The following is a 57,325-nucleotide window of genomic DNA, read 5'->3' on the forward strand; positions in this document are numbered from 1 at the left end:
ACCACACCTGGGAACGCCAGCTCAACATCTGTTACCGGCTCGCCCAGCATGGCGGCACCATGGAACAGGATCTTCGCCTTGAGGTTCTCGGCCGCCATCTTGGCCGCGTTGCCGGAGAAGCAGGTACCGGACGAGGCGTAGGCCCCCTTGTCGAACAGGGCGTGGTCGGTGTCGCCGGAGATCACATGCACATCCCCGAGCGGGCAGTGCAGCACTTCGGCAGTCAGCTTGGCCACCACGGTATCGAGGCCGGTGCCGATATCGGCGCCACCGGAGTGGACGATAAAGGTGCCGTCCGATTCCAGTTTGACCATGCAGTTGGCCTGATCGATGTCCGGGATCCCCGATTTTTGCATGATGATGGCGACGCCACGGCCGATGCGCCAATCCCCGTCGGCGGGTTTGGGGCTATCCCAGGCAATCAGTTCGCGACCCTGTTTGAGGATGGGCTCGAGGGCGCAGCTGGCGGCGTGGGGCACAGAAGTGGGCATCTTGCCCTCGCCGATGGCCCCCAGCACCTTGAGGATGTCCCCTTCATGCACCCGGTTGTGCTCCACCATGTCGAGCTGATCGATGCCCAGTTTCTCGGCCAGCTCGGCAATGGCCATGGTCAGGGCGAAGTTGCCCTTGGGCGCGCCATAACCCTGATAGGCGCCGGTCGGGCAGATGTTGCTGTAGTAGGTGTTGACGGTAAAGCGCACGTTGTCGCAAGGATAGAGCGGCAGGGAGAGCGCCGGGCCGTTGCTCGGCACCGTCAGAGAGTGGTTGCCGTAAGGGCCGGTATTGGCGCGAAAATCCATGTCGATGGCGGTGATGGTGCCATCTTTCTTGGCCCCCACTTTCACCTTCACCTTGGCCACGTGGCGGGAGGTGTTGCTGATGAACTCCTCTTCACGGGTGTAGCGGAAGGTGACCGGACGGCCGGTGACCTTGGTCGCCCAGGCGCACACTTCTTCCAGCAGGATATCCTGCTTGGAGCCAAAGCCGCCCCCTACCCGCTCCTTGATCACGTGCACCTGATGTTGCTTGAGGCCGACGATCCGCGCCACCTGACGGCGTACGTGCCACGGCACCTGAGTAGAGGCGTGAATGACCAGACGCGCCCCATCCATGTAGGTGAAGCAGATGTGCGGCTCGGTCGGGCACTGCTGGGCCTGGGTCGATTCGTAGGTGCGCTCGACAATCTCGTCCGCCTCGGCAAAGCCTTTGGCCACATCGCCGATCTGGCCATGGACGCTGGCGGCCAGGTTCTCGTGCGGGCGGGAGCCGATGGGGAAGTTGATGATCATGTGCTCGTCGCCACGGCGTACCGAGCAGGCGTTCTGCTGCTCGAGATCCGCCGGCGCACCGGCCATGTAGACGATGGGTTCGTCGTGGACCAGGGGCGCATTGGGGGCCATCGCCTCATCGATAGTCATGACCGCCGGCAGCACCTGATACTCGACCTCGATGAGTTTCAGCGCCGCCAATGCGATGGCTTCGCTCTCGGCCACCACAGCGGCGACCCTGTCACCTACGTGGCGCAGCTTGCGGCTGAACATACGGCGATCGAGCGGTGACGGCTCGGGTGCGCTCTGGCCACCCGGTGTGTAGTAGATATCCGGGCAGTTGAGGTGAGTGATGACATGCACCACCCCCGGCATGGCTTCGGCGCGGCTCACGTCGAGTTTGGTGATCACCGCATGGGGATGAGGGCTGCGCAGCATCTTGATGACCAACGCATCCTCGGTGACCCGATCCTCCACGTAGCAGGGCTTGGCCTGCACCATCTTGGCGGCGTCAACCTTGGGGCAGCTCTTGCCGATGTGGCGCAGATCGTCGCGAAACTCGGGGGCGATCTGGCACAGGTAATCGGGATCCTTCATCCGTGAGCAAGCGAGCTCGATGGCCTGATAGAACTGCTGGTAACCGCCATCACGGTGAAACAGGCCCGAGAGGGCATCGTCGATTTGATCACGGGTGGGCTCGGGATGGCGATCAAGTAGGTCGGTGACGATGAGCGCGGCGGCCGGATCGTTGTAGCCGGACTGCACCACGCCCACATCTACCATCGCCTGCTGTACCAGGCTGAGCTGGTTCCAGCTGCCCAGCGACTCGGCGGTGCGCACCTCTGACCCATCCAGTTGGGCGGCGATCAGCAGGGAGGCGTTGATCACCTTGCCGTTGAAGAGAATGGCGTCGGAGCCGGCAAAGCCAAAGCCGTCGTCGCTGTTGCGCACCGAGTGCATCCGGCACTGGTTGAACAGCACCCGCTGGGCATTCTCGCCAGCCGGAGTGATGACGGTGCGCAGGGCACCGTTCAGTGTGAAGTTGAGTTCCATCATGCCTGTACCTCCTGCTGCTGACACTCGACCAGCAGATCCGCCACCACTACCCCGCTGATATAGCGCTTGTAGGTCACGCTGCCGCCGAGATCCTCGCGCGGTGCAACCAGCTCGCTCACGGCCGCCTCCAGCGCGGCATCGTGCAGATCGCGGCGCTCCAGATCCCGCAGGCGCATCGGCTGCGGCGTAACGCCAGCAACGGCGACCCGCATCTCGCCAAGGGCATCGAGGGCCACAGCGGCGGTCATTACCGCCAGACCGTCGGCGTTGCGGCTGATGCGGCGAGTGGCGCAGCGCAGTTCAGGCTCCGGCAGCACCACCCCCAGCACCAGCTCCTTGCGCTGGCCCGCCAGATAGGCATCGATGGGTTGCAGCAGGTTGTTCTCCAGCACCACCACGGCTTCGAGCACCAGCAACACCGGCAGCAAGGGGGAGTCCTGCTGTTGGCAGGCAAGTTCGCCACCGAGAGTGGCCTGATTGCGCAGATGGCGGGAGTAGACAAACCCCAGCGCGTCGCACAGGGCGGCCGGGGTGCGGGGATCATCTTTCAGGGTCTGCAGGGTGACGGTGGCGCCGATATGGAGCTGGCCGTGCTGTTGCTCGATCTGGTCAAGCCCCAGCTTGTCCAGTGAGATAGCGACCTTCTTGTCGGTGCGGGTCGGGGCGGCGTTAAGCTTGCTGCCGCCCCCCATGTAGACGGCGTCGTTGCCGAAGCTGGCCTTGAGTTCCAAAGCCTGACCCAGTTGCTCGGGTCGGAAGAATTGCTCAATCATGTGTCGTCCTTACTCTTGCTGCCCGCCGCCGGGGTGATCCACAGGGCGGGCAATCCGGTCCAAAACTGTGGAAGATGGCTCTAGGCCAGCTGATCCATCCGTTGCCACAGGCGGCTCGCCACCTTGCTGGCCTGCTCATAAATGGGCGCGACATCGAACGGGAACTCGCGGTCCTGATAGACCATGCGCCCCTCCACCATCACGCTGTTGACGCTGTTCGATCCCATACCAAAGGCGAGATGGCCACCGAGGTTGCGCGGCGCCAGCGGAGTCGGTGCGTCGTAGTCGCAAATGGTGAGGTCGGCCTTGTATCCCGGCTCCAGGCGGCCAAATTTGGCGCCGAAGTTGCGTTCCAGCAGGGTGTTGCCATTCCAGAGGAAGCGGGCAAAGCTGTCGGGCCACAGCGCGCCACCGGCATCCTTGTGTTTGAAGTAGGCAAACTTGAGCTCTTCGAGCATGTCGGAGCCGATACCATCGGTGCCAAGTGCCAGATTGCGATACTCCGGCAGGTGCATGTTGTAGCCCACATGGTTGTTCATGTTGGAGCGGGCGTTGTGCACCAGGAAGGCATCGCGGCTGTTGAGCAGCTCGATGTCAGCCGGGCTCAGGTAGATGCCGTGGGCGATCAGGGTCTTGCTGTCGACAAGGCCAAACTCGTCCAGCCGGGCGATGGGTTCCTTACCATAGTGGTGGTGGCCGTGGGCCATGTCGTAGCGGTCCTCCGCCACATGGATATGCAGCCCGCGACCGGTGACCTGTACCGCTTCGCGCAGCATGGCCAGCCCCTCGTCGGGTACGGTGAAGGGGGCGTGGGCGCCGATATGAGCCTCCACCAGATAGGGTTCGCTCCCCTTGGCCTTGGCGGCATCAATGGCCTGCGCGAACAGGATGTTCTCCTCCACCCCGGCCTGCAGTTCGGCGAGGCCGCCGTTGCGATCCGTAGTCTCGAAGCAGGTCATGCCACGCAGACCCGCCTCCATAAACCCTTTGCACAGCACATTCAGGGAGCCCTTGATGAAGTTGGGCGAAGCGTGGTGGTCGATCACCGCACTGCAGCCGCTCTTGATCGCTTCCAGCGAGCAGATGAGACCGCTGTAGTAGAGGGACTCTTCATCGAGCGCCCGATCGAGCCGCCACCAGAGATTTTTCAGGGTGGAAATAAAATCCGGGCAAGGGGCGATATTGGCCATGATCCCCCGCGACAGGCCTGAGTAGAAGTGGTTGTGGGCACAGACGATGCCCGGCATCACCAGCTTGCCGCCCATCTCCCGATAGTTGGCCTCCGGGTAGAGGGCCCGCAGATTGGGCCCCACCGCTTTGATAAGCGATCCTTCGATGGCGATATCCACCCCTTCCAGCACCCGGGTCGGCTCCAGCTGGACAGCGGTGACGTTCTTCAGAATAAACATGGTTTGCTCCTTCGCTTATTCGTGGTTCGCTCAGGCCTCGACGGCCCCCAGCAGGTAGTGGTGATGAGCATGGACATGGCTGATGATCCGGCACATGTCGCCAAGGGCCGCTGGCGCATCCTTGATCCGGCTCTGGGCGTCTATGGTCAGACGATAGGTCTCGCCATCCTGACGCACCCGCAGTTCGCCACTATCCGCCAGATAGAAACCGGGGTTGCGGCTGTTGTCGAAATCCTCGGGCAGGCTGAAGATGGTGACCTTGTCCTGATAGGGCTTGCCCTGCCACGGGCAGAACTGGGCGCAGTTGCCACATTCGTTGCAGTAGGCATCCAGGTGCAGGGTCTGGAACTGGTCTTTGAAGCCCGGCACCGCGATGGCGACGTTGGCCCGGTTGGGGCAGACATCCACGCACTTGCTGCAGAGGTAGTTGCACTCGAGGCAACGGTGCGCCTCTTGCGCCACGAAGGCATCGCGCTCGCTCTTGTCTACCATGGTGACGGCGATGCTCCCCTTGCGACGGTAGATCTCGTCCTTGCCCGACGGCTGGATTGAGACCTCGGCCTGACTGCCAGCGATATGCTCGCGAGAGAGCACCAGATCCGCGGCGCGGCGGGCACCACCGATGGCTCCGACGATGGAGGATGGGCCGCTCTGCACGTCACCGATCAGGAAGACGTTGCGACGGCTGGTTTCGCCGGTCTGGCTGTCCACCTGGGGCCAGCCATCGCTGCCAAGAGGAATGCCCATGGCTTTGAGCACCTCGCAGTCAGGCTGCTCGCCGATGGCGGTGATCAGGGCATCCATCTGCATCACTTCGGTCTGCTCGGTGGGCACCGGACGGCGGCGGCCCTGCTCGTCAGGTTCCCCCAGTGCCATCATCCGCACGGTAAGCTTGCCATCTTTGTCAAAACGCTCCGGATTGGTGAGGAAGCAGAAACGTACCCCATCCTCCACCGCTTCCAGATACTCCTCGCGATAGGCGGGCATCTCTTTTTCGCTGCGTCGGTAGATCACGGTCACATCGCTGACACCCGGCACCTTGAGGGCGGCGCGGGCGCAGTCCATGGCGGTGTTACCGGCGCCGATCACCGCCACATGGCGGCCGAGTGGCAGCGGTTTGCCCTGATTGAAGCTGCGCAGGAAGTTGAAGGATTTGTAGACCCGATCATGACCCCCTTCGAGACGCATGCCGCCATTCTTGTCGGCGCCGATGCCGACGAAGACATAGGTAAAGCCCTGGGCGTGCAGCTTGTCGACGGTGAGCGCCGGATCGCAGCCAAACTCGAATTTGACCCCGTGGGCGGCGACAAAGTCGATATCGTGCTGGATAAGCTCGGCCGGAATGCGGAACTCGGGGATAATGTGTTTGACCACGCCACCGGCATCCGCTTCGCGCTCGAACACGGTGACCGGGTGGCCTGCGCGGGCCAGGAAATAACCGGCGGAGAGACCGGCCGGGCCAGCACCAATAACCGCAACCGGATGCTTGTCACCACTGCCTGCCGGTTTGTGCCAGCGGGCCTTGTACCCTTCCCAGCCGCGCTCCAGTGCCACTTTTTTCAGCTCGCGGATATTTAGCGCGCTGTCGTAGTCGAGACGGGTGCAGTTGTACTGGCACTGGTGATCGCAGATATGGCCGGTGATGGCAGGCAAGGCGTTGCGCTGATAAATCAGCTCAAGGGCTGCCACATACTCCCCCTCGCCCATCAGGCGAATGTACTCGGGGATATCCTGATGCACGGCGCAGGCGGTGACGCAGGGTGCCACATAGCAGTCGGTCAGCGGCAGACCGCCCCCCACTTCGATGCGATCGTCGGACTTCCACTCCTTCTGGGTGTAATCCATGGTGAGGGCCTTGGCGGCAAGCGCCTCCAGCTTGGCCACATCCACCTGACTCATGCCCCAGCTGTCAGAGGCGTCGATCTCTTTGAGGCACTCGATCTGGCGCAGGTAGCCACCCGGTTTGAGCAGGTCGGTAGCCATGGTGATGGGACGAATACCGGTCTCGAAGATCTCCGCGATATTGAACTTGCTGGCGCCACCCGAGTAGGAGATGGGCAGCTTGCCATCGAAGGCGCGAGACAGCACAGCCGCCACGTTGATGGAGAGCGGGAACAGCGCCCGGCCAGACATGTACATCTCATCGCCGGGCAGTGCCCCTTTGCGGTTGATGGTGCCAAGGGTATTGGTGAGCTTGACCCCGAAGGTGAGCCCCTTCTCGGCTCCCAGCGCCATCAGACGGGTCAGCATCGCCTTGGCCTGATCCAGCTTGAGGTCGTGATCGAACGACTCTTCACTCAGCCCAATGTAATCAAAGCCGCAGGTATCGAGGATCTCGCGCACCCGCGGGTAACCCAGCAGGGTCGGGTTCAGTTTGACGAAGGTGTTGAGCCCCTTCTCTTCCAGCATGTAGCGGCAGATGGCCTCAATCTCGTTGGGCGGGCAGCCGTGCATGGTAGAGAGGGTAACGCCGTGCACCAGATTGGCCGGGATACGATCCACCAGCTGTTGCAGGCGAGCGCGGCGCGCCCCCAGTCCCAGCTCGGCGATAAACTGCTCGTCGGCCACGATGTCACGTACCACCTGCTGGTACTCGGCAAATTTCGGACTTTGGCTTGCATCCATCAGGCTGTGGATGAACTGCTGCATCGGTGGCTGTTTGATGCCATCGAGGTTGTAACCCACGCTCATGTTGAAGATGAAGGACTTGGCCTCTCCGTCGAGGCGGGGATCGAACACCTCTTCCAGCAGGTAGAGGGCAAACCAGGCTTTCAGATACTCGTCAAACGCCTTGGGCAGGGTGAACTCGGTGGACCACTCGGTGTTGAAGCACTCGTCTTCGGCGTCGATGCAGGGCTTTTCCAGTTCGAGACGGTCCAGGATCTGCACCGTCTTGAGCTCGATAAAGCGCCCGCCAGTCAGCCAGGAGGTGACGATATTCTGGGCCAACTGGGTATGGGGGCCGGCTGCCGGGCCAATGGGGGTCTCGCAGGTTTCACCGAACACCTTGATCTTGCGCTCGTCCTGCTTGCGATAGAATTGTGCGGCGGGAATACCGAAAATGCTCTGACTCTCTTTATATTCCGCAAAAATACGGGTCAGAAGGTTCTTGAAGGGAACGGGTCGCATAATATCGCCCATGGCTATCTCCTTGCAGCTGTTCTGCGCATTGGCAGCATGAATAAATGGGGTATCCCGCACGGGCATTACCCCTTGGCAAGGAGAAGAGCAACTATCAGGCCACTACAGTTACAAAACGAGCTACAAAACTATTTTTTAGGGTAAAAGCGTGAGACAGCTCCAATTAATGATGAGAATTTATGATGTCACCATTATGGGTATTGCGAGTAGTTATCAATCACTCTGAAATTTACTTAATGAGCTGATTAAAAAGAACTCACCCTATCAGATCAAGTGCGAGAAATATCACTTTGATACGCCATTTATCTCCCCGTTATCTTTTTAAACTGGGTTATTTCGTGGGCTCGCTCTCATTTTCAAGAATGCCACCCAGCAGCGCCTGATAGCGCTCCGGGGTATCCACATCAAACAGGATGGCGGGGCAGTCAACTGGCACCATACGGTGCGGATGCCCTTGCAACCAGCGCCGTACCGACGACTGCACCGGGGCCGCTGCCAACTCGCGGGCAAGGGATTTTGGCAGCAACACCGGATGGCCCGCCTCCCCCAGCCAGGTGGGAAAGAGTGTCTCACAGCCCCGTGCCTGCCAGAGCTGTTGATAGACCTCGCGCGGGATACAGGGGAGATCCCCGTGGCTGATAAAGAGGTAGTCAGCGTCACTGGCCGCCAGGGCGCAGCGGATGGAGCTGCCCAGCCCCTGCCGATAGTCGGGGTTGTGGGCGACAACAATATCCGGCCGTGATCCGTAGCGCGCTTGAAGCTCCTCGCCACGATGGCCCACCACCAGAATAACCCGCTGACAAAAGGCCTGGGCATTTTTGAGACTTGCATCAAGCATTGTCCCCTGGCAATAAGGTAGCATCATTTTCCAGGTACCCATTCGGGAAGACAAACCCGCCGCCGTTATTATACAGTCACACTGCACTTGTTCCTGGCAACGTTGTTTCCCACTCCCTTCGATATTTATTTTGGTCGTCATTATGTCGCACCCACACGTTGTTGCTGTCGAATTTCCAGATATAGATCCGCTATTAAACTCGCTCACCAAAAATATTGATAGCCATACTATCTTAATTAGCCTCTGCGGGGCCGGTGGAAAAACCAGCACCCTGTTCTGGCTGGCGGAATATTTTTATCAACAGGGTAAAAGGGTGCTAATTACCACCACCACCCGGATGTTTCTGCCAGCCCCGTCACACTATCGGGAATTGATTATCGAGACGGATCCCGTTCGTCAACTTACCCGCTGTCAGGCGCTGCCGGATGGCCCGACTCTGGTTGCCCTGTTCAGCCATCTCGATGAGCGCACCGGCAAGGTTGCAGGGCCGGATCTGCGCCAAATCGACCTGCTCAAAGGACAGCAGCGCTTCGATCTTATCCTGGTCGAGGCGGATGGCGCTCATCACAAGTTATTGAAAGTGCCCGCTTTGCACGAACCTTGCATTCCCCAGAGCAGTGATTGGGTGATAGCCCTGACAGGCGGCGCCATGGTGGGTGCCAAGGCCGACCCGCAGCAGATCCACCGCTGGGCAGAGCTTCAGGCCCTGTGCGGGATAGAAGCCGGTGACCCCCTCGACTGGGCCCTGTTTCACCAGCTGCTCTCCCACCCCGAGGGGCTGTTCAAGGGCACCCCGGCCAGGGCGCGCCGGATCTGGTTTATCAATGGGGATTATCAAAATGAGGCGTCGTGGCTGGCTGAATTGATAAAGCTGCATAGCCGCCACCCCGAGCTCCATGCCATCTGGCAGGGGGCGGTTCGCGAGCCACAGCCCATTCGCCACGCACTCGGTTACTTCGCTCAGGATGAGGCTCAGCCGCCTCGCCCATGATGGTTTAAGGATAAGAAGAGGTACCTTATGAATCTGTTTGCACACGCAGCCCGACTGGAACAGGAGAACATTCCCTTTGCCATGGCCCAGATCATCGAGAGCCGTGGCTCCACCCCCCGCCATCAGGCCCAGATGCTGGTAATGGCCGATGGCCAGATCCTCGGCACCATCGGCGGCGGCATGATCGAGCGGCTGGTGATCGAGGAAGCGATGGCCGCCATTGCCGAGCGCAAGCCGCGTATCTTCCACGGCCGGATGGCGCGCAACGGCGAACATGCGGTCGGGTCGGATTGTGGCGGCGCCATGTCGGTCTATATCGATGTCTATGGTCTGCGACCACGGCTGGTACTGATCGGTGCCGGCCACGTCAACCGGGCGCTGGCCCATGCTGCGGCGCCACTGGGTTTTGATATCCATGTGGGCGACTGTTTTGAAGGGAGCCTCAATCCCGATCACTTCCCCGTCGGCACTCACCTCAAACAGGCCGATACCATCAGCGCGGTGATCGACGCACTGGCCATCGAGCCCGCCAACTTCGTCATCATCGCCACCAATCATCAGGATAAGGAGGCGCTGGATCGGCTGATCAGCCGTCCCCTCGCTTATCTGGGGCTGCTCGCCAGCAAGCGCAAGGTGCAGACCTTCACCCAGGCGCTGCGCCAGCAAGGGGTGAGCCAGACCCAACTGCAGCAGCTGCACGCCCCCATCGGTTACAACATCGGCGCCGAAACCCCCGAGGAGATCGCCATCAGCATCCTCGCCGAGCTGCTTCAAGTGAAAAACGGTAAATCTGGTGGGCTAATGCAGGATGACGTGCGCCTCAAGCGGGATCAACTGGTGGTGATGCGCGGCTCCGGCGATATCGCCACCGGGGTGGCGCTGCGCCTGCACAATGCCGGTTTCAAGGTGGTGATGCTGGATCTCGACAAGCCCACGGTGATCCGCCGCACCGTCGCCTTCGCGCAAGGGATGTTCGATGGCGAAACCAGTGTCGAGGGTGTGCGCGCCAAGCGGGTCGAGAGCGTTGAGCAGGCGTTCGAGCAACTGGATCGGGGCGTCATTCCGCTGCTGGTCGACCCCGACTGTGCCACCCTCGCCGAACTCAAGCCCCGCTATCTGGTGGATGCCATCCTCGCCAAGCAGAATCTCGGCACCCACAAGGAGATGGCCCCCATTACGGTGGCCCTTGGCCCGGGATTTGAGGCGGGGCGCGACTGTGATGCGGTCATTGAGACCAACCGCGGCCATCATCTGGGCCGGGTCATCTATCAGGGCCCCACCCAGCCCAATACCGGCATTCCCGGGGTGATCGAGGGGCACTCCGCACGCCGGGTGGTGCGCGCCCCCGTCGCCGGAGTGATGAAGAGCATTATCAAGCTCGGTGATCTGGTGCAGGAGGGGGATGTGATCGCCCATGTGGGGGACGCTCCCATTATCGCGCCGCTCTCTGGCATGGTACGGGGGCTGCTCAGCGATGGCATCGAAGTGCCGGTCGGCTTCAAGATTGGCGATATAGACCCCAGAGGCGAGCGCGCCGACGCCACTACGGTATCGGACAAGGCACGCGCCATCGGCGGCGCCGTATTGGAAGCCATGATGCATCTGGCCCAGCGCAGATGAAGGCCGACTCACAACCTGTCGGCAGGGCCTGCGTTATCAATTAGCGGCGCCGTGCTGGAAGCAATGATGCATCTGGCCCAGCGCCGATAACGGCTCTTCGCGTCCCCTCACCAAGCCAAAAGCCCCGCCATGATGGTGGGGCTTTTTTCGGCCTGTCGGTTGATGCAGCTCCTTTACATCAGGGGAACCTGCATCACGACCGGGTTCGTTGCAATCGCCAGGCTCGCACCGCCAGCACAACCAGAGTGATGGCGGTGAGCGGCAATACAAAACCGGTTAGTGCTGCGCTGAACTGACCTTGCAGCGGACTGGACGTGGCGTGGAGGATCAGCCAGCAGGTGTAGCCGATGTAGTAGGCCAGAAACAGGGCCCCTTCCCAGCGGGCGATGGTGTAACCGGTAAAGAAGATGGGCAGGCAGGCAAGCGCCACCGCAATCATTACCGGAATATCGAACTGAAGGGCGGTCGCCGACACTTCAAGCCCACCGGGAGTGACGATGGAGGTAAGCCCCAGCACGCAGAGGATATTGAAGATATTGCTGCCCACCACGTTACCCACAGCGATATCCCGCTCCCCGCGCAGGGCTGCAACGATGGAGGTCACCACTTCGGGCAAGGAGGTACCGGCCGCCACTATGGTCAAGCCGATGATCAGATCGCTCACCCCGAAGTAGTGGGCAATCTCAACCGCACTGCCAACCAGCAGGCGGGAGCCGAGGATCAGCAGACCCAGACCTGCGGCAATAAAGAGCAGATTGCGCAACCAGTTGCCCGCCGTACTCGCTTCACGGGTACCAAACTCCTGCTCGTACTCCGCCTGCACCGCTTTGTTTTCCCGTCGACTCTGGACAAAGAGAAACGCGGTGTAGGCGATGATGCCGGCAAACAGCAGCGCCCCTTCCAGGGGCGCAATACGGCCATCGTAGCCCAGCAACAACACCAGAAAAGAGATCACTATCATCAAGGGAACATCGAGACGTACCAGTTGCTGGGAGACGGTCAACGGTACGATCAGTGCCGAAATACCTAAAATAAACAGTACGTTGAAGATATTACTGCCGACCACGTTCCCCACGGCGATCCCCGCCTGCCCCTCGAGGCCAGACTGGATGCTCACCGCCAGCTCGGGAGCGCTGGTCCCAAAGGCCACTATGGTCAATCCCACCACCAGTGGCGATATCCCCATCATGGTGGCGAGGCGAGAAGCACCCCGCACCAGAGATTCGGCCCCCACCACCAGACACACCAGGCCTACAGCCAACCACACCAGCGTCATCATACGGTCTCATCCTTGCCGTTAGGTTCGTTGAAATAATCACAATAAATCAGATACCTGTGCTCCAGCACAGTCAGACAACGCCATTGTAACGAGGGGCTGGTCCCCTGTCGCGGGCTCTTTTGAGTGCTGTTTATTGTGCTACTGGCAGCCCAGTCACCACTCAACCGTGCTTGATGCGGGTCTCCCCCGCCACCGACACCACGGAACGCTTGCCCTTGCGGCTGATGACGATAAGCGCCAGCACGATAAGGGCGATGCCGATCCCTTCCACCGGCCCCGGGTTTTCCCCCAGCAGCCACCATGAGAGCAGCACGCCGCTCACCGGCACCGCCAAGGTACTGAGGCTGGCGATCCCGGCCGGCAGTTTTTTCAGCACAAACAGCCAGAGACTCCAGGCGATGGCGGTGGCGAAGATGGCGCTATAGGCCAGCGCCCCCATCACGTAGGGCTGCCAGTCGATGGGGCGCTCCGGCACCAGCGCCGCCACCAGCGCCATCACTATGGTTGCGTAGATCATCTGCCAGGTGGTGAGGGACATCAGATCCACCCCGGGATGGCGGGCATACATCCGCTTGGCGATGATGGCGCTGATCCCCCAGCAGATACCGGAGGCAATCCCCAGCAGCGCACTCTTCATGGAATCCAGGTGCAGTTGCCAGGGCTGGATCACCAGCAGCAGCCCGCAGGCGGCCACTCCGACCGCCAGATAGTGCAGCTTGCGCATCCGCTCACCGAGAAAGAGCGCCGCGAAGATCACCACCCAGAACGGCATGGTGTAGCTCAGAATAGCCACCTTGCCCGCCCCGCCGCTGATCAAAGCCCACTGGGCCAACCCCACCATGCCGCAGGTCTGGAACAGGGCGATGGCCAGGGTATAGCGAAACGGGGTGGGTTTGAGATAACTGCGGCCGCGCAGGGCCAATACCAGCAACAACACCAATGAACCACACAAGCAGCGCAGGGCGGTGAACTCGAACGCCCCCGCGTAGAGCATCACCTGCTTCATCACGATCCAGCTGTAACTCCAGATGGCGGTGAGCAGGATCAATCCCACCAGCGCCGCCATATTGATCTTTCCACTCATTTGTTTGTTACTCACCTCTTGTCACTCATTGCGCCAGGTCTGTTCTCGGCGTCTTGCCCGCGCTTGAAGGCGGCCATCTTACGCCGCTCATCCTCCGCTGACCATGACTGCCCCAAAATGAACAAGGGGGCCGACGGCCCCCGCAATCACACTCAACCCGAGCTGGAACACCTAGCGGCTTATAAGAGTTCCCGTCTTGCCGGCAATGCCGTCGGCGGCCTTCTCCAGCAAGGTGATCAGGGATTTGCGCCCCGGCATGGAGGTAGCGAACGAGAGCGCCGCCTCCACCTTGGGCAGCATGGATCCCTTGGCAAACTGCCCCTGTGCAATAAAGCTGTTGGCATCGGCCACGCTTAGCTGATCGAGCCACTGCACATCGGGCTTGCCGAAGTTGATAGCGACCTTCTCTACCGCGGTAAGGATGATCAGCATGTCGGCGTCAATCAGTTCCGCCAGTTTGGCACTGGCCCAATCCTTGTCGATCACCGCACTGGCACCGCGCAGGTGATTGCCCTCGCGCAGCACCGGAATGCCACCGCCACCGACGGTGATCACCACCTGACCGGCGGCCAGCATGGCTGAGACGGTCTCCTTCTCGATGATATCGACGGGTTTGGGGGATGCGACCACCCGGCGATAGCCACGGCCGGCATCCTCTTTGAGCCGCTCGCCCCTGGCCATCAATGCTTCGGCCTCCTCCTTGCTGAAGAAACCGCCGATGGGTTTGCTCGGGTCGAGGAAGGCGGGATCGTTTTTATCCACCTCCACCTGGGTCACCAAAGTGGCAACCGGCTTGTGAATACCACGCGCCAGCAAGGCCTCGCGCAGGGCGTTTTGCAGGTCATAACCGATATAACCCTGACTCAGGGCCACGCAGACCGACATGGGCAGATGGGGCGCCTTGGGGTCATAGCGGGCCGCAACCTCGAACGCCTGCTGGATCATCCCCACCTGCGGGCCGTTGCCGTGGGTCACCACCACCTCATGCCCCTGGGCGATCAGGTCGGCAATGGTGTGCGCCGTGCTCTGCACCGCCTTCATCTGCTCGGGCAGGTTGTTGCCCAGCGCATTGCCACCAAGGGCCAGTACGATTCTCTGTTTCATCTTGTTATCTCCAGTGATGGGACAAGCCGGCGCAATACCGGCCCACCTTTCGTTGTTCACATAACCTTGCTGCTCTGCGTGTTTCGAACTGATTGTCAGCCGGCCACTGTGGGGCAAGGCGAGTGCAGCTCCGGCGCCAAGGCCGGATCAAAGGGCGCTCTGGCCAGAAAACGGCCGTGACCACGCCGCCCCAGAAACTCGCCGTCGCGAGCGACTATCTCGCCGCGGCTCAGGGTCATTCTGATCCGGCCGGGGCAATGCATCCCCTCGTAGGGGCTGTAGTCGCCGTTGTCGTGCAACTGTTGATGGGAAATCAGGGTGTCACCACGGGGATCCATCAGCACCAGATCAGCGTCAGACCCCGGTTGCAGGTTGCCCTTGCGCGGCCAGAGGCCAAACAGGCGCGCCGGGTTGGCGCTGGTGAGGGCTACAAAGCGGGACGGCGAGATGCGCCCTCCCAATACCCCGTGGGCAAACAGCAGCAGCATCCGGTTCTCGACGCCCGGCAAGCCGTTGGGACAGCAGCTGAAATCGCCCCCCGAGAGGGTCATGCGCTGGGCGTGGGAGAAGTTGCAGTGATCGGTCGCCACCGTGTCGATGTCGCCAGCAGCGATACCGACCCACAGCTTGTCCTGCTCGCGGCGTGAACGCAGCGGCGGGCTGAGCAGATAGTCGACCCCGTTCTCCCTGTAATAACACAGCTCATCGAGCAGCAGATATTGCGGGCAGGTCTCCACCCAGACCGGCTGTCCCTGCCGACGCGCCAGTTTCAGATACTCCAGCCCCAGTCCGTTGGAGAGGTGGACGATATAGAGCGGGGCATTGCCAGCGAGCCCCGCCAGATTGATCATCCGGGCCACCGCCTCGGCTTCGCACTCCAGTGGGCGGCTTTGCGGGTGATACCAGGGCTCATGATGGCCGGCGGCCAGCAGGGCCGCCCGGCGCGCCGCGATGGCGGCATCGTTCTCGGGATGGACGGTGGCAAGCGCCCCCACCTCCTTGAGGCGAGCCAGCGCGCGCAGCACGTCGTGATCCCCCAGCTTGTACTGGTAGGTGAGATAGAGCTTGAAGCTGCTGATCCCCTCCTCCTGCACCATGGCGGCCATCTCGTGGAGGATGGCGTCATCCACATGTTGGACAACGCCGTGAAAACTGTAATCGATCACCGCCTGATCGGCGGCATAGTCGTGATAGCGGGCCAGCTGGTGATGCAGATTGCACCCCGCCGGACCAAATCCCATGTGATCGACGATGGTGGTGGTGCCACCACAGGCGGCGGCACGGGTACCGCTGAAAAAGTCATCACAACTGCGGGCAATGCCCACGTCGATGTTGAAGTGGGTATGGACATCGATACCGCCCGGCATCACGTAGCAGCCGCTGGCATCGATCACGTCGGTCTCGCCATCGGGCTGGATAGCGGCGGCTCGCGCGCGGATCACCCCGTTATCGATCAGCAGATCCTGACGATATTCCCCCTGCGCATCGACCAGCACACCGTTTTTGATCAGCCGTTTCATCCCCACCACCTCGAATATCACTTCAAACAGCAAAGCCCCGCCTCAATGGAGACGGGGCACTTGCAACAGCCGGGCAGCGATGGCAGTCACCACCCGGCAGACCCCTTACTTGTCCAGCTCGGCCAGATAGAGCATGGGGATCACGGCGTACATGGCGGCGCACTTGACCAGATGCTCTTTCCAGGTCTTCTCGTTCGGGGCGTGGGCCTCCGGCTCTTTACCCGGGCCAAAACCGATGACCGGAATACCGTGGCGACCCATGATGGAGACCCCGTTGGTCGAGAAGGTCCACTTGTCCACCACCGGCTCCTTGTTGAACAGCTCGCGATAAGCCTTGGAGAGGGTTTTGACGGTGATGTGATCCTCTTCCACCTTCCAGGTCGGGAAGTAGCACTCGGTCGGGTAGACCAGACCGGTATAGGCCGGACGGTCGTACTGGTACATGGAGACCTCGGCACCGGCGGCTTGCACCGCAGGCAGGGCGCGGATCTCGTCGAGTGCCCCTTGCCAGGTCTCGCCCCAGGTGAGACGGCGGTCGATGGAGACGGCGCAGCTGTCCGCTACGGCGCAGCGGCTCGGCGAAGTGAAGAAGATCTCGGAGACGGTCAGGGTGCCCTTGCCGAGGAAGTCGTCGTTGCCGAGGTTGTGGCTCAGCTCCTGCAGCTCGCCAAGGATCGGGCCCATCTTGAAGATGGCGTTGTCACCGCGCTCCGGCGCAGAGCCGTGGCAGCTGACACCCTGAACTTCAACGCGGATCTCCATGCGACCACGCTGGCCACGGTAGATCTGGCAGTCGGTCGGCTCGGTACTGACCACGAACTCGGGGCGGATCTTGCTCTGCTCGATGATGTACTGCCAGCAGAGGCCATCGCAGTCCTCCTCCTGCACGGTACCGGTCACCAGCAGGGTGTACTGATCTTCCAGTCCCAAATCCTTGATGATCTTGCCCGCATAGACCATGGATGCCATGCCGCCTTCTTGGTCAGATGCGCCGCGGCCACCGATGATCTCGTGATCTTCCATCCCCTCATAGGGGTCGAACTTCCAGTTGGCCATGTTGCCGACGCCCACGGTATCGATGTGGGCATCCATGGCGATCAGGTGCGGACCGTGGCCGATATAGCCCAGCACGTTGCCCATGGGGTCGATCTCGACCTTGTCAAAGCCAACCTTCTCCATCTCCTGCTTGATGCGCAGCACGACGCGCTCTTCATCGCAGCTCTCGCTCGGGATGGCGATCATGTCGCGCAGGAACTGACTCATCTCGGCCTTGTACTGGTAGGCCTTCTCCAACACCATTTCAAACGGAATTTGCTTGCTCATTGTGATTCTCCATAACAACTGAGAGTGCGCGGCCTGTTCGTCGGCCGCGCCCTGTGCCCGTTACCGCGCCCCGTTGGCGAGGCGCGATCAGTTCTTTAATTCGTGGTGGCTTACTCGCTGGCAGGGTGTTTGCCTTCCCACACCACTTCCCGGTAGTGGGTCACATCGGTATCCCCTTCGGTGTTGATGATCAGCACGACCGAGTTGCTATCCAGCCCGAGACGCGCCATCAGCGCCGCGCGATCCGGGTGGTGACGCACCGCAGCCAGCACGCCGGTACCGACCGAGCCGGACTCACCGGAGATGATGCGGGGGTCATTGCCAAGAGGGTTGCCAAGCACTCTCATGCCCAATGCCGACACCTTGTCGTGGCAGGAGATAAACTGGGTGGTGCAGCTCTTGAGCAGCGGCCAACCAAGCGGATTGGGTTCGCCACAGGCAAGACCGGCCATGATGGTGCGCATGTCGCCCCCCACGTTGACCATCTCCCCCGCCACGCCGGAGCGGTAGATGCAGTCGGCCTGATCCGGCTCGACGACTATGCTGTGCAGGTTTTTCGCCCCGAAGCAGTCCACCAGATAACCGAGCACACCGCCCGCCAGCGCCCCTACCCCAGCCTGCAGCAGCACGTGGGTCGGCTGCTTGATGCCCATATCCTGCATCTGCTCGACCGCTTCGTCGGCCAGGGTGGAGTAACCCTGCATGATCCAGGTCGGGATCTTGGTGTAACCCTCCCAGGCGGTGTCCTGCACTATGTGCCAGCCGCGCTCTTCGGCCATCTTCATGGTCAGGCGCACGGTGTCGTCGTAGTTCATGTCGGTGACGATGCACTCGGCACCGAGATTGAGAATGTGGTCAACCCGCTCCTTGGCAGAGCCCTTGGGCATGTAGACCACCGCATGCTGACCCACCTGCTTGGCGGCCCAGGCGACGCCACGACCGTGGTTGCCATCAGTGGTGGTGGCGAAGGTCATCGGCTCCTTGATGGTGCGTTTGATGAGATCGAAGGAGAAATCTTCGATGGCCACCCCGTACTTTTCACAGAGCAGGTTGGCGATGGCATAAACGCCACCCAGCATCTTGAAGGCATTGAGGCCAAAGCGCTTTGACTCGTCCTTGACCAATATATTTTTCACCCCGATATAGGCGGCCAGATCTTTCAGGTCGCACAATTGGGTCGGCTCATAACCGGCCAGTTTTTTATGAAAAGCGCGAGCCTTTTGTGCTTCGGCGCGAGAAAACAGCGGAGATGGCTCGGCGGTAAAAAAGCGGTTATCGGCAATATCCATCTTCAGCGAAAATTGGGACATGCTTACCTCACTAGGCGTTACCTGACAAAGAGCTGCCTCGCCGGGAGATCCGTTATCCAGATACCACGGGGAGAAAACTCGAAATAATGGATTCGACAGCGTGGGCAGGATGAATATTCACCCTGCCCCTGCTGTTATTTATTTCACCCGCTTTTGCGCCTCTTTAATCAGATTTTCCAGGGTTTCTGCCGGCGCGGAGAATTTACGAGCCATGATCATGGCGGCGATAATATAGGGCTTCCAGCTCGCCTCTTTATAAGTGGCGATACGATATTTCTCGAATACCCCTTCGGTCACTTCACCCTCTTTGCAGGAGACGCCGGAAATATCGGCCGGCAGGCAGTGCATATAGAGCGCCTCGCCCCCCTTGGTGAGCTTCATCATCTCCTCGGTGCAGTGCCAATCCTTGTGCTTGGCGTTCTGCTCAAGGCAATGTTTCTCCAGCTCTTTGAGACCGGCGTGGTCATTGGCACGCAACAGCTCGGTACGCTGCTCCATCACCTTGTAGGGAGCCCAGGACTTGGGATAGACGATATCTGCATCCTTGAAAGCCTCTTCCATGGAGGTGACCTGACGGAAGCTGCCGCCGGAGGCCTTGGCATTCTCTTTGGCCACTTCGATCACGTCCGGGATCAGGTCATACCCCTCCGGATGGGCCAGGGTCACATCCATACCGAAGCGTGTCATCAGACCTATGATGCCCTGCGGCACGGAGAGCGGCTTGCCGTAGCTCGGGGAGTAGGCCCAGGTCATGGCAATCTTCTTGCCCTTGAGGCTCTCCAGGCTGCCAAAGTGCTCCTGCAACCAGGCGAGATCAGCCATGGACTGGGTCGGGTGATCAATGTCGCACTGCAGGTTGACCAGCGCCGGACGCTGGGGCAGCACCCCCTTCTCGAACCCTTCATCCAGTGCCGCGCCCACTTCACGCATATAGGCGTTACCGGCACCGAGGAACATGTCGTCACGGATGCCGATGGCATCGGCGCAGAAGGAAATCATGTTGGCCGTTTCACGGACGGTCTCGCCGTGGGCGATCTGGGATTTACCCTCATCCAGATCCTGCTGGGCCAGACCGAGCAGGTTCAGCGCAGAGGCGTAAGAGAAGCGGGTTCGGGTGGAGTTATCGCGGAAAACCGAGATACCGAGCCCGCTGTTAAACAGTTTGGTGCAGATATTTTCGGCGCGCAGGGTCTTGAGGGATTCGGCCAGTTTCAATACCAGCTCCAGCTCCTGAGGCGTTTGCTCCCAGGTCAGCAGAAAATCTTTTTCATGCAGGTTGGATTTGAGTGCTCTGATCTCTTTGATTAATTCGTTAACTGCTTTCATCGTTCGCCCCAATCATTGGATGAGATATGGATAGCTCCCCTTTCACTCACGATGTCACCAGCATCCCGGTTGTGGGTGAGCGCGTCGGTTAGCGTCGATATGAGGCAATCAATAACCGTGCCAAACCAATAAAATGCAGGCAGATATTAATAAATGGCGAAAGTGTGTGATGCCACCCACAAAATCAGCGGCTATTTAAGCGGTTTATTCAATAAAAAGCTGAGCGGATCAGCCAAGCCATAAAATAGCCGAGTGATAATAATCAGAGGCGATATCTCGGCATCGGTGAGAATTATCATCAAAGGCCCGTTTCAGGGGCTGAAATGATATCAGCTGGGCTGTCGTTATCATTATGATAATGCCGTGCAGCGACTTGCTCTTTTGTTACCACATCTTCTGCAGAAATGTCACTGCCATCTCGCATCCCTTGCACTCTCCACCCGTATCGCCTCTCGCCTTATCTTCCGGCCACATTGCTGGGCGCGGTTGGCCCAAGGTGCTAACGTGAATACGCCAGCTGCGCATCTGTATCGGATGCTCAGAAGAGGCCGACGTTCACGACCGCAACTGCGCGGATGAACCTGCATGACTTACATCTTTGAGGGATTATCTATGTCCAGGAATGCTGCTCTGCTCATCACCCTGACCCTGCTCGGGATCGCCCCTGCCCACGCCATCAGCGCCAAATATGCCGAGCAGCTGGAGCGCTCCGGCTGCACCCAGGTCACCGAGGCGCAGGGCTGTGACATTCACAAAACCAAAGCGGAAAATGCCAAGGCGGGATTTAGCGCGGCCGCCCCAGCCGCGGAGGGCGGTCTGAATCTCAGCTATGAGCAGAAGCTGGAGCGCTCGGGCTGCACTCAGGTGAGCGAGCTCAATGGCTGCGATATCAACAAAACCAAGGCTGGGAACGCAGCTGCCGGTGTTGGCAATGCTCCGGCCGCGGCAACCAGCGCCAGCCCCTATGCGGGCAACTGGATCGCCACCTTCCCCCAAACCGGCGCCACCGTGGCTAATATCCGCATCGATGGCAAGGATCAGGTGTGGGTCAACGACAAGAAGGTCAATGCCAAGAAATCCGATGGTGCGCTGGTGTTCAAGGATGGCATGGTCATCTACACCATTCAGGGGGATCGCCGTATCAAGGGTGAAGATGGCTGGGTCGATAATGATGCCGGCACCAAGGGGCCCATCAACGCCAAGTAAACAGCTGACCACAAAATGACGGGGAGCGCGGGCTCCCCGTTTCACACCTGATTGCCCATCGCTTCCAATGACCAGCTCCACCAGCGAGGCGCCAGAATCAATACCTCCTGCTCCAGCCAAGTCCCGTCTGTGATCAGTTTATCGAGCCAGGGAACTCCTGCCAACGCGCCATGACTATCGACCTGATCAGCCTGCTTAGTCACACGCCAGGGCACCTTGCCACTGTCCGTCGCAAAGGTGCGTACCGGACGGGCATAGTGATCCAGATAAGGTTGCAGCTCACAGGGAAGCCAGAGCATGGCCGGTCGATTTAGCTCGCGCGCCAGCTCGATGGCAATATCTATACCCCGTTGATCGAGATCGCCAAAATGGGCCCACTGCACGCCCGCAGGCAGCAGCGGGATCAGCTGTTTGGCCAGGGTGGTATTGCGACCGGGTGCAAAAAGCAGCAGTTGCCCGGGTTGCAGCGGGTAGTCGACAAAGGCCCCCTTGTTCTCCACCGTAATGACCCGCTCCCCTTGCCAACCGATGGCAGCCAGCATGCCCAGAGTCCGCTCCGGCAACGCCAACTCTCCCAACAACGCCATCATTGCAGTCATATCGTGCTGCTGACCCTGCAGATCGACCAGTGAGAGCGGTTCGAGGGTACGGATGCGGATCACCTCATCCTGCGTGAGCGACAATTCCGCAAGCAGTGGCGCGGCAAGGGATGCTGACCGCGGATGCTTGCTGTCCCCCTGCCAGAGGGCATAAAAGCAGGCCTGATTGAGCCGTGCAGGCAAACTCACTCCCATTCGTTGCAGCTGCTCCCCCTTGTCCGGTTCGGGGGGCGCAGCCCGTGCCAGTTGTCCGGTCAGATAAGTCCGCCCCGCGTCGGTCAACGCATAATGAGCACCTCGGCCAACCGGCTTGATCCCGGCCACTGCCTGCAACAGATGCTTCAACTCGCGGCCATGCCGACTCTCAAGGGAGCAGCCCTTTCCGTTCTGGCTATCGAGCAACCGTGCACACAAATCCTGTACCCGCATCTCATCAAACAGCGACATCCTCACCTCTCCATGTGGCTTCATATGACGAAGTAGAGGTGATTTTCCCTGTCATTACCGTGACCGGCTTCGCAAGCGGTTCTTATCAGCCCCGCCATGCATGGCCCGTACTGGTAAACCCGCTACAAAGGGCGCAAGCTGGTTTGATATAGAGATACGCTGCGCTCTTCGCGGCACGACAACGCGATACCCGCTTTCACAAGGGCTTGCCATGACCGACGCCACAGACCCATCGCCATCCTCTTCTTGGCATCTTTCGGATATCCGCGAGCTGGCGCACCTGCTGACTCTGGTGCTGCCCGCCGCGGTAGAGATCACCGAAGCGGTACATCAGGCGGTACTGAGCGGTATGGGGCTCAAGGGACGGGATGAGGGAAAAACAGCCGGGATCACCGGGCTGGTCTACAAGGGGGTACACGGCACCGCCAACACCCTGGGCAGCGGTATCAACCATCTGCTCAGCCGCCTGCCAGCCACTCCGCCGCCCCACCAGATCCCCGAAACCCCGAAACGTGCAGCCCTGATCGCCACCCTCAACGGCGTATTGGGGGACAAGCTGGTCGAGCACCACAATGCCCTCGCCACCCCCATGACCCTGCGCTATCAGGGCAAGCCCCTCGATTGGCAGGCGATGCCAAAGGATCTACCCCGCGAGGGACGGGTGCTGCTGATGATCCATGGCCTCTGCATGAACGATCTGCAGTGGCAGACCGAGCATCAAGGCAAGCCGGTCAATCACGGGGAGCAACTTGCCAACGCGCTTGGCTATCAGCCTCTTTACCTGCGCTACAACTCGGGCCTGCCCATCGTACAAAACGGGCAGCAACTTGCCCTGTTGCTGGAGCAGTTGCTCGCCCACTGGCCGGGAGAGCTCAAAGAGATAACGATAATGGGCTACAGCATGGGCGGACTGGTTGCCCGCAGCGCCTGCCACCATGCCAGCCAGGCCGGGCTCACCTGGCCTGCGCACCTTGCCAACCTGATATTTCTCGGCACACCACACCACGGCGCGCCGCTCGAACATGTCGGTCACTGGCTGGAGCAGTTGCTGCCCGCCACCGCCTACAGCGAGCCCTTCGTCAGGCTGGCACGACTGCGCAGTGCAGGCATCAGGGATCTGCGCCACGGCAAGGTGATCGATGAGGTAGCCATACCCGATCCCGCCGCGCCCTTGCGCGATCCCCGCATCCCACTCCCCTTGCCCGGTGGCGTCAACTGCTATGCCATTGCCGCGACCACTGCCGCCAAGCGCAGCCTGCTGGCCGACCGGCTGATTGGCGATGGACTGGTGCCGCTACGCAGCGCCCTCGGCCAGCACAACGAAGCACGCCATCAGCTTGCCTTCCTCCCCGCCCATACCCTGATTGTCTATCGCACCAGTCATATGGCCCTGCTCGCCAGCCCGCAGGTTGGCCAGCAACTACTGCGCTGGCTCAGCCCCTTGCAGCTATAGCGAGCTGGCTATTAAAGCAACAGAGTGCTGGTTCACAAAGGAGCCCTGTGGCACTCTGAGACGTCAAAGGGAAGACCCACACTGACACCTCATGTGTCCCCACTGCAAAGGAGCGCCACGATGGCCAAAGCAAGCAAGAAAGAGATCAAGAAGAAGATCGCCGCTCGTCTTGAGAAAATTGCCAAGCATGAAGGCAAGATCAAGAAGCTGAAGAAGGCCCTGAAGTAGGGCCCACCGCATATGAAAAACCGCCAGCTGGCGGTTTTTTCATCCCGATTTTCGCCCCTTTACCATCGTTTTGATACCAATGGCCTTGATGTAAACGCCTCAAGCGCACATCAGCAAAACAACCCGGCTGAAACCACGCACGTTCTCATCACCGCCATTTGGTCTAACAGCGCCAATCGGGCGCCGCGCCCATCCTTACCAGCAACTACCTTCAACTGAGTGTTTGATATGAGCCAGCAGTGGAGCGCCATATGTACTCTTACACCCTCACCTTCAGGGAAGATGTCGATCGCCTGACCGCCCCCGAGCAAGAGATTACCTTGCAGAGCCCCGCTCAGGCGGGGGATTTTATTATCCTCTCCGACGGCAGCCGCCATCAGGTGATGTTTGTCACCCACCGCGCCCACTACAGCAGCCTCTATCTCGATAAAGGGGTCAGGGTACCGCAGAGTTAGTGGCTATCGCCTTTAATTGATGGGGCTGGGTGAAATATTCACGCCGTTGACGTAATAATCATCGCATCATGTCAACGTTCCTTTATCTCTATCACGATATATCTGAGGAAGCGCGATGAAAAAATCCAACATTGTCTTATATCAAATTAAATTTATTTAGCCACGAAAAAACAAATCATACCTCACAAAAACAAATCACCATCACTCAATATCATTGACCACACCCTTGGTGCGTTATAACAATTACTTTGTTGAACATATTTATTCGCAAGTCATTATTAGTGATGGAGTTATCACAATGAATAAAGTTATCTTACCCATAGCATTAATTACCTGTTCCACGCTCGCTCACGCAGAGTCCAGTACTATTATCAACGGTCTGGATTTTGGTCCATTAGCTCAGTTGGCTGGCACATGGAAAAGCACCGATGCTGGTGGTGTAGATGTAGCACCCGGCCAGGAGGGCAGCAAAGTAGGAAAAGGGGGACCAGCAGTGGAACCCTTTTACGAAATCATCACCTTTGAACCGGCGGCCGATGCAAAAAATGCCAGCGAACAATATCTGGTAGCCATGTATTACAAGCAGGAAGTATTCAGAAAAAGCGATAATGGGAAATTTCATGACCAACGCGGTTATCTGATTTATGACAAGACCAATCAGCTTGTTTACAACTCATACTGTATACCTCGTGCAGTCTGTGTGGTCACTGAAGGCAAAGCGGGTAACAAAATCGAGTTCAAGACGGGCAAGCGCGGTATTGCGGAAAGCAATTATATGACCATTAATGATTCCACCGCGGATTTCTCGATGACTCTGGACTTCTCAGAGAAAAATCTCCTCAAATACAGTCAAACCACCAACCTAATGGTGTATGGCAAGCCATTCGCACACTCCGATAGTGCATCCCTGACCAGAACCAATTGATGTTTCATGGCCAAGGTATTCATTATCTTGGCTTTTTTATATTCGTCGATAGTCTATCCTGATGGCATCCTTATCCCACTCGGGATTGAGCACACCGGCATACCAGAGTGTCAGAATGACATCCATCTGATTGTTATGCTTCACAACCTTGCCGCTCTTACAGGCCGAGAGCACCTCCAGCCATAACTGCTCGGGATCGATCGGTTTGGTAATATCCTTGTGTGACAATAAATCAATGGCAGCCAACACATATGCTCTGGTTTTGGTCGCAGCTACATAATGAACTGGCATGATGCAACTGATACAACCAAGACTGCAAAGAGTCAGAAACGTGACCTTTGGATTATTTTTAAATTTACCTGTACTGATATCATCACCAAATGCTTCAGCAATAGCCATATCCCAGGCGGTGACATGACCGTAATTATTCTGTACCATCAGATGAACAGCTCTCAGCGCTGCTCCACCGTATTTACCATAGATAATCATCACTAATCCCTCCGTTTGCCACATAGTAAGGCCAAACAGGCGAGATAGGCTAAAATAAATATCAATCACGACCATCGAGTTTTTCCATTGATAACAAATCCATTTGTAGCTGAATTAAATATTGATCCAAATCAATGTTATATCTTTATCTACCGAAAGGCTGACTGGTCGATGTCAGCCTCCCAATATCATTCATCAACATCCATTTTCGTGTATAAACAGGTTCCCCCAGCCTAGAGCACCTCTATTTTTACATTGATAATCCCGTCACGAATATTGCCGATGGTGCTAAACGCAGATTTGGAGAGATCGATAATACGCCCCCTTTTCAAGGCGCCGCGATCATTGACCTTGACCACTACGCTCTTGCCGTTGGCGAGGTTGGTGACCCGCACCATAGCGCCAAAGGGCAATTCCATATGGGCGGCGCTATTGAGATTGTTGCGATAGAGCTCGCCGCTGGCAGTCTTTTTGCCGTGATAACGGTCGGCATAATAACTGGCGTAACCGGTCTCGCTATAACCGCGCCAGCTGCCACCGTGGCTCTCGTCATAACGGCTGCTACAGGCCGCCAGCAGCAGGCAAAGAGATAACAGCAGCCCTTTCTGGATATATTGCACCATTCCCCTCTCCTCTCTTCTTTTCGCTATGCGCAATTTTTCTTCTTCGATACGGCCGGTGACGCTGGCGACACGGGCGGAGACCTCACCTTGCCATAGCTCCAAGGCACTCATCATGTTACTCGCCTTGTTGTCAGGCAACAGCGACCGCGCGGCTACTTTGCCATATCTTCCATGCAAAAAGGGAGGCAAATGCCTCCCTTTCAACTAGTTACCGGTCATCCCTTGTCGGGATGGGCCAGAGACTTCTCAGGCAATCAGCTTGTCGTCGGCAAAGCCGAAGCCGCGCAGGCCCACCACATGCACGTGCTCGTGCTTGCCCTGTACCTTGCGGATGAGCTTGTAGGTCGTGCCCTTCTCGGGACTGATGTTCTCCGGCGCCGCGATAAGCAGCTGCATATCCTGCCGCTCGCACAGCTCGAACAGAGTGGCAATGGATTTGCCATCCAGACGGGCCGCTTCGTCGAGGAACAACAGACGGCAGGGGGCGATATCCTTGCCGCGCAGGCGGCGGGATTCCTCCTCCCAGCTGATCAGCACCATCAAGAGGATGGCCTGACCGGTACCGATCGCCTCACCAGTGGAGAGCGCGCCGCTCTCGGCCCGCAGCCAGCCGTCGGCACCACGCTGCACCTCGATCTCCAGCTCCAGATAGTTGCGATAGTCGAGCAGCACGTCGCCCATCACCTGATAGCTGCGATCCCCCTGCTCAATCTGCGGGTTGAGGCGCTGGAACAGCTTGGCCATCGCCTCGGAGAAGCTGAGCTCCTTGTCGGCGAACAGATCGTTGTGCATAGCGGTTTGATCGGCCAGCGCCGTCAGCAGACGGGTGTGGGCTTCGCGGATATTGACGTTGAGGCGCACCCCGCGCACCAGACCGAAGGCGATGTTCTGCAAGCCCTGGTTGAGCACCCGGATGCGGTTCTGCTCGCGGCGGATGATGTTGGTGATCTTGGCCGCCACCTCGTGGGAGGAGAGCGACAGATGGGTTTCCCGCTGCTTGAGCTCGTCAGCGAGACGCGCCAGCTCGATCTCCATCTCCTCGATCGCCTCGACCGGATCATCGGAGCGGATGATATCGTTGCGAATGCGATCCTTGAGATAACGGTAGACCTGGACGTAGAAGGCGACCTTCTGCTCGGTGCTGCGGTTGCCCTCGGAGAGACGCAGCGCATCACGCAGGGCCTCGTCGTGCGCCACCGCCACCCGCAGGGCGCCGAGGGCCTTGTCCGACATGGAGCGCAGCTCGTCGCTGTCCAGATACGCCAGCTCGCGCTTGTTGAGGCGCTTCTCGACGTCGGTCTCCCGCGCCAGACGCACCACCCGCGACCAGCTCGCCTTGTGACCCACCAGTGATTTACGGGCGCTGTAGTAATCCTTGCCTTCCAGCTTGAGACGACCGCCAAGGGATTCGATCTCCCGCTTGGTGACCTGCAACTGGGCCTCGGCGCTGGTGCGACGGGAACGGGTGCGGATCAGCAGCTCTTCGATCTCTTTCTTGTGGGCACGCGCCTTCTCCTCCATGTCGTCAGAGAGGGTCAGCCCCATGGCCGCCAGCTCCTGCTCGAACTCGGTCAGGGTCTGGCGCTTGGCCTCGACGCTGGAGTTGAGCGCGGTACGCAGTTGCAACGCCTCGGTGTGGCGCTGGGCAATCTGCTTGTGCTGCTCGCCAGCGGTGCGGGCCGCCAGCTCAGCCGCTTTCAGCTTCTCTTTGAGTCGCTCGCTCATCTCGGAGGCCTTGCCCAGCAGGTCTTGCGCATCCTGATAGGCAAAGTGCGGCAGGCGGGCCACCAGCTGATCGAGGGCGTAGCACCGGCGTTTCTGCTCGGCCAGCAGGTCGCTCACCTCATCGTAAGCTGCCTGCAGCGCGGCAAGATCCTGCGGATCCTGACGCAGCACCTGCACCATGGTTTCCAGTTTTTCCAGCGATTTGCCGTGTTTGGCGATAAAGGCTTCGGCCTGTTTCAGGGCTTCCACATCAGCGTGAGCCGCCTCGAGGCGGGCCGCCAGATCAGTCTCGGCAAACAGGTGGGCAAAGGGCAGCATCCCCTGCACCAGCTGGATATGGCGGGTCAGCTGGGCGGCGGCCGCTTTGGCCTCGGCCAGCTGCTTGTCGCACTCACCGATGGCCCCTTGCAGCGTGCGCAGTTCGGCCTGCTTGGCCTGCACTTCGGCTTCCGGGTCGGGGCGGAAGGCGATATCCAGATGCTGACCGATAAAATCGCGGAAGTGACCGTAGAGACGGTGGTACTTCTGCTGCTCGAAAGCTGCCTTGGCGTAGCCCTCGATGAGCCCTTCGCGCTCAAGGTCGAGCTGCTCGATCCGTTTTTCCCGGGCGGCGCGGCCAAACAGCGGCAGCTCGGGGTAGCGGGAGAAGCGCACCTGACGCTTGCTGGTGCGCACCAGCACGGCGTCCCCCAGCTCATCGGCTTCCACCAGATCCTCGTCAAAGGAGTCGGGGTTGCCCTGAATCAGGTAGATATCCTCCGGGCAATCTTCCAGCTTTTTCAGCCGCTCGATGGCGCCCTCAAGGTCGAGCACCACCAGGGCGCTGCGAGCCGGGCCGTAGAGCGCGGAGTAGTAAGGGGCATCGTCGATGGAGATGTCGTCATAGACATCGGAGAGCAGCACGCCCCCCACCTGCTCGGCGATACGGGCAAGACGGGGATCCGCCTCGCCTGCCCCCAGTTGCAGGTTGCGAATTTGCAGCTCCAGCGCCTGTTTCTGCGCCGCAATGCGGTTGCTCTCCTGCTCGAACTCGCGCTCCTTGTCGAGCACTGTCTGCATACCGGCCGAAAGCTCTTCGGCGGTAGTCAGCGGCAGACAGCTCTGTTCACGCAGCTGCTCGAGCTTTTCAAAGGATTTGAGCCAGCGGGGGGCCAGTTTGGTGAGATCGCTGATATCGCGGCCCAGCTGGGTGCCCTGATGCTCGAGGCTGGCGCGGCGCTGGTTCACCTCCGCCTGCTGCTCGGAGAGCTCCTCCTGACGGGTGCGTTGGGCTTCGAGGAAGATCTCCAGCTCATCGCTGCTGGCAATCAGCTGGCCAGAGGCCTGCTGCAGCTCGTCACGCAGCTTGAAGAGACTCTTCTGGCTTTCGCTCTCTTTCTCGAGGCGAGCCAGCGCGGCGCGCAGACCCTGCCCCTGGGCAATGCGAGCCTTGTCTTCGATGTGACGCTTTAGCAGCGCCTGCGCGGTAGGCCAGGCGGCCTCGCGCACTGTTTCCGGAGCGATGCTGAGCAGCAGCGCCAGCGCCGCTTCGTGCTCGGCCACTGCCGCCTTGGCGAGTGCCAGCTGCTGCTCGGCCCCCAGCACCCGGCTGGTGAGGCTCTGCTCGGCGGCGCGGAACTGGTGCAGGGTGTCGCTCGCCTGTTCGGCGGTCAGCCCCGGCAGCTCGCACTGCTCGCGGGCAGCATCAAGGGCCTGCACCGCCTGACGGTACTGGATGGCGCGGGTCTGCTGGATATCGAGCGCCTGCTGGTAGTCGGCCAGCTGGGTCTTGAGGCTGTCTACCTCGGCCTGCGCCAGCTCCTTGCGCTCTTCCACCTCCAGCAGTTGGCCGTGGATCTCTTCCACTACCGCCTGCTGCTGTTCGAGTTTGTCAGAGAGATCCGCCAGATCGGCGCGATACATCTCGATCTTCTTCTGCAAGCTGACGGCCGCCATCACCTTGGCCAGATGCTCGGAGGCAGACTCCAGCTCGTCGGTCAGCAGTTTTTCGCGGTTGGTGAGCTGCTCCACTTCATCGGCCAGATAGATAGCGCGCTGCTTCTCTTCGGCCAGAATGCGGCGCTTGTCGGCCAGCTCCTGGCGCGCCTTGAGGGCCAGCTCGGAGAGACGGCTCTTCTCGGCGGCGTTGCGCACATAGTCCGCCGCCACATAGTGGGTAGTCTCGGTGATCAGGTTCTTGAACAGATCCCGCTGACCCTGAGTCTCCTTGATGGCCTCCAGGGTGCGGCGGTTTTCATAGATGGCCGCCTCCATGTCTGCAAACGCCTTGCGCACCCCGGAGTTCTCCGGCAGCAGGTATTCGCGCAGGGAACGGCTGATGGACGAGGAGATGCCGCCGTAGAGGGATGCCTCGATCAGGCGGTAGAACTTGCCGCGATCTTTTTGATCACGCAGCTTCTTCGGGGTGATGCCGAACTCGAACATGAAGTTGTGATAGTCGGTCACCGTATTGAATTTGGCGACTTTCAGCGCCCCCAGCTCGGCAGCCGCCCCTTTCAGGTCGGTAAAGGCGCGTACCCGCCCCTTGCCGCCATCGAGCTTCTCCAGCAGCAGATCGGTCGGAGCCAGATTTTCCGGCACATCCACCAGCGCAAACGGGGTGATGTTGACCTTGTTGTCGCGGTTGGCCACCTGCTCGAGGTGCACGCCGACCCAGATCCGCTGTTCGCGGCTGTTCATCACTTCCAGCAGGGAATAGCAGTGGCCGCGCTGCAGCTTGCCGTAGAGCCCCTTGTCACGGGAGGCGCTGCTGGAACCCGCTTCCGTGGTATTGCGGAAGTGAAGCAGTGACTGGTCGGGGATGAGCGCTGCGATAAAGGCCGCCATGGTGGTGGACTTGCCCGCGCCGTTGCCGCCGGAAAGAGTGGTGACCAGCTGGTCGAGATCGAAGGTTCGGGCAAAGAAGCCGTTCCAGTTGACCATGGTCAGTGATTTGAACTTGCCTCGCACCGGTTATACCTCCAGATCCAGTTGTTCTTCATCGAGATCCGCCTCGATGTCATCAAAAAGCGAGTCGCTGCTCGGCATTTCGTCGTCGTGGAAGATTGCTTCACCCTCCTGGATCATCCGCAGCTGAACGGCGCGCGGATCTTCATCGGAACGCACATCGGCGGCGAAACGGAACACCGATTCGTTGACCCGGAATTTATCCCCGTTGCCAAGGGCGGTGATCATGCCAAGGCGGCGCAGACGGCGCATGGAGGTGCGGATCTTTTCGAGCAACTTCTTCTTGTCGAGATCGGTACCGCCGGAGCGGCTGTTGACCATCCGCAGCAGCTGCTTCTCGTCGGCGAGGCTAAGCACCTCTTCTTGCAGCTCGGCCATGGCGAATACCCCTTCCGAAGCCAGACGATCCGGGCTCAGGTAGAGGTAGCAGAGCACCTTGCCCACCAGCATATCGAGCTCGGAGAGCACAGTGGTGCCGATGTCGGAGCTCGGGCGCGGGCGCAGGTAAAAGAAGCCTTCCGGCGCCTTGATCAGCTCCACCTGATAGCGGCCGTAGAAGATCTCCAGCTCGCTGTGATATTCGACCAGCGCCGAGTGCTGCTCGAACTCGTCGGCACTGATGTGGCGACCGGAGCGCAAGGCGGTGTCGATGCGCGGAAACAAGGGGTTGGCAATCGCCTCTGCGAGCCGCAGCGGCAAGGGAAACTCAGTATTGATCAATGACATAGGCCTGAACCTTGGATCCAGCTTGGTTAATGGGTTTCCATGCGGGTTGGCGATGCAGTTCGCGCTCGCCGCTGGCATGGCCCAGGCGCACGGCCTGGTCGATCAGAAGACGCGCCACATCGAAGTGGGCATGGGCCGGGTAGTCCAGCAGGTATTCCCGCAGCACATCGGCCAGATCCAGCTGCTGCCCCTGCTCGGGGTAGCGGGCCAGATAACGCTCGATGCGCTCGGCCAGCTCCTGGTTGATATCCACCATCTCGACGTACTCCATCTCGAGGGGCACCTCACCGGTCACCTCCTCGTCGTGGATAGCGATGGTTTCGTCGCGCAACTCCAGCAGACGGGGCTCTTCGGCCACCCGCAGCTGCCAGTTGTGCTGCTCGAAGTTGCGAATGGACTCGCGCAGCCGCTGGCTGAAGGCACGGTTCTTGTCCATGTCGATGGCGTTGCGGATAAATTTGTGGACGTGTCTGTCGTAGCGGGACCAGAGCTCGATGCACTGCTGACCCCAGCTGGTGATGACGTCAAGACGACCTTGCAAGGCGTGAGTCAGCTCCTCGACATGGAACAGATCGTCGCGCCCCTGCGCCGCTTCCTGAATGTTGAGCAGCCCCGCCTGCAGGCGGTGGCCGGCAGCGTCCAAAGTATCTTGCAGCTCGCGCAGGGTCTGGCCGGTCTCGTGCAGCAGCTTTTCGCAGCTGTGAATGGCATCGACCCAGTTCTGGGTCAGCAGGGCCGCAATTTCGCTTTTGACCTGATTCTGCTGCTCATCCATGGCGCGCTGGGTGAGATCGATGCGGCCCAGCGTCTCTTCCAGCGAGAAGGTGAGGCGCGGCAGCACCTCGGCATCCCACTGCTCGCGGGTGTTGGTCTCGAGCGCCGCCTTGCGGGCGGTGTCGAGCTCGGCAGCCAGGTGTTCGAGCAGAATGGAGAGCTTGATGGAGTCAACCTGACGCTGATCCATAAAGAAGTCGACGATGCTCACACCCAGGCGCGACAGGCGGTAGAGGCTCTCCCCCGCCACCATGTCGGTGTTGAAACGCGACAACAGTTGCTGGCGAATGAGATCGTTGATGGCGTTGTTGGCGCGACCGGTGAGGGTCTCGTCCATCTGGCCGAAAGCGCTGCTGACATAGCTAAAGGCGTCGTGCAGCGCCGCCTCCGACAGATCCGACTCATCTTCGGACAGGGTCTTGATTGCAATCAGAAAGGCCAGCCGGTCGGTCGGCAGGCTCAACGCCAACCCCTCCTGCCTGACCCACCCTACTAGCTCCGGCAAAGAACGCTCTGGCAGGGTACGGGATGTACTCATCATGATGTTGTCATCTCGTTGTTGTATTGGGCGCAAAATCGTGCGCGCGGCTACATCCGGTAGCATCGAAAACATGGTTCACATCGACGTGAACAGCGAGCAATCAGCTGGTCGGCTTCTGGGCCATCACATGGATATAGCGACCGAGGGAGACAAAAGGCTCCTGACGGCAATATTGCTGCTCCATGGCCAGCAGATCGTCGAACTTCTCCACCTGATCCTGCTTGTGACGCATATAGTCGTGGATCACCCGCACCCCGGTCTTGCCGATGATGCGCAGCCCCCCGCGACCAATCCAGTCATAGACCTGCTCCGGCAATTGGGGATTGGTGGGCGTAAGCGCTGTCTGGCGCTTCTTGCGAAGACCAAGGCGCACATAGTCAAAATTGCCCACCACCAGGCTCTGGAACAGCAAACCATGACGGTTGTAGAAAAGCAGCGACAGTATGCCCCCGGCATTGACGAAAGGGAACAGACCCAGCAAGGTCTGGCGCGGCTCGGCAAGCCACTCCAGCACCGCATGGCAGAGCACCAGATCAAAGGTACCTGTCACGTGTTGCTTCAGATCCTGAATGGGGCAATGGATGAGACGGATTTTGTCTTCCAGCCCCTTCTCGGCGATCTGGCTGCGGGCCAGTTCCAGCATTTCTGCTGACAGATCGCACAGCTCCACCTGATGGCCCATGGCCGCCAGCTTCTGGGCGAAATAGCCAAAACCGCCCCCCGCATCGAGGATGCGCAGCGGACGGTTGCCAAGGCGGGCCAGGCAGGCTTCGATGTCGCTCCAGACAATGGTGGTGCGGATGCGCCCCTTGGTGGAGTCGTAAATGTTGCGGGCGAACTTGTCGGCGCGCCCGTCAAAACTCTGATCGTGCTTCAAGGAGAAACTCAACATTAGCGCCACAGGGTTGTGGCCATCCCAAAAAAGAGAGGTATTCTGTCACATCCCGAATTTGCTGAAAACTCAAGGAAGTGTCTGCCGTGTTTGTGATTAAAAAGTGGCTGGGTCAGCTGCTGATGCCGCTCCCCTTCTCCCTCTCCCTGCTGCTGGTCGCCCTGCTGTTACTCTGGTTCACCCGTTTTCAGAAAACCGGCAAACTGCTGGCCACTCTCTCGCTGCTCATTGTGGCCCTGATGGGGATGCGGCCGGTGAGCTATGAACTGGCCCGCGGGCTGGAGCAGACCTACCCGCCGTTCGAGGTGAGCCAGCATCCCAACATCGATGCCATCGTGGTGCTCGGCAATGGCCATGTCAGCGATCCGGCGGTGCCCGAGCGCTCCTGGCAAAACAATATTGCACTGGCTCGCACCCTCGAGGGGGTACGGCTGGCCCAGGCGTATCCGCAGGCAGAGCTTGTCTTTTCGGGCTATGTATCGGGAGATCCCCTCTCCAATGCCGAGGTCAATGCCCGGATGGCCGAGAGTCTCGGCATTCCCCGCGCGCGGATGACGTTGTTTGAAAACAACAAAGACACTCATGATGAGGCGGTCAGTATCAGTCGCCATCTGAAAGGAAAAGAGGTGGCGCTGGTCAGCTCGGCCACTCATTTGCCGCGTGCCATGGCCCTCTATCAGGGTCAGGGACTCAAGGCCGTGCCGGCCCCCACCGACTACACCGCCAAGCAGAGCCAGGTACCCCAGCCCCTCTACAGTTATTTACCCAAAGGGCGTTATCTGATGTATTCCGAAGCTGCCATCCACGAATGGATTGGGGTATGGTGGGCTCGCTTGCGGGGGCAGGTTAACGAATGAGCGATCAAGCGTTTCATTCCTGATTTGGATCAGGAAAGCGAAAAAAAATTACGTCATTTACCGCCGGGTCAGCTATCTTGGGCTCGGTTCAATTCATATAATGTCGCGCAATCAAATGCCTAGGAGATATACAAGATGAGACAGCACCTGGTAATGGGTAACTGGAAACTGAACGGCACCAAGGCTTCTGTAGAAGCTCTGATCAAAGGACTGACCCCGGCTGCTGCCGCTCATCCTTCTGTGCAAGTCGCCGTCTGCCCGCCGGTTATCTTTTTGGGTCTGGTTGAGCAACTGACCGCTGGCAGCAAGATTGCCTACGGTGCCCAGAACGCTGACGTTCACGAGTCTGGTGCCTTCACCGGCGAAAACGCCCCCTCCATGCTGAAAGCCTTTGGTTGCACCTACTCTCTGGTCGGCCACAGCGAGCGTCGTACCCTGCACGCAGAGACTGACGACGTGGTTGCTGCCAAGTACGAAGCGATCCAGAAAGGCGGCCTGATCCCGGTTCTGTGCATCGGTGAAACTCTGGAGCAATTCGAAGCCGGCGTGACCAAGAACGTGGTTGAGACCCAGCTGAAAGCCGTTATCGACCGTTGCGGCATCGCCTCCTTCAACAACGCCGTTATCGCTTACGAGCCGGTATGGGCCATCGGTACTGGCAAGACTGCCACTCCGGAGATCGCTCAGTCCGTTCACGCTCACATCCGTCAGTACCTGGCCGGTTTTGATGCCGCCGTTGCTGCCAAAGTACAGATCCTGTACGGCGGTTCCGTCACTGGCGCCACTGCTGCCGACCTGTTCGGTCAGCCGGACATCGACGGTGGCTTGGTCGGTGGTGCGTCCCTGAAAGTGGACGACTTCTCCCAGATCATCGCTGGCGCTGCCAAGTAATCGCTGATTACGGCAAAGAGAGGGGCTCGTCCCCTCTCTTGTATCGCTTTTCCTATGGTGGCCCCCGCATCCCATATGAAAGCCGATATAGTAAAAGTGGCTTGTCTATTTAAACATTCGTATTTGACAACTCAGATCCAGAGGCACTCATGACCAAACAAATCAAACGTATTGGTGTTTTGACCAGTGGTGGCGACGCACCGGGTATGAACGCAGCCATTCGCGCCGTGGTTCGCGCCGGTTTGCATCATGGCCTGGAAGTTTACGGTATTTATGATGGCTACCTCGGTCTGCACCAGGATCGCATCGTCAAGCTGGAGCGTCACAGCGTCTCCGACGTGGTGAACCGTGGTGGTACTTTCCTCGGCTCCGCCCGTTTCCCTGCTTTCAAAGACCCCGCAGTGCGCGCCGAAGCGATCGAAAACCTGAAAAAACACGGTATCGATGCGCTGGTCGTCATCGGTGGTGACGGCTCCTACATGGGTGCCAAGAAGCTGACCGAAGAGGGTTTCCCCTGCATCGGCCTGCCGGGCACCATCGACAACGATATCGCCGGTACCGACTTCACCATCGGTTTTGATACCGCTCTGAACGTGGTGGTTGACGCCATCGACCGTCTGCGTGATACCTGCAGCTCCCACCACCGTATCTCCGTGGTCGAGATCATGGGTCGCCACTGTGGCGATCTGGCCATGTCTGCCGCCGTTGCCGGTGGTGCCGAGTATGTGATCGTGCCGGAAGTAGCCTTCGACAAAGAGAAGCTGCTCAAGCAGATCAAGGAAGGCGAAGCCAAGGGCAAGAAGCACGCCATCATCACCATCTGCGAGCACGTTACCGACGTGAACGCGCTGGCCAAGGACATCGAAGCCCTGACCGGTCGTGAAACCCGCGCCACCATCCTGGGCCATATCCAACGTGGCGGTGCCCCGACTGCCCGTGACCGGATCATGTCCAGCCGTATGGGTGCTTACGCCGTTGAGCAGCTGCTGGCCGGTCACGGTGGTCGCTGCGTCGGTATCCAGCGCAACGAGCTGGTACACCACGACATCATCGACTGCATCGAGAACATGAAGCGTCCGTTCGATCAGGAGCTTTACAACCTCTCCACCACCCTGTTCTAAGCCAAGCGGCTTTTTACCGGCTGTTGATGACAAAAACCCTCCATCGGAGGGTTTTTTATATCTTACAAAAACTGATGTATCGGCACGCTGTGTGCCCCTCACCATACGGGTTGCCTGATTCCCAACCCTTGCGCCATCTGACTGCTCACCAGCCTTCCCCTCCTCACAGCAACCGGCTTCAGCCTACGAACAGAGTTCCGGTATCGTCGTGGATGCGTTTTATTACTGCAAACCGGATTGCGTTGAACTGCGCCCTGTCGCCCCTGAAACGAGCTTGTTCAGCCTCTTCGTCATACGCCGCTTTTTATATCTCAATCTTGTAGAAGGGACTCAGATATCTTCCCCAACCATGCTCCGGCTCTGCTCACGTATTGCAATCACATGACTCAAGCAGATGCACCGGCCGCTCGCGACCAGCCCAGCCCAGCCCAGCCCAGCCCAGCCCAGCCCAGCCCAGCCCAGCCCAGCCCAGCCAGAGAATACGCCTCTGGCCTATTGCGTACCTCACTCTTGCTGCGGCCATGTCTATTCCGAGGCCAACGGGGAAATTGGCGGTGATAAAACAGCCAGCTGCTACTCTGTATCCCCCCGATGCACGGCTCTCATCCCTATGAACCCAGTGTATTGCTGTATAAATGCGGAGACTCCGGACTGATAAAGTGATGGTGTGACAAGGGCTGGCAACCAGATTGTCTCCATAGACTTCTTTTGGATGGGCTATCTACGTCAGGAATCGTCAAACCATGGCCTTACACACTTTTCATGGCTTCATTGACGCCATTATGAGAGGGATAACTTATAAAGCTTTACTTGAGCCCCATACAAAGCCCATCAAAAAACCAACAAACAAACAAATAAGCCATTGAATTTAAACAAAGTAACTAGAAAAAATTGACCTCCCATGGGGGGCGAGTCGCAATGGGCGATAAAATAAGCTCAATATGTAAAAAATAACGACCTCAAACACCACATTGATAAAAGTCGTCATTTTATAAGCTTTACCCTTGTTTTACCCCCTTGTTATGGTATCTTGACTACATCAACCAACAACTTAGGGAGAGAAAAATGAAAGAGTTTGTCGTTACTGCCGTTTTCACGGTGTTTTTCACCCTGGTTGCTGTCTCTCTGCCCTCACTGTCACAGTTCTGAGCCGGATAGAGAGGCATCAATCCGGATCGACCCTTTTTGCCATGTCTGTTTAATCGCCACCAACTGGCGCTTTTCAGCAATAATGCCGAGATGGTCAACATAGATATGATTTCATCACGTTGACGCTGTTTCTTTCGCCACAAGGGTGTAACCAGGATGGTTTAACCATATGGCCTGATGGAGTAGAACCAGCAGCAGATCATATCCGAGGGGAGCAAGGCTCCCCTTTTTGTTACCCGCCGTTTGACAATCCCCTACCCCGGCATCTACAACAGGCCGGTTGACGCCATACGGCCCATGCCCACAACTGATGTTTTCCCCTCCTGTACTCTCCATTCAACACAGCTACATCCGTTAGCAATCTCTTGAGCACACCTTTGCTCTGATACTTGTCCGGCAGATATAAAGAAGCCCCCGCCATCATGGCAGGGGCTCGCGTTACGCAGTATCAGCTTAGGGCTGTTATATCTCAGCCCAGTTCAAAGCAATTATGCCTTGTTCCAGCGCTCTGGGTCATATTCCGGGCTGAAGCGGTCAACAATGACAGCACAGGCCGCATCGCCGGTGATATTGAGGGAGGTGCGGATCATATCGAACAGTCGATCCAGCGCAAACAGCAGCGGCAGCCCTTCGATGGGGATCCCGGCCGCCAGCAATACGGCAACCACCAGGAAGCTTGGGCCCGGCACACCGGCCTGACCGATCGCCCCCAGAGTGGAGGTCACAATGATGGCCGCCCAGGCACCGACGCTCAGATCGATGTTGTAAACCTGCGCGAAGAAGATGGCGACCAGACCGTAATAGATGGCGTTGCCACTCATGTTGATGGTGGCACCCAGCGGCAACACGAAGGAGGCGGTCGCGTTGGTCACTTTCAGATCATGCTCGCAGGTCTCCATATTGACCGGCAGGGTCGCCATGGAAGAGGCGGTGGAGAAGGCCACGATCTGCGGCTTCTTCATGGCAGAGAGGTACTTCATCACCGGCGTGTTGGAGAACATCATCACCAGCAGCGGATAGACCACAAAGCCGAAGATAAGGATGGCAGCCACATAGACCACGAACAGCTTGAGTACCAGGGTCAGCACATCGAAGCCATAGGTACCGATGGCTTCCGCCATCAGACCGAACACACCGAGCGGTGCGATGATCATCACCTTGTTGATCATCCAGACGAAGGCATCCACCAGGGTATTGAGCCCATCGACCAGTGGCTTGGCCCGCTCGCGCGGCTGTTTGGCCAGCGCAATGCCGAGGAACATGCAGAACACCAGGATCTGCAGGATGTTCGCTTCGTTGAGGGAGTTGAAGACGTTGGTGGGGATCATGCCAAGCAAGGTGGCGACTGCATCCGGCAGCGCCCCTTTATCGGCGTAGTCACCGCCAAACATGGAGGCGACGGAAGCGAAATCGACCCCGACACCCGGCTTGAAGATCTGCCCCATCACCAGCGCCAGCAACACGGCCAACGCGGAGGTCACGAGGAAGAAGGCCAGCGTGGCTGCCCCGATCTTGCCCGCAGCCGGGCTGGCGCCCAGATTGGCGGCGCCGGAGAGGATGGCAACCGCCACCAGCGGGATCACCAGCATCTTGATCAGCTGGATAAACAGGGTACCGAGCGGTGCAAACACGGTGGCTTGTTCACCCATGAACGCGCCGACCACTGCGCCCAGTACCATGGCGACCACAACCTGGAAGCCGATGTTTTTAATGAGTCCTTTAGTTAACACAATATGTTCCTTTATGTAGCAAAATTCACACTTTTCCCAGTGCAATTAACCAAACAGGGGAATGAGCGGCTGCCCATTCCCCTGTTTGCGCGTGTTATCTCACATTTAATTGCTGTTTTAAATCAGCAAATCATTAACCTTGGCTATTAATAAGTTTGCGAAAAAGTGAAGATTCAAAGCGGTCTCGGCGATTTTTACCTCATCCCCCATGACAACTGGCAAAAGATTGTGCTAGTTTGGCTGCACAAACGTACACACAGGGATGTAAAGATGCTGAAAGTTAACGAGTATTTCGACGGAAATGTAAAATCCATCGGTTTCGAACAAAAAGGCGAGAAATCAACCGTCGGGGTGATGAACGTCGGTGACTACCTGTTCAACACCGCCGCCCCCGAACGGATGACAGTGATCAAGGGCGCCCTCACCATCCAGCTGGCTGATGAAGATGAGTGGCACACCTACAGCCAGGGTGAATCCTTCCTGGTGGCCGGTCACTCCTCCTTCAAACTGGAAGTGAAAACCCCCACAGCTTATCTGTGCGAATTTCTCGACTGATCAGGCCGGTTGAAGGGGATCAGCCCCTTCAACCTTATTGGCCCCCCAGCCCCATTATCTGTGTCCATGTCACAGCACCGCACATCCCCGCTTCCTATCCATGGCAAAAATCCTAGAATAAACAGACATAAACCATCACCGGATTGATGTCATGATCAGCGTGTTTGACCTGTTTTCCATCGGAATTGGCCCCTCCTCTTCCCATACCGTCGGCCCCATGCGTGCCTCCTATGCCTTCGTTCAGCAGCTCAAGCTGCAAGGCCATCTGCCGCAGATCACACGGGTCGAAGTGGAGTGTTACGGCTCGCTGGGCCAGACCGGCAAGGGACACGGCACTGGCAAGGCGATCATTCTGGGGTTGTCGGGCTTTGAACCGGAATCGGTCGATATCGATGCCATCCCCGCCATTCTGGCTCGAGTGGAAAAGGAGCAGAGCCTGCCGCTGGCAGGCGAGCAACCAAGCCATTTTCCCCGCACCGGTGCCATCATCTTCAACCGCCGTAAAACCCTGCCGGCCCACACCAACGGCATGACTCTGCGGGCCTTTGATAAAGAGGAAAACCTGCGCTTCAGCCAGACCTACTACTCCATCGGGGGCGGCTTCATCATTGAAGAGAGCCACTTTGCCACCGCCAAATCCGATGCCGAACACCCTGTCCCCTACCCGTTCGACAGCGGCGCCCAACTGCTGGCCCACTGTCAGGAGAGCGGCCTCTCCATCTCGGGGCTTATCCTCGCCAATGAGCGGATATTTCGCAGCGATGAGCAGATAAAAGCGGGGCTGCGCAAGATCTGGCAGGCGATGCAGGGCTGCGTCGAGCGTGGCTGCAAAAGCGAAGGGGTGCTGCCGGGCGGCCTCAAGGTTCGGCGCCGCGCCCCGGGGCTGTTCCGCCAGTTAAGCTGCGAGACCAACTTCAACAAGGATCCGCTGATGGTGATGGAGTGGGTCGATCTCTTTGCGCTGGCGGTCAACGAAGAGAACGCCGCCGGTGGCCGGGTGGTCACCGCCCCCACCAATGGCGCCGCAGGCATCATCCCCGCCGTGCTGCACTACTACGATCGCTTCGTTCACAAGGTGGATGACGAGACGCTGATCCGCTACTTCCTCACCGCGGCTGCCATCGGCATCTTATATAAGAAGAACGCCTCCCTCTCCGGCGCCGAAGTGGGTTGTCAGGGGGAAGTGGGAGTCGCCTGCTCCATGGCGGCCGGCGCACTGACCGAACTGCTGGGTGGCAGCCCGGCCATGGTGGAGAACGCCGCCGAAATAGGCATGGAGCACAATCTCGGCCTCACCTGCGATCCCATAGGCGGACTGGTGCAGGTACCCTGCATCGAACGCAACGCCATGGGGGCGGTCAAGGCGATCAATGCCGCCCGCCTCGCCCTGCGCGGCACCGGCGAGCACAAGGTGTCGCTCGACAAGGTGATCAAGACCATGTGGGAGACTGGCAACGACATGAAGACCAAATACAAGGAGACGGCCCGTGGCGGCCTCGCCGTTAACATTACCGAATGTTAAAAAACGGCAAATGACTCCATTTGGTTCCGAAATGCCCGGCATCGCCGGGTATTTTTATGGGCAAACGCTTAACAAAATGGATAAGCACAAAAATAAATTTTATACTCGCGCCTCAGATTCAACAAAAATAGATCTATTTCAACTTTTTTTAGGTCTGGAGCCGTTACACTACGGTTATCTGGTTCTGTGACCTGCGCTGACAAGCGCGTTCCATGGATCTCCCAAATTTCTGTGAGTGGGCATGCCGCCCCCTTCTACCCTGAGGTAATAGTGACATGATCAGCGTTTTTGATATCTTCAAAATCGGTGTAGGCCCCTCTTCTTCCCACACTGTTGGCCCGATGAAAGCGGCCAAACAGTTTGTTGACGAGCTGCGCGCGGGCGGCAAGATCCGCGATGTAACCCGGATCAATGTCGATGTCTACGGCTCCCTCTCCTGGACTGGCAAAGGCCACCATACCGACACTGCCATCATCATGGGCCTGGCTGGCAACCTGCCGGAAAATGTTGATATCGATGCCATCCCCGAGTTTATCTCTCGTGTTGAGCAGACCGAGCGCCTGCCGATCGGCCTGCACTGCCACACCGTCAGCTTCCCGCGCGACGCCATGGTATTCCACGACGAAGCCCTGCCGCTGCACGAAAATGGCATGAAGCTGACCGCCCTGATCGAAGATGAAGTAGTCTACAGCAAGACCTACTACTCCATCGGTGGTGGCTTCATCGTTGACGAAGAGAACTTCGGCAAGGCTGACAGCGGCGACATGTCCGTACGCTATCCGTTCAAGAGCGCCGCCGAGCTGGTTGCCCATTGCAGCCAGACCGGTCTCTCCATCTCTGCCCTGATGATGGAAAACGAGAAGTGCTTCAACACTCCGGAAGAGATCTACAAGAAGTTCGGCAAGATCTGGAACACCATGCGCGAAGGTATCGAGCGCGGCTGCCGTACCGAAGGCGTGCTCTCCGGCCCGCTGCGCGTACCCCGTCGTGCCGCGCCGCTCTACCGTCAGCTCAACACCAACGAGAACCTCTCAAGCGATCCGATGAACATCGTTGACTGGGTCAACATGTTCGCTCTGGCCGTGAGTGAAGAGAACGCTGCCGGTGGCCGCGTGGTCACTGCACCGACCAACGGCGCTGCCGGTATCATCCCGGCCGTACTGGCTTACTACGACAAGTTCATCCAGCCGGTTGGCCGCGACGAGTACACCCGTTTCTATCTGGCTGCCGGTGCCGTCGGCATCCTCTACAAGATGAACGCCTCCATCTCCGGCGCCGAAGTGGGCTGTCAGGGTGAAGTGGGTGTCTCCTGCTCCATGGCCGCTGCAGGTCTGACCGAGCTGATGGGCGGTAGCCCGGAGCACGTCTGCGAAGCTGCCGAGATCGGCATGGAACACAACCTGGGTCTGACCTGTGATCCGGTTGCCGGTCAGGTACAGGTGCCTTGCATCGAACGTAACGCCATCGCAGCCATGAAAGCGGTCAACGCCTCCCGTATGGCCCTGCGTCGTACCTCCAAGCCGCGCGTCTCCCTGGACAAGGTGATCGAGACCATGTACATCACCGGCAAGGACATGGACTCCAAGTACCGTGAAACCTCCCGTGGCGGTCTGGCCATCAAGGTGATGCAGGTTGCCTGCGAATAAATAGGGGTTGCGACCCTCATTTGAACAAAGGCGGGATATCCCGCCTTTTTTATTGCCCGAATGGGATGCTGGGTACTGATACCGGCATACCGACCATTTCACTGTAGGGCGTCGCTGATATACCCCTGCTACGCCACCGCAATGCGGATTGCCTTGTCTGCATACCTCTCTAATTACATACCTTGATTAACTCTTCTCAATGCATTGAGAGAGACATTACGCCCCTACATGAAACCTGTACCTGCTATCTTGCCCCAGCCACGATTTCACAACTAATCGATATCGAGATGGCCCCTCATCTCAATATCCCCCTTTGGTCATACCCTTGTTTGGCAAGACGCGGTTACCACTCCCCCTGCGGATTATCACGCCGCCACATTGATTGCCTCCTATGTGGCACTTTCGTGATCAGGGCAAACAATCAAGTACACAAACAGGGGGTTAGCTCATCATTTTGGCCACAGCGCATCGCGCAAACTGGTTTTAGTACAGTTATCACCGCCCTCTTTACGCCCTATTTGATGTAAAACGCATCGAGCAGTGGAGGCCAAAAAAGCGCCCAAAGAAGGGGCTGAAAATAATCGATGAATGGGCCAATAGTCGTTCAAATGGAGGGTATGAGTACGCGCCACTCGCTATTTTTGTGAGCGCCAGCAAAGGTTGAGGATATGGTGTTGGGAGTAGATTGACTTTCTATTTAAACAGCGAAAAGTGAATATCACCAAAGGGAGGGTTTAATTTGGCCAGATCCTGTCACGGGATTATCGCAAGCTACCTCTCCGGGGCCGGAATGCGTCATGCAGAGTCACAAAGAATTAGCCCCGCTGGGCAGAACACACCACGGGGCTGGATATTCAGGATGGTTTTTTCAGGCTGGCCTTGTGCTGCTCCAGCAAATTCTCGGGGGGCGGCGGCACCTGCAGGTAGAACCCCTGGTTGGTCAGCGCGGTCATCACCTTGCCAACATCAGCCAGCCCCAAGGGCTTGGCCGGATCCAGCTTGGTCATCAGCACCAGCTCGGGACGCCCGAATGCGCTCAGCAATGGCTCGGGAACGCGGGAGAAATCCTCTCTTTTTTCAACAAAAAGGTAGGTCTCGGCTTTTTTGCGACTTTTATAGACTGCACACAACATGGAAATTGATATAATCCGACGAGTTTATTGCCTCTGATGGGGGCAAACTATAACATCAGGAATTGAATAACAATAACGGATTAGCATCTCTGCCTCGGGGAAGATTCATGGTTGAGCGCGATAACGAATTGAAAGGGACCACCTTCACTATTTCTGTGTTGCATATCAGCGATGGCGAGCCTGAGCGGATACGTCAGTTGTTGGCCGAAAAAGTGGCCCAGGCCCCCTACTTTTTTAATTGTGCGCCGCTGGTGATCAATGTTTCCCGACTGGAACATATTCCCGATTTCGAACAGCTCAAGGAGCTGGTGGAGTCCGAAGAATTTGTGCTGGTCGGCATCACGGGTGCGCGCAGCGAAGAGATGAAGACAGCCGCCAAGGCGGTGGGATTGGCCGTGATGGCCTCGGGCAAGAGTCGCAAGAGCGAACCGGAACCCGAGCCAGCCGCCCCTGAGGTAGTTCGTGAGCCCGAACCCGCCCCCTTGATTCCGAGCAAGGTACATGTGGGGCCAGTACGCTCCGGCCAGCAGATTTATGCCGCCGGCACCTCGTTGGTAGTGCTGGGGTCCGTCAGTCCGGGGGCCGAAGTGCTCGCCGATGACAGCATTCATATTTATGGCACCCTGCGTGGCAGAGCCATAGCCGGCGCCAAGGGCAACACCCAAGCCCGGATCTATTGCCAGCAATTACAGGCCGAACTGCTCTCCATCGCGGGCACCTTCCAGCTGAGCGATGCGTTGCCGGCAGGCCTGATCCAGCAACCGGTTCATATCCGGCTGGATAATGAACAACTCCGTATAGACCGTATCAAATAGAGTTACAAGGAAGCGAGAATGGCGCGAATCATAGTCGTTACATCGGGTAAAGGTGGCGTTGGCAAGACCACAACCAGCGCAGCCCTGAGTACCGGTTTAGCCCAGCGTGGCCACAAAACAGTGGTCATCGATTTTGACATCGGTCTGCGAAATCTGGACCTCATTATGGGTTGTGAGCGACGCGTGGTGTATGACTTCGTCAACGTCATCAACGGTGAAGCCAACCTCAATCAGGCGCTCATCAAGGACAAACGTTGCGAGAACCTGTTTATCCTGCCCGCCTCCCAGACCCGGGATAAAGATGCCCTGACCAAAGAGGGTGTCGAGAAGGTGCTGGATCAGCTGGCCGAAATGAAGTTTGACTACATTGTCTGCGACTCCCCGGCCGGGATCGAGGCGGGCGCGCTGATGGCGCTCTATTTTGCCGACGAAGCGATCGTCACCACCAACCCGGAAGTCTCTTCCGTACGTGACTCCGACCGCATCCTCGGCATCCTGGCCTCCAAATCCCGCCGTGCCGAGCGTGGCGAAGACCCCATCAAGGAGCACCTGCTGCTGACCCGCTACTGCCCGACCCGGGTCAACCGTGGCGACATGCTGAGCGTGCAGGATGTGCAGGAGATCCTGGCCATTCCGCTGCTCGGGGTGATCCCTGAGTCCCAGGCAGTGCTGCGCGCCTCCAACTCCGGCGAACCGGTCATTCTGGACAAGGAGTCCGATGCCGGTCAGGCCTATGACGATGCGGTTTCCCGTTTGCTCGGTGACACCAAGGAATTTCGTTTTCTGGAAGAAGAGAAGAAGGGCTTCTTTAGCCGACTGTTCGGGAGTTAAACATGTCATTATTGGATTATTTTCGTTCCAACAAGAAACAGAACACCGCACAACTGGCCAAAGAGCGGTTGCAGATCATCGTTGCTCACGAGCGTTCATCCAGAGGGGGGCCGGATTACCTGCCCCAGCTCAAGCAGGATATCCTCGATGTGATCCGCAAATACGTCAACATTGATCCGGAGAAGATAACCGTTCAACTGGATCAGAAGAGTGATGAGCTGTCAGTGCTGGAGCTCAACATCACCTTCGCCGATGACAACAAGAAGGGATGAGCTGACGCCCTATGCGTGACCCCTTCCCCCAATGAAACCGGATCCCCTGGCAGGATCCGGTTTTTTATTGGCACAAAAACAGGTCACAGCGGCTCGCCTCATCTCGCCAAGGGGTCTGCCGACAGCTAGAATAGCGCCGCCCCGCAGACAGTGTCTGTGCTGGTACCTTTTTCTCTTTTCTGGAACAGACCGCTTATGTCTATGAATGACGAAATGCACAGCGTCGAGGAACTGCTCGATACCGCCCTCGAACTCTTTATGGAGCTGGCCTCTGACAACCTGCCGGAGCAGGAGATCGCCCGTTTCAATCAGGAGTTCAACGACCGCGGCCTGCTGGCCGAAACCGACCCGGCCGATGACTGGGAAGCGGACGTGGGTTTTGCGGTGAGCGACACCGACTATGCCGAGATCTGGGTAGGCCTTGGCAATGAAGAACAAGAGTATGAGCACCTGTTTGCCCGCATGCTGCTCTCCCGCCGTGTTGACGAGAAGTTCTGCCACATCGAATGGCTGCCCCAATAATTCCGGATCCCGATGATCCCAGCCACTATCAGTGGGAGTCAGCCCCTGCTGCCGTGGCCCCCGTGCGCCCATCTGCATCCCTTGGGCGCCGGGTGTTGAGGTGGGCAGGCAAGATCGCGCTGGCCGGGCTGCTCTGCTCGGTCGGCTCGGTCGCCTTGCTGCGTTTTATCGATCCGCCGATGTGGAGCTGGCGTATCGAGCGGGCCCTCTTTCCGCCCGCCAAGATCACCCAAGTACGCCATCAATGGGTAGATCTGGAGTCCATCTCCAAGGAGCTGCAACTGGCGGTGATCGCCGCCGAGGATCAGCGCTTTGCCGATCACAACGGCTTTGACATGGATGCCATTAACGCGGCCCTCAAGCACAACCAGCACAGCGAACGAGTGCGCGGTGCCAGCACCCTCAGCCAGCAGACCGCCAAGAACCTCTTTATGTGGAGCGATCGCAGCTTCCTGCGCAAGGGGCTGGAGGCCTGGTTTACCCTGCTGATGGAGCTGGGCTGGGACAAGGCCCGCATTCTCGAGGTCTATCTCAATATCGTGGAGTTCGGCCCCGGCATCTATGGCGCCGAAGCCGCCGCCCGCACCTACTTTGGCAAACCGGCCAGCCGCTTGACCCGCTACGAGTCATCCCTGCTGGCTGCAGCCCTGCCCAATCCGTGGCGCTATCGGGTCAAGCCCCCGTCACCCTATGTGCAGAAGCGCTCGGTCTGGATCCGCCGCCAGATGGGACAACTGGGTCAGATCACCCTCAATCGGGTGCATCAGGCCGACTGATCCTCAGGGCTCATCGGGTTTCTCCGGTGGGCCCAGATGACCGCCCACCATCTCGCGGTGGAGTGGCAGATAGTGCCACCACCAGGCCTCGCGCCGTCGCTTGATCTGTTGCCGCCGTCCCCGCTGCTTCATCCCCTTACTCCCTGCCAGCTGATCCGCGCCTTAACCATACTCCCCCAACGGCAACTTGGACAGGTCAGGCACGCCCGGCGCACTGGTCTGGCCGCCACAGCCAATAATTGTTACAGTAGCGAACCTCGATGTATCTGGAGTGATTTCATGGAACAGCGTACCCCGGATCAGCTGGTCGAATGGGCCTATGATCAGTTTCTTGAGCAGGCCGCCGATATGCTGGCCCCCGAACAAATAGTCGACATCACCCTGGAGTTTGAGCAGCGTGGCGCCGTGGAGGCGACCCTGCCCAATGCCGACTGGTCGACCGAGCTGGGTGAGCCGGTCGATATGGAGCGCTGGGTCGAAGTGTGGGTAGGTTTGCTGGATCATCAGGATGAGTTTGAGGTGATCTTCGCCACCTTCCTGCTGCCCCGTCTGTTGACCGAAGATCAAGTCCATGTGCGCTGGCATCGCCAGCAGCAGGCATAAAAAAGGCGCCATCGGCGCCTTTCTTGTTTCTGTGCACTCTTATTGCTGTTCTCTGCTAATCCTGAGCCGCGATGGCCTTGGCCAGACAGCGGCGGCACCAGCAAGCGCTGGCCTCCTGCATCGGCAGTACCGGTAACTGGCTGCACCAGCACTGCGCAATGGTCTGACCGGCAGAGACGGCGCAATAGGCCGGTTCGCCACAACCTGGGCAGCGGTGGGTGCTTTTCGAGCCATTCAGCTCGGCCATCACCGCCAGCTGGGCCTTGCTATCCATCGCCGACCAGTGGCCGATCTCGCTCAGGGTGCGGCCACAACCAAGGCAAAGCCCATCTTTCGCCTTGCAGAGGCCAACACAGGGGCTCGGCATCTTATTCGCTATCCACTGCCGAGTCGGTCTCTGTGGCCACCAGAGTGATGGCGTTATCTTCGATGACGATCTTGCCCTGCTTGTAGAGGCCTCCGATCGCCTTCTTGAAGGTGCCCTTGCTCATGCTGAACAGCTTGTAGATGAGCTCGGGTTCGCTCTTGTCACCCACCGCCAGACTGCCGCCCTGTTTTTTCATCCGGCTCAAAATGCGTTCACCGGCGTCATCAACCCGCGCCAGACCCGGCTTTTGCAGGGTCAGATCGAGCTTGCCATCCTCGCGCACCTGCTTGACCCAGGCGGTTTGCGGCCGACCGGTCATCACCCGGCCAAACACTTCGTTCTTGAACAGCATGCCGGGATACTGACCGTTGACGATCACCTTGATACCTAGAGGAGAATGCTCCCCCGGCAGCGCGGTCACTTCGTCACCGACCTTGAAGTTGCTGCCGGCCGGTGTCAGGAAACGCTCGATGCGGCTGGTGCCGACCATGCGCCCTTCATTATCTAGTTGCAGACGCACCAGATAGACATGGCCCACCTGCATCGGCTTGTTCTGCTCGCGGCTCGGCACAAACAGATCCTTTTTCATGCCCCAGTCGAGGAAAGCACCAATCTTGTTGGCATTGACCACTTTCAGACCGGCAAATTCGTCCACCATGGCAAACGGTTTGTCGGTGGTGATCACCGGCTCGCAATCGGCATCCAGATAGAGGAAGACCTGCACGCTATCCCCCTCTTTCACCCCTTCCGGCAGTTGACGCTTGGGCAGCAGCAGTTCACCGTACTCATCGGCCGCAAGCCAGGCGCCGCGATCTTCGAGTTCAACAACGGTGAGGGTGTTCATCTTGCCAATCTGTATCATGGTGCTCTCTTTTCTCATTACCCGGATGGGCCAATTGATCATGGCCCCTATGGGCGCGCATGTTACCTCAAGAGCGGTGATCCGGCCTAGTCCCCAAGCCACCACTGGCCGCCCTTTCGCCCTTATCTTATCCGCCAATGGTGATTAAATCGCCAAACAGGCGGCCATTTGCTGTAAATAACCCCACTTTTAGGTAGACTTCGCGGCTGTTCAAATCCAGAGGAACTGTCGATGAACCCATCCACTCGTACCCGCCATCTTAATCAATGGATCCAGAGCCACAGTAATCAGGACATGACCTACCCAGCCCTGCACGGTTTTCTCTGTGCCCGTCTGGTAGGGCCAGAGACCCCTGACTGGCAACGCCCGCTGGCTGGATTGCTGGAACAGGATGCCGAGTTGGATGAAAAAAGCGCAGAAGCTCTCAACCATCTGATCGCCGAGCTGGAAGCCCGGGCCGACGACGCCCAGCTGGCCCTGCCGAGCCAATGCCGCCTGCCCAGCGATAACCCGGAGCAGGTGTTCGAGCAGAGCCATCCCCTCGGTCAGTGGTGCTACGGTTTCAGCCAGGGCTTTGCCACCTGGCCCAAACCGAAGGATTTGAACGACCCGACCACCCAGTACCGCTTCAGTCTGGCCGCCGAGTTGAGCCTGTTTCGCGACAAGCAGATGGCCCAGATGCTCTATAGCGCCGCCGCCAGCGAACTCCCCTTTGTCGAGTTCTGCAAACGCCAGCGCCAGAACATGAAAACCGCCCTCAACCAGCTGCTCAACCTCGACCAGTATCAGGCAGCCCCCAGCGCTGATGTCGCCCTCAATGGTGAACAGGCCCAACAGTGGCAGACCTGGTTCGAACTGGCCGACAGCTGCCGCGATCATCAGGCCCGCCTCGGCTGGTTCGAGAAGATCATCGCCGATGCCACTCCGCTGTTTGATGAAGCCTTTTGGCAGCAAATCGCTGGCCACGGCTGGAGTGCCCCCGAACTGCGCCCCCTGCTGGCCGCCAGAGCCGGCCGCGCCGACTGCCTGTTGCGGCTTGGCAAGCTGGGTGAAGCCAAAGCGGAGTATCTGGATCTGCTGACGATCTGCGTGGCCGATGAGCCGGGTTGCCGCTACAACCTCTCCACCCTCTATGTATTGCAAGGGGATTGGCAAGCGTTGGCCGCCCTGCTGGTGCGCTTCGATGAAGCTTCCAGCTGGTTGCTCTATAACAAGGCGCTGATGGTCTTTGCTACCGAGGGTGCCGAGGCAGCCAAGCCCCATCTGCTGGTCGCCATCGAGGCCAACCCGCACATTCCTGCCTGCCTGCTGGGTCAGCGCAAGCTGCCCAAACAGGAGCCGCAAAGCTGGCAAGCGGGTAGCCGTGACGAGGCGGCGCTCTACGCCATCCACACTCGCGAGGCTTGGCTCAAGCAGAACGCCCTCATCTGGTTGCGTAAAGGCTGAACAGCGTTGGCTTAAAATCCCGTCGGTCAGACCCGGTTTTTCCTTGAGGGCGTGCGCCACCGCACATTTCATCGCAACCGGGTCAGACAAATCCGCTTGAGTTTCGTATCATCAATGTCAAAGTATCAAAAGAAACTGCATCTGATGCAGCCGTCACAGCAGGGTGTAATATGTCAAAAATCATAGCGTTACTCGCTCACTACCCGCCCTATCAGTTGGTACATGCCGCCGAGATGCTACGGGATACCTTCGAACAGTTTTATGAACAGCGTTACCAGCTGACCGTGCCGCAATGGCGCCTGATGATGGTGCTCGGCCCCAACTACCCCATCAGCCAGAAAGAGCTGGTCGAGGCGAGCGGCATGGACAAGGTGCGCATCTCCCGCGAGATCCGCCGTCTGGTCGAAAAAGGGATCATCTTCACCGAGAGCAGCGAGCAGGACAAACGCATCAGCCTGGTCTCCCTCACCAATGCCGGCCAGGCACTCTTCCTGCAGCTCAAGAGCGAAGCTGGCAGCTGGCAACATACCCTGACCGACTATCTGCCGAGCGAATCCCGCGAGGCGATCCGCCAGCATCTGCACAGCGTCAGCGCCGCCATCGAGCAGCTGCAGTCACTGGATCGGGAGAAATAATCATGGATTTGAAAAAGTTCGCCACCATGGATATCAACATGCTGTTGAGCGTCGTCAATATGCAGCTGCGTGATCACTATGACGACCTGGATGATCTCTGCAAGGCGCAGGAGATCGATCAAGCAGCACTGGAAGCGCGGCTCGCCAGCGGCGATTTTCACTACCAGCCGGCGCAGAAACAGTTCAGATAAAGAGAGCTAGCGGGATCGGGATCACAGCGCCAGTGATGGCGCTGGCTCTGCGGTAAAAACCTGATATGGTCTGAAGAGCCCCAACAGGGTGATGCACGGATACATCACCCTGTCACAAGAGGGCATTAAAATCGTTTCAGGTGAGCAAACCAAGGATGACCCCATGATACTGATGACCCGACAGAGCCTGTTGATCACGCTCTGCACCCTGTTGATGATCAGTCTGTTCACGCCCCACTTGCCGCAAAGTACCGAACAGTGGCTGACCACCCTCTTGCTTGGCCTGCTGGTCACGGTGGCATTGCTGCTGGTGCGTGGTTGTCGCCGCTTTATGATGGAGTAGTAACTCCGCCGTAACGTCTATACCGACCGCTTGCCGCGATACTCTCTGTAGCAGCAACGTCTGTCACAATCATATCGAGCCAAAAAACAAACGCAGCCTGATGGCTGCGTTCTTGTATCTGGTGGGGCAACCCCTTGAAGAGATAACCCCTGACGAGATAGAGAGCCCTTAAATAGCCAGAGCCTCAAGCTGCGCTTTAGCCGCTTCCATCCCCTTGCTCTGGGCATCCGGGCCCATCCCCATCCCTTCGGCGTAGATGAAATCCACCTCTTTGATACCGATGAAACCTAGCACGGTACGCATGTAGGGAGTGACCAGATCGGTGGCGCTACCAACGTGCATGCCGCCGCGAGGGCTGATCACCAGCGCACGGGTATTTTCAACCAGACCGACCGGACCGGTCTCGGTATAGCGGAAGGTGACGCCGGCACGGGCAACCAGATCGATCCAGTTCTTCAGCTGGGTCGGGATGTTGAAGTTGTACATGGGGGCCGCAATCACCACCAAGTCGCTCGCTTTGAGTTCGGCGATCAGCTCGTCGGACTGGGCGATCACCGCCAGTTGACGCTCATTGAGGTTGTCACCACCGCGCAGGCCGGAGGCCAGCTCGCCATCCAGCACCGGCAGGTTGAGGGCAGCCAGATCACGTACGGTGACGACATCATCCTGATGGTCAGCCAGGAAGCCGTCGATCAGGGCGTTGGATTGGGAATATTGACCCAGGATGCTGGATTTGAGAACGAGGATATTGGCCATGGTGAAACTCCATTTGGTTGTCGGTTGAACAGCGTTGCTGTCGATGGAGGTCACTCTAAACATTGCGCTTCTTTGCTGATAGCGAAAATAGATGCTCAACTTGTTCAAAATTTTTGATGAAAGGCCACTTCCTCGCCAGCCAGCCACGCGGCCACGCCTCAACCCTTGGCAGAACAAACGATTGCCGTTATGATCCGCCGCACTTTTTTCCAGCGACCCGGATCCCATGATACCCTCGCGCAGGCACTCTCCTCTGGCCGGTGCAGTCTGGATGATGGTGGCAGGACTCTGCTTCGCCGCCGTCAACAGCCTGAGCCAGTATGTCAGCTTCAAGCTTGGCCTCCCATCGACCCAAGTCGCTTTTCATCAATACCTGATCGCCCTGATCTGCCTGCTGCCCTGGCTGGTTCGTCATGGCCTGCGCCAATCCCTGATGACCAATCAGTTCCGGTTGCACCTGTTGCGGGTATTGCTGGCAGTGATCGGCATCCAGCTCTGGCTCTGGGCACTGGCGTACCCCGTCCCCATCTGGCAGGGGATCGCCCTGCTGATGACCTCACCGCTGTTTGCCACCCTGGGCTCCGCCCTGCTGCTCAAGGAGCAGGTGAGCCGCGCCCGCATTCTGGCCACCCTGGCGGGCTTTGCCGGCGCCATGCTGATCCTCGCCCCCTGGACTGACGAATTCAACTGGGCCTCCCTGCTGCCGGTGGCGGCGGCGCTGTTCTGGGCAGGTTACTCCCTGATGGTGCGCTATCAGGCAGCCAACGAATCATCCCACACCATAGTGGTGTATCTGCTTATCTTCAGTACCCCGTTCAACGTCATGCTGGCCCTGCCGGAGTGGCAGTGGCCAAGCGAGAGCCAATGGCTGCTGGTAGCCGCCTCCGGCGTACTGACGGCACTGGCCCAGATGTCCATCGCTCGCGCCTACAGCGTGGCGGAGGCCTCCTTCGTACAACCTTTCGATTTTGCCAAGCTGCCGATGAACGTGCTGGCGGGCTGGCTGGTATTTGGCTGGGCGCCCCCAGGCCGTCTGTGGCTTGGCGCCGCCATCATCATTGGCGCCATTACCTTGCTGACCCATCTGGAGCAGCGCGCTCACAAACCCGTTTCCTGAGGTACGCCATGCGTGCCTCTTTTTTTGTCCGCTATTCGTGCGATAGCGATCATCAACAATGACCATCGACATCAGGAGAGATCGTATGTTTGGAACCGCAACCCGCCCCGGCGCCACCCGTGCCCTGCTGCTGGGCTCCGGCGAACTTGGCAAAGAGGTCGCCATCGAGTTGCAACGGTTCGGGATCGAAGTGATCGCCGCCGACCGCTATGCCAACGCCCCCGCCATGCAGGTGGCCCACGCAGCCCACGTGCTGGACATGCTCGATGGCAACGCCCTGCGTGCCCTGGTTGCCGAGGTTAAACCCGACCTCATCATCCCCGAGATTGAAGCGATTGCCACCGATACCCTTGCTGCCCTTGAGCAAGAAGGGGTCAAGGTAGTGCCCAACGCCCGCGCTACCCAGCTCACCATGAACCGGGAAGGGATCCGCCGCCTCGCCGCCGAGACCCTGGGTCTGCCCACCTCCCCCTACCGCTTTGCCCAGAGCAAGGAGGAGTTTGTCGCCGCCGTCGAGGCTATCGGCCTGCCCTGCGTGGTGAAACCTGTGATGAGTTCGTCCGGCAAGGGGCAGAGTGTACTGCGCGATCTCGCCAAGCTGGATGAGAGCTGGACATACGCCCAGGAGGGTGGCCGCGCCGGTCGTGGCAAGGTGATCGTCGAGGGCTTCGTTCCCTTCGAGTACGAGATCACCCTGCTCACGGTACGCGCCGTCGATGGCATTCACTTCTGCGACCCTATCGGCCACCGGCAGGAAGATGGCGACTACCGCGAATCCTGGCAGCCACAGGTGATGAGCGAGCTGGCGCTGGCCCGCTCCAAAGAGGTGGCCGCCAAGGTGGTCGAGGCCCTCGGCGGTTACGGCCTGTTCGGGGTCGAACTCTTCATCAAGGGGGATGAGGTGTGGTTCAGCGAAGTCTCCCCCCGCCCCCACGATACCGGCATGGTGACCCTGATCTCGCAGGATCTCTCCGAGTTCGCCCTGCACGTGCGCGCCATTCTGGGGCTGCCGGTCGGCACCATCACCCAGTACGGGCCGAGCGCCTCCGCCGTGGTACTGCGCGAAGGGCACAGCCAGAATATCCGCTATCAGGGGATTGGTGAGGCATTGGCGCTGGTGCCGGGCGCCCAGCTGCGGCTGTTTGGCAAGCCGGAGATCGCCGGTCGCCGCCGTCTTGGCGTGGCGCTGGCCCGCGCAGCGGATTGCCAGGATGCGGTAGAGAAAGCCAAAGCCGTGGCCGCCAAGGTCGATGTACTGTTCTAAGGGCTTTTTTGCCATAGCAAAACAAACGTTTGCCGATGTGATCGGGCGCAAGGGGCATGGCAATGCCCCTTTTGCATTTCCCCGTCAGGCTTATAATCCCCTCTTCAAATTTGTCAGGAGTACAAGATGTTAGCTGCCGTGATCTTCGATATGGATGGTGTTCTGATCGACTCGGAACCCTTTTGGCAACGGGCCCAAATCGCCGTTTTCTCCGAACTGGGTCACCCCCACACGGTAGAGGATTGCGAATCGACCATCGGCGTGCGCATCGATCAGCTGGTTGCCCACTGGTATCGCCTGCGCCCGTGGAGCGGCCCGAGCCAGGAAGAGGTGGTACAGCGCATTCTGGATCGGGTCAACGCCCTGATCCTCTCCGAAGGTCAGGCCAAATCCGGTGTGCTGGAAGCGCTCGACCTTATCGAGGCCCGCGGGCTGAAAGTGGGTCTGGCGACCTCCTCACCCTTTGCCATGGTAGAAGCGGTGCTCGGCAAACTCGGCATTCGCGATCGCTTTATGGCGGTCCACTCCGCTGAAATCGAGCGTTTCGGCAAACCTCACCCGGATGTCTATATCCACGCCGCCGAAAAGCTGGGGGTAGAACCGGTTCATTGTCTGGCCATCGAAGACAGCTTCACCGGTCTGCTGGCGGCCAAGGCGGCCTCCATGACCGCGCTGATCGTGCCGGATCCGGCTTTAGTGGGAGACCCGCGTCTGGCCATCGCCAACTACCAGCTGAGCTCGCTGGCCGAGCTCAATGCCGACATGTTGGCCAGCTGGGTCAAGTAGCGCCTATCGGCGCCTTGTTGCGCTCGCGTCCTCATACCCGCAGGGGGCTTCAGCCCCCTGTTATTGCCAGACAAAACCGTTGGCAATCCCTCCTCTTTTCACTCGTCATTCACAACCAGATTGTTCCTCTCGCACACGACCACTCCAACCGGTTGCACCTTGCCATCCCTCAGGCTTGATCTCTGTCATAAACGTGCGTTTGCTCGCGGTTAACCCCCTGCAGCCCGACTAGAATCAGGGTAGATAGGCGGCCTCAGGGCCCGAGGAGGTTATCATGATCGAGTACACCAGCAAGCGCATCGTCTGCCCCCACTGCGGCCACCATACCCGGGTCGAGCTGGATGCCAGCCAGGGTGATCAGGAGTTCTACGAAGATTGCATGGCCTGTTGCAATCCGATCCACCTGCGGCTTCACCGCGACGAAGCTCGCGACTGCCTGCAGTTGTTTGTGGATGCAGACGACGAGCAACTGTTTTGATTGCGAGTCACAAAAAGCCGAGCAGCTGTTTTGCCTGCAAGTCGCAAAGAACTGTGCAGATGTTGTGACTGCGAGTCATAAAAAGTTGAGTGGATATTTTCACCATATAAATAACAAGGGCCTGCACACTGCAGGCCCTTGCTTATGAAGCGAGTGAAACCGAGCCGTTTCCTTTCAGTGACCCCCGCGTGCCGCCAGCACCCGCTCCACGGTATCGACGATGGCCTGGGTCTGGGGATCGATCTCGATATTGGTCTGCCAGCCAGCCTTGACCCAACCCAGGTTGGTGCGGGCCAGGGTCTCGGGGATCAGGTGGACGCAGAACTCCCGCTCGCGCACCTCACCTATGGTCAGGCTGATGCCGTCAATGCCGATATACCCCTTGGTCAACACATATTTCATCAGCTCGGGGGCGAGGCGATACCACACCTGACGGTTATTGGGTGTATCGATCACCGATGTAACCTCTGCCATGCCGATGATATGGCCAGACATGGCGTGACCGCCGATCTCGTCGCCAAAGCGGGCAGCCCGCTCCACATTGACCTTGTCCCCCACCTGCAACAAGCCAAGGTTGGTGAGGCGC

General features: G+C 58.7%; 52 protein-coding genes (2 of these 52 only partly in view). 26 read left to right on the forward strand and 26 right to left on the reverse strand.

Features of this window, described 5'->3' with window-relative positions; all coding sequences use genetic code 11:
* The 5 genes from G5149_RS09730 to mocA form a co-directional block, all read right to left on the reverse strand.
* Positions 1-2,324: the 5' portion of a molybdopterin-dependent oxidoreductase Mo/Fe-S-binding subunit gene (locus tag G5149_RS09730; protein ID WP_205759534.1), read on the reverse strand. It extends 574 nt beyond the left edge of the window; 2,324 of the gene's 2,898 nt are visible here — the first part of the coding sequence; the start codon lies at positions 2,322-2,324; its stop codon lies off the left edge, out of view.
* Positions 2,321-3,097 (reverse strand): molybdopterin-dependent oxidoreductase FAD-binding subunit, encoded by a 777-nt coding sequence (gene ygfM, locus G5149_RS09735; RefSeq protein WP_421212357.1) that lies wholly within the window; start codon positions 3,095-3,097, stop codon positions 2,321-2,323. Before ygfM ends, G5149_RS09730 begins: the two co-directional genes overlap by 4 nt.
* An 80-nt stretch (positions 3,098-3,177) precedes the next feature.
* Positions 3,178-4,506: a putative aminohydrolase SsnA gene (ssnA, locus tag G5149_RS09740; protein ID WP_421212358.1), complete on the reverse strand. Its 1,329-nt coding sequence runs from the start codon at positions 4,504-4,506 to the stop codon at positions 3,178-3,180.
* A 30-nt stretch (positions 4,507-4,536) separates the two neighbouring features.
* A complete protein-coding gene (gene ygfK, locus G5149_RS09745; RefSeq protein ID WP_421212359.1) occupies positions 4,537-7,647 on the reverse strand; it encodes a putative selenate reductase subunit YgfK in 3,111 nt (1,036 codons plus the stop codon).
* Positions 7,648-7,978: 331 nt separating this feature from the next.
* Positions 7,979-8,626, reverse strand: a complete 648-nt coding sequence (gene mocA, locus G5149_RS09750) for a molybdenum cofactor cytidylyltransferase (RefSeq protein WP_421212360.1) — start codon at positions 8,624-8,626, stop codon at positions 7,979-7,981.
* A gap of 1 nt (position 8,627) precedes the next feature.
* Between mocA and yqeC the strand changes: the two genes are divergently transcribed.
* Positions 8,628-9,476 (forward strand): selenium cofactor biosynthesis protein YqeC, encoded by an 849-nt coding sequence (yqeC, locus tag G5149_RS09755; protein WP_421212361.1) that lies wholly within the window; start codon positions 8,628-8,630, stop codon positions 9,474-9,476.
* A 27-nt stretch (positions 9,477-9,503) separates the two neighbouring features.
* Entirely contained in the window at positions 9,504-11,096 is a 1,593-nt protein-coding gene (yqeB, locus tag G5149_RS09760; protein WP_421212362.1) for a selenium-dependent molybdenum cofactor biosynthesis protein YqeB, read from the forward strand.
* A gap of 193 nt (positions 11,097-11,289) precedes the next feature.
* On the opposite strand, the gene G5149_RS09765 is transcribed toward yqeB, so the two are convergent.
* The 7 genes from G5149_RS09765 to ygeW all read right to left on the reverse strand — a co-directional run bounded on the left by G5149_RS09765 (position 11,290) and on the right by ygeW (position 20,042).
* A complete protein-coding gene (locus G5149_RS09765) occupies positions 11,290-12,375 on the reverse strand; it encodes a calcium/sodium antiporter (RefSeq protein ID WP_421212363.1) in 1,086 nt (361 codons plus the stop codon).
* A 160-nt stretch (positions 12,376-12,535) separates the two neighbouring features.
* Positions 12,536-13,459, reverse strand: a complete 924-nt coding sequence (locus G5149_RS09770; RefSeq protein ID WP_421212364.1) for a DMT family transporter — start codon at positions 13,457-13,459, stop codon at positions 12,536-12,538.
* A 171-nt stretch (positions 13,460-13,630) separates the two neighbouring features.
* The gene (gene arcC / locus G5149_RS09775) at positions 13,631-14,563 is read right to left on the reverse strand and encodes a carbamate kinase (protein ID WP_421212365.1); all 933 of its coding nucleotides are present in this window, start codon (positions 14,561-14,563) and stop codon (positions 13,631-13,633) included.
* 95 nt (positions 14,564-14,658) lie between these two features.
* On the reverse strand, positions 14,659-16,083 hold the full coding sequence (hydA, locus tag G5149_RS09780) for a dihydropyrimidinase (protein ID WP_421212366.1): 1,425 nt from the start codon (positions 16,081-16,083) through the stop codon (positions 14,659-14,661).
* Between the two features lie 105 nt (positions 16,084-16,188).
* Positions 16,189-17,406: a YgeY family selenium metabolism-linked hydrolase gene (locus G5149_RS09785; RefSeq protein ID WP_101530615.1), complete on the reverse strand. Its 1,218-nt coding sequence runs from the start codon at positions 17,404-17,406 to the stop codon at positions 16,189-16,191.
* 110 nt (positions 17,407-17,516) lie between these two features.
* Positions 17,517-18,716: a diaminopropionate ammonia-lyase gene (dpaL, locus tag G5149_RS09790; RefSeq protein WP_421212367.1), complete on the reverse strand. Its 1,200-nt coding sequence runs from the start codon at positions 18,714-18,716 to the stop codon at positions 17,517-17,519.
* Between the two features lie 138 nt (positions 18,717-18,854).
* Positions 18,855-20,042 carry a knotted carbamoyltransferase YgeW gene (ygeW, locus tag G5149_RS09795; protein WP_005336811.1) on the reverse strand — a complete coding sequence of 396 codons (1,188 nt, stop codon included), beginning with the start codon at positions 20,040-20,042 and terminating at the stop codon, positions 18,855-18,857.
* A 612-nt stretch (positions 20,043-20,654) separates the two neighbouring features.
* Between ygeW and G5149_RS09800 the strand changes: the two genes are divergently transcribed.
* Positions 20,655-21,248, forward strand: coding sequence for a hypothetical protein (locus G5149_RS09800; protein ID WP_421212368.1), 594 nt, complete (start codon positions 20,655-20,657; stop codon positions 21,246-21,248).
* 41 nt (positions 21,249-21,289) lie between these two features.
* Here the strand turns inward: G5149_RS09800 and G5149_RS09805 are convergent, their stop codons facing one another.
* Complete coding sequence (locus tag G5149_RS09805; protein WP_216978842.1) at positions 21,290-22,294, reverse strand: Wadjet anti-phage system protein JetD domain-containing protein; 1,005 nt, start codon at positions 22,292-22,294, stop codon at positions 21,290-21,292.
* A gap of 211 nt (positions 22,295-22,505) precedes the next feature.
* Here G5149_RS09805 and G5149_RS09810 point away from each other — a divergent pair, with 211 nt between their 5' ends.
* From G5149_RS09810 to G5149_RS09820, 3 genes are all read left to right on the forward strand, one after another.
* Positions 22,506-23,747: an alpha/beta hydrolase gene (locus G5149_RS09810; protein ID WP_337072286.1), complete on the forward strand. Its 1,242-nt coding sequence runs from the start codon at positions 22,506-22,508 to the stop codon at positions 23,745-23,747.
* Between the two features lie 479 nt (positions 23,748-24,226).
* Complete coding sequence (locus tag G5149_RS09815) at positions 24,227-24,430, forward strand: hypothetical protein (protein ID WP_005345744.1); 204 nt, start codon at positions 24,227-24,229, stop codon at positions 24,428-24,430.
* A 298-nt stretch (positions 24,431-24,728) separates the two neighbouring features.
* The gene (locus tag G5149_RS09820) at positions 24,729-25,355 is read left to right on the forward strand and encodes a heme-binding beta-barrel domain-containing protein (protein WP_337072287.1); all 627 of its coding nucleotides are present in this window, start codon (positions 24,729-24,731) and stop codon (positions 25,353-25,355) included.
* A gap of 36 nt (positions 25,356-25,391) precedes the next feature.
* Here G5149_RS09820 and G5149_RS09825 read toward each other — a convergent pair whose 3' ends face one another.
* From G5149_RS09825 to cmoM, 6 genes are all read right to left on the reverse strand, one after another.
* The gene (locus G5149_RS09825; RefSeq protein ID WP_337072288.1) at positions 25,392-25,919 is read right to left on the reverse strand and encodes a DUF6979 family protein; all 528 of its coding nucleotides are present in this window, start codon (positions 25,917-25,919) and stop codon (positions 25,392-25,394) included.
* Between the two features lie 158 nt (positions 25,920-26,077).
* Positions 26,078-26,467: a septal ring lytic transglycosylase RlpA family protein gene (locus tag G5149_RS09830; protein WP_337072338.1), complete on the reverse strand. Its 390-nt coding sequence runs from the start codon at positions 26,465-26,467 to the stop codon at positions 26,078-26,080.
* Between the two features lie 246 nt (positions 26,468-26,713).
* On the reverse strand, positions 26,714-31,141 hold the full coding sequence (gene mukB, locus G5149_RS09835) for a chromosome partition protein MukB (RefSeq protein ID WP_421212369.1): 4,428 nt from the start codon (positions 31,139-31,141) through the stop codon (positions 26,714-26,716).
* A gap of 3 nt (positions 31,142-31,144) precedes the next feature.
* Positions 31,145-31,864, reverse strand: coding sequence for a chromosome partition protein MukE (gene mukE / locus G5149_RS09840; RefSeq protein ID WP_005345759.1), 720 nt, complete (start codon positions 31,862-31,864; stop codon positions 31,145-31,147).
* Entirely contained in the window at positions 31,845-33,179 is a 1,335-nt protein-coding gene (mukF, locus tag G5149_RS09845; protein ID WP_421212370.1) for a chromosome partition protein MukF, read from the reverse strand. The genes mukE and mukF overlap by 20 nt, the downstream gene beginning before the upstream one ends.
* Before the next feature lie 100 nt (positions 33,180-33,279).
* Entirely contained in the window at positions 33,280-34,056 is a 777-nt protein-coding gene (gene cmoM, locus G5149_RS09850; protein WP_227273728.1) for a tRNA uridine 5-oxyacetic acid(34) methyltransferase CmoM, read from the reverse strand.
* Between the two features lie 101 nt (positions 34,057-34,157).
* Here cmoM and elyC point away from each other — a divergent pair, with 101 nt between their 5' ends.
* From elyC to pfkA, 3 genes are all read left to right on the forward strand, one after another.
* A complete protein-coding gene (gene elyC / locus G5149_RS09855) occupies positions 34,158-34,928 on the forward strand; it encodes an envelope biogenesis factor ElyC (protein WP_337072291.1) in 771 nt (256 codons plus the stop codon).
* A gap of 135 nt (positions 34,929-35,063) precedes the next feature.
* Positions 35,064-35,819 carry a triose-phosphate isomerase gene (gene tpiA / locus G5149_RS09860; RefSeq protein ID WP_047440675.1) on the forward strand — a complete coding sequence of 252 codons (756 nt, stop codon included), beginning with the start codon at positions 35,064-35,066 and terminating at the stop codon, positions 35,817-35,819.
* 149 nt (positions 35,820-35,968) lie between these two features.
* Entirely contained in the window at positions 35,969-36,940 is a 972-nt protein-coding gene (gene pfkA / locus G5149_RS09865; protein WP_005336840.1) for a 6-phosphofructokinase, read from the forward strand.
* Positions 36,941-38,577: 1,637 nt separating this feature from the next.
* Here the strand turns inward: pfkA and G5149_RS09870 are convergent.
* Positions 38,578-39,819, reverse strand: a complete 1,242-nt coding sequence (locus G5149_RS09870) for a dicarboxylate/amino acid:cation symporter (protein WP_005360943.1) — start codon at positions 39,817-39,819, stop codon at positions 38,578-38,580.
* Positions 39,820-40,089: 270 nt separating this feature from the next.
* Here G5149_RS09870 and G5149_RS09875 point away from each other — a divergent pair, with 270 nt between their 5' ends.
* The 3 genes from G5149_RS09875 (at position 40,090) to G5149_RS09885 (ending at position 43,542) form a co-directional block, all read left to right on the forward strand.
* Positions 40,090-40,374 (forward strand): pyrimidine/purine nucleoside phosphorylase, encoded by a 285-nt coding sequence (locus G5149_RS09875; RefSeq protein WP_167556500.1) that lies wholly within the window; start codon positions 40,090-40,092, stop codon positions 40,372-40,374.
* Positions 40,375-40,525: 151 nt separating this feature from the next.
* On the forward strand, positions 40,526-41,896 hold the full coding sequence (locus tag G5149_RS09880; protein ID WP_421212371.1) for an L-serine ammonia-lyase: 1,371 nt from the start codon (positions 40,526-40,528) through the stop codon (positions 41,894-41,896).
* Between the two features lie 275 nt (positions 41,897-42,171).
* Positions 42,172-43,542, forward strand: coding sequence for an L-serine ammonia-lyase (locus tag G5149_RS09885; protein WP_005336844.1), 1,371 nt, complete (start codon positions 42,172-42,174; stop codon positions 43,540-43,542).
* Positions 43,543-44,396: 854 nt separating this feature from the next.
* Here G5149_RS09885 and G5149_RS09890 read toward each other — a convergent pair.
* The gene (locus G5149_RS09890; RefSeq protein ID WP_337072294.1) at positions 44,397-44,675 is read right to left on the reverse strand and encodes a YcgL domain-containing protein; all 279 of its coding nucleotides are present in this window, start codon (positions 44,673-44,675) and stop codon (positions 44,397-44,399) included.
* Between the two features lie 107 nt (positions 44,676-44,782).
* Here G5149_RS09890 and minC point away from each other — a divergent pair, with 107 nt between their 5' ends.
* From minC to mtgA, 5 genes are all read left to right on the forward strand, one after another.
* Positions 44,783-45,490, forward strand: a complete 708-nt coding sequence (gene minC / locus G5149_RS09895) for a septum site-determining protein MinC (protein ID WP_216978851.1) — start codon at positions 44,783-44,785, stop codon at positions 45,488-45,490.
* Between the two features lie 18 nt (positions 45,491-45,508).
* Positions 45,509-46,321 carry a septum site-determining protein MinD gene (gene minD, locus G5149_RS09900; protein ID WP_005345776.1) on the forward strand — a complete coding sequence of 271 codons (813 nt, stop codon included), beginning with the start codon at positions 45,509-45,511 and terminating at the stop codon, positions 46,319-46,321.
* A 2-nt stretch (positions 46,322-46,323) separates the two neighbouring features.
* Positions 46,324-46,593: a cell division topological specificity factor MinE gene (minE, locus tag G5149_RS09905; RefSeq protein ID WP_005345779.1), complete on the forward strand. Its 270-nt coding sequence runs from the start codon at positions 46,324-46,326 to the stop codon at positions 46,591-46,593.
* Between the two features lie 195 nt (positions 46,594-46,788).
* Positions 46,789-47,115, forward strand: coding sequence for an HI1450 family dsDNA-mimic protein (locus G5149_RS09910; protein WP_005352317.1), 327 nt, complete (start codon positions 46,789-46,791; stop codon positions 47,113-47,115).
* On the forward strand, positions 47,100-47,891 hold the full coding sequence (gene mtgA, locus G5149_RS09915; RefSeq protein ID WP_419772922.1) for a monofunctional biosynthetic peptidoglycan transglycosylase: 792 nt from the start codon (positions 47,100-47,102) through the stop codon (positions 47,889-47,891). Before G5149_RS09910 ends, mtgA begins: the two co-directional genes overlap by 16 nt.
* 3 nt (positions 47,892-47,894) lie before the next feature.
* Here the strand turns inward: mtgA and G5149_RS09920 are convergent, their stop codons facing one another.
* Positions 47,895-48,023 carry a hypothetical protein gene (locus G5149_RS09920; protein WP_256689486.1) on the reverse strand — a complete coding sequence of 43 codons (129 nt, stop codon included), beginning with the start codon at positions 48,021-48,023 and terminating at the stop codon, positions 47,895-47,897.
* Between the two features lie 147 nt (positions 48,024-48,170).
* Between G5149_RS09920 and G5149_RS09925 the strand changes: the two genes are divergently transcribed.
* Positions 48,171-48,494, forward strand: coding sequence for an HI1450 family dsDNA-mimic protein (locus G5149_RS09925; protein WP_005336851.1), 324 nt, complete (start codon positions 48,171-48,173; stop codon positions 48,492-48,494).
* Between the two features lie 55 nt (positions 48,495-48,549).
* Here the strand turns inward: G5149_RS09925 and G5149_RS09930 are convergent, their stop codons facing one another.
* Together G5149_RS09930 and G5149_RS09935 are read right to left on the reverse strand one after the other, a co-directional pair.
* The gene (locus G5149_RS09930) at positions 48,550-48,861 is read right to left on the reverse strand and encodes a DUF1289 domain-containing protein (protein ID WP_021229998.1); all 312 of its coding nucleotides are present in this window, start codon (positions 48,859-48,861) and stop codon (positions 48,550-48,552) included.
* A 1-nt stretch (position 48,862) separates the two neighbouring features.
* Positions 48,863-49,723 (reverse strand): CvfB family protein, encoded by an 861-nt coding sequence (locus G5149_RS09935; protein ID WP_005336853.1) that lies wholly within the window; start codon positions 49,721-49,723, stop codon positions 48,863-48,865.
* 231 nt (positions 49,724-49,954) lie between these two features.
* On the opposite strand from G5149_RS09935, the gene G5149_RS09940 reads away from it, so the two are divergent.
* The 4 genes from G5149_RS09940 (at position 49,955) to G5149_RS09955 (ending at position 52,338) form a co-directional block, all read left to right on the forward strand.
* A complete protein-coding gene (locus G5149_RS09940; protein ID WP_421212372.1) occupies positions 49,955-51,169 on the forward strand; it encodes a UPF0149 family protein in 1,215 nt (404 codons plus the stop codon).
* Between the two features lie 170 nt (positions 51,170-51,339).
* On the forward strand, positions 51,340-51,804 hold the full coding sequence (locus tag G5149_RS09945) for a MarR family winged helix-turn-helix transcriptional regulator (RefSeq protein WP_005345795.1): 465 nt from the start codon (positions 51,340-51,342) through the stop codon (positions 51,802-51,804).
* A gap of 2 nt (positions 51,805-51,806) precedes the next feature.
* A complete protein-coding gene (locus G5149_RS09950; RefSeq protein ID WP_204383253.1) occupies positions 51,807-51,995 on the forward strand; it encodes a DUF4250 domain-containing protein in 189 nt (62 codons plus the stop codon).
* Between the two features lie 163 nt (positions 51,996-52,158).
* Positions 52,159-52,338: a hypothetical protein gene (locus G5149_RS09955; RefSeq protein WP_005345799.1), complete on the forward strand. Its 180-nt coding sequence runs from the start codon at positions 52,159-52,161 to the stop codon at positions 52,336-52,338.
* A 168-nt stretch (positions 52,339-52,506) separates the two neighbouring features.
* Here the strand turns inward: G5149_RS09955 and G5149_RS09960 are convergent, their stop codons facing one another.
* Positions 52,507-53,094, reverse strand: a complete 588-nt coding sequence (locus G5149_RS09960; RefSeq protein WP_162506373.1) for an FMN-dependent NADH-azoreductase — start codon at positions 53,092-53,094, stop codon at positions 52,507-52,509.
* A gap of 226 nt (positions 53,095-53,320) precedes the next feature.
* Between G5149_RS09960 and G5149_RS09965 the strand changes: the two genes are divergently transcribed.
* From G5149_RS09965 to G5149_RS09980, 4 genes are all read left to right on the forward strand, one after another.
* Positions 53,321-54,211: a DMT family transporter gene (locus tag G5149_RS09965; RefSeq protein WP_100653666.1), complete on the forward strand. Its 891-nt coding sequence runs from the start codon at positions 53,321-53,323 to the stop codon at positions 54,209-54,211.
* 85 nt (positions 54,212-54,296) lie between these two features.
* Entirely contained in the window at positions 54,297-55,475 is a 1,179-nt protein-coding gene (purT, locus tag G5149_RS09970; protein WP_421212373.1) for a formate-dependent phosphoribosylglycinamide formyltransferase, read from the forward strand.
* Positions 55,476-55,601: 126 nt separating this feature from the next.
* On the forward strand, positions 55,602-56,261 hold the full coding sequence (gene hxpB, locus G5149_RS09975; protein ID WP_204419047.1) for a hexitol phosphatase HxpB: 660 nt from the start codon (positions 55,602-55,604) through the stop codon (positions 56,259-56,261).
* Positions 56,262-56,535: 274 nt separating this feature from the next.
* Positions 56,536-56,739, forward strand: coding sequence for a CPXCG motif-containing cysteine-rich protein (locus tag G5149_RS09980; RefSeq protein ID WP_005336871.1), 204 nt, complete (start codon positions 56,536-56,538; stop codon positions 56,737-56,739).
* Positions 56,740-56,913: 174 nt separating this feature from the next.
* Here G5149_RS09980 and G5149_RS09985 read toward each other — a convergent pair whose 3' ends face one another.
* A protein-coding gene (locus G5149_RS09985; RefSeq protein ID WP_204419050.1) for a riboflavin synthase subunit alpha crosses the window boundary here: on the reverse strand, positions 56,914-57,325 show its 3' portion. 206 nt of this gene lie beyond the right edge of the window; the window shows 412 of its 618 coding nt (coding positions 207-618); its start codon lies off the right edge, out of view — the gene reads right to left on this strand; it ends in the stop codon at positions 56,914-56,916.

The organism is Aeromonas sp. 600479, assembly GCF_049175515.1.
Lineage (GTDB): Bacteria > Pseudomonadota > Gammaproteobacteria > Enterobacterales > Aeromonadaceae > Aeromonas > Aeromonas veronii_A.

What these genes read in the sequence shown, in the direction of transcription:
- ygfM (WP_421212357.1), bottom strand. Translation starts at nt 3,097, where the DNA reads ATGATTGAGCAATTCTTCCGACCCGAGCAACTGGGTCAGGCTTTGGAA.
- ssnA (WP_421212358.1), bottom strand. Translation starts at nt 4,506, where the DNA reads ATGTTTATTCTGAAGAACGTCACCGCTGTCCAGCTGGAGCCGACCCGG.
- ygfK (WP_421212359.1), bottom strand. Translation starts at nt 7,647, where the DNA reads ATGGGCGATATTATGCGACCCGTTCCCTTCAAGAACCTTCTGACCCGT.
- mocA (WP_421212360.1), bottom strand. Translation starts at nt 8,626, where the DNA reads ATGACGACCAAAATAAATATCGAAGGGAGTGGGAAACAACGTTGCCAG.
- yqeC (WP_421212361.1), top strand. Translation starts at nt 8,628, where the DNA reads ATGTCGCACCCACACGTTGTTGCTGTCGAATTTCCAGATATAGATCCG.
- yqeB (WP_421212362.1), top strand. Translation starts at nt 9,504, where the DNA reads ATGAATCTGTTTGCACACGCAGCCCGACTGGAACAGGAGAACATTCCC.
- G5149_RS09765 (WP_421212363.1), bottom strand. Translation starts at nt 12,375, where the DNA reads ATGATGACGCTGGTGTGGTTGGCTGTAGGCCTGGTGTGTCTGGTGGTG.
- G5149_RS09770 (WP_421212364.1), bottom strand. Translation starts at nt 13,459, where the DNA reads ATGAGTGGAAAGATCAATATGGCGGCGCTGGTGGGATTGATCCTGCTC.
- arcC (WP_421212365.1), bottom strand. Translation starts at nt 14,563, where the DNA reads ATGAAACAGAGAATCGTACTGGCCCTTGGTGGCAATGCGCTGGGCAAC.
- hydA (WP_421212366.1), bottom strand. Translation starts at nt 16,083, where the DNA reads ATGAAACGGCTGATCAAAAACGGTGTGCTGGTCGATGCGCAGGGGGAA.
- G5149_RS09785 (WP_101530615.1), bottom strand. Translation starts at nt 17,406, where the DNA reads ATGAGCAAGCAAATTCCGTTTGAAATGGTGTTGGAGAAGGCCTACCAG.
- dpaL (WP_421212367.1), bottom strand. Translation starts at nt 18,716, where the DNA reads ATGTCCCAATTTTCGCTGAAGATGGATATTGCCGATAACCGCTTTTTT.
- ygeW (WP_005336811.1), bottom strand. Translation starts at nt 20,042, where the DNA reads ATGAAAGCAGTTAACGAATTAATCAAAGAGATCAGAGCACTCAAATCC.
- G5149_RS09800 (WP_421212368.1), top strand. Translation starts at nt 20,655, where the DNA reads ATGTCCAGGAATGCTGCTCTGCTCATCACCCTGACCCTGCTCGGGATC.
- G5149_RS09805 (WP_216978842.1), bottom strand. Translation starts at nt 22,294, where the DNA reads ATGTCGCTGTTTGATGAGATGCGGGTACAGGATTTGTGTGCACGGTTG.
- G5149_RS09810 (WP_337072286.1), top strand. Translation starts at nt 22,506, where the DNA reads ATGACCGACGCCACAGACCCATCGCCATCCTCTTCTTGGCATCTTTCG.
- G5149_RS09815 (WP_005345744.1), top strand. Translation starts at nt 24,227, where the DNA reads ATGTACTCTTACACCCTCACCTTCAGGGAAGATGTCGATCGCCTGACC.
- G5149_RS09820 (WP_337072287.1), top strand. Translation starts at nt 24,729, where the DNA reads ATGAATAAAGTTATCTTACCCATAGCATTAATTACCTGTTCCACGCTC.
- G5149_RS09825 (WP_337072288.1), bottom strand. Translation starts at nt 25,919, where the DNA reads ATGGTCGTGATTGATATTTATTTTAGCCTATCTCGCCTGTTTGGCCTT.
- G5149_RS09830 (WP_337072338.1), bottom strand. Translation starts at nt 26,467, where the DNA reads ATGGTGCAATATATCCAGAAAGGGCTGCTGTTATCTCTTTGCCTGCTG.
- mukE (WP_005345759.1), bottom strand. Translation starts at nt 31,864, where the DNA reads ATGTCATTGATCAATACTGAGTTTCCCTTGCCGCTGCGGCTCGCAGAG.
- mukF (WP_421212370.1), bottom strand. Translation starts at nt 33,179, where the DNA reads ATGATGAGTACATCCCGTACCCTGCCAGAGCGTTCTTTGCCGGAGCTA.
- tpiA (WP_047440675.1), top strand. Translation starts at nt 35,064, where the DNA reads ATGAGACAGCACCTGGTAATGGGTAACTGGAAACTGAACGGCACCAAG.
- pfkA (WP_005336840.1), top strand. Translation starts at nt 35,969, where the DNA reads ATGACCAAACAAATCAAACGTATTGGTGTTTTGACCAGTGGTGGCGAC.
- G5149_RS09875 (WP_167556500.1), top strand. Translation starts at nt 40,090, where the DNA reads ATGCTGAAAGTTAACGAGTATTTCGACGGAAATGTAAAATCCATCGGT.
- G5149_RS09880 (WP_421212371.1), top strand. Translation starts at nt 40,526, where the DNA reads ATGATCAGCGTGTTTGACCTGTTTTCCATCGGAATTGGCCCCTCCTCT.
- G5149_RS09885 (WP_005336844.1), top strand. Translation starts at nt 42,172, where the DNA reads ATGATCAGCGTTTTTGATATCTTCAAAATCGGTGTAGGCCCCTCTTCT.
- G5149_RS09890 (WP_337072294.1), bottom strand. Translation starts at nt 44,675, where the DNA reads ATGTTGTGTGCAGTCTATAAAAGTCGCAAAAAAGCCGAGACCTACCTT.
- minC (WP_216978851.1), top strand. Translation starts at nt 44,783, where the DNA reads ATGGTTGAGCGCGATAACGAATTGAAAGGGACCACCTTCACTATTTCT.
- minD (WP_005345776.1), top strand. Translation starts at nt 45,509, where the DNA reads ATGGCGCGAATCATAGTCGTTACATCGGGTAAAGGTGGCGTTGGCAAG.
- minE (WP_005345779.1), top strand. Translation starts at nt 46,324, where the DNA reads ATGTCATTATTGGATTATTTTCGTTCCAACAAGAAACAGAACACCGCA.
- G5149_RS09910 (WP_005352317.1), top strand. Translation starts at nt 46,789, where the DNA reads ATGTCTATGAATGACGAAATGCACAGCGTCGAGGAACTGCTCGATACC.
- mtgA (WP_419772922.1), top strand. Translation starts at nt 47,100, where the DNA reads ATGGCTGCCCCAATAATTCCGGATCCCGATGATCCCAGCCACTATCAG.
- G5149_RS09920 (WP_256689486.1), bottom strand. Translation starts at nt 48,023, where the DNA reads ATGAAGCAGCGGGGACGGCGGCAACAGATCAAGCGACGGCGCGAGGCC.
- G5149_RS09925 (WP_005336851.1), top strand. Translation starts at nt 48,171, where the DNA reads ATGGAACAGCGTACCCCGGATCAGCTGGTCGAATGGGCCTATGATCAG.
- G5149_RS09930 (WP_021229998.1), bottom strand. Translation starts at nt 48,861, where the DNA reads ATGCCGAGCCCCTGTGTTGGCCTCTGCAAGGCGAAAGATGGGCTTTGC.
- G5149_RS09935 (WP_005336853.1), bottom strand. Translation starts at nt 49,723, where the DNA reads ATGATACAGATTGGCAAGATGAACACCCTCACCGTTGTTGAACTCGAA.
- G5149_RS09940 (WP_421212372.1), top strand. Translation starts at nt 49,955, where the DNA reads ATGAACCCATCCACTCGTACCCGCCATCTTAATCAATGGATCCAGAGC.
- G5149_RS09945 (WP_005345795.1), top strand. Translation starts at nt 51,340, where the DNA reads ATGTCAAAAATCATAGCGTTACTCGCTCACTACCCGCCCTATCAGTTG.
- G5149_RS09950 (WP_204383253.1), top strand. Translation starts at nt 51,807, where the DNA reads ATGGATTTGAAAAAGTTCGCCACCATGGATATCAACATGCTGTTGAGC.
- G5149_RS09955 (WP_005345799.1), top strand. Translation starts at nt 52,159, where the DNA reads ATGATACTGATGACCCGACAGAGCCTGTTGATCACGCTCTGCACCCTG.
- G5149_RS09960 (WP_162506373.1), bottom strand. Translation starts at nt 53,094, where the DNA reads ATGGCCAATATCCTCGTTCTCAAATCCAGCATCCTGGGTCAATATTCC.
- G5149_RS09965 (WP_100653666.1), top strand. Translation starts at nt 53,321, where the DNA reads ATGATACCCTCGCGCAGGCACTCTCCTCTGGCCGGTGCAGTCTGGATG.
- purT (WP_421212373.1), top strand. Translation starts at nt 54,297, where the DNA reads ATGTTTGGAACCGCAACCCGCCCCGGCGCCACCCGTGCCCTGCTGCTG.
- hxpB (WP_204419047.1), top strand. Translation starts at nt 55,602, where the DNA reads ATGTTAGCTGCCGTGATCTTCGATATGGATGGTGTTCTGATCGACTCG.
- G5149_RS09980 (WP_005336871.1), top strand. Translation starts at nt 56,536, where the DNA reads ATGATCGAGTACACCAGCAAGCGCATCGTCTGCCCCCACTGCGGCCAC.